This is a genomic window from Streptomyces sp. NPDC057302 (assembly GCF_042667685.1).
In the GTDB taxonomy this organism is placed as follows: domain Bacteria; phylum Actinomycetota; class Actinomycetes; order Streptomycetales; family Streptomycetaceae; genus Streptomyces.
Genome location: NZ_JBHUZJ010000011.1, coordinates 1 through 41,160, shown reverse-complemented (window position 1 = coordinate 41,160; position 41,160 = coordinate 1). Strand labels below are relative to the sequence as shown.

Below are 41,160 nucleotides of genomic sequence, written 5' to 3'. Positions count from 1 at the left end.
GGGGACGTCAGCACGATCGGGCCCTCCTCCGTCAGAGCGATGGAGTGCTCCCAGTGCGAGGACCACGTGCCGTCCGTCGTGATGACGGTCCAGTCGTCCTCCAGGACCTCCGTGCGGGGCGTGCCGAGGGAGACCATGGGCTCGATGGCGAGGCAGAAGCCGGGGACCAGCTTGGGGCCCTTGCCGCGGCGGCGCTCGACGTAGTTCAGGAGGTGGGGGTCCATGTGCATCTCGGTGCCGATGCCGTGGCCGCCGTAGTCCTCGACGATCCCGTACTTGCCGCCGCCGGGCTTCGGCTGGCGGCGGATGTACGTCTCGATGGCCCGGGAGATGTCGACGAGCCGGTTGCCCTGCTTCATGGCGGCGAGACCGGCCCACATCGACTCCTCGGTCACCCGCGAGAGCTCGACCAGCTCCGGAGCGTGACCGGTGCCCACGAACGCGGTGTACGCCGCGTCGCCGTGCCAGCCGTCGATGACGGCGCCCGCGTCGATGGAGATGATGTCGCCGTCCTTCAGGACGGTCTTGTCGTCCGGGATGCCGTGCACGACGACCTCGTTGACCGAGGTGCAGATCGTCGCCGGAAAGCCGCCGTACCCCAGGAAGTTGGACTTCGCGCCGTGCTCGGCGAGCACCTTGCGGGCGACGTCGTCCAGGTCCTTCGTGGTGGCACCCGGCACCGCCGCCTCGCGCGTCGCGGCGTGCACGGCGGCGACCACAAGGCCCGCCTCACGCATCTTCGCGATCTGCTCGGGGGTCTTGATCTGCACCATGGGGCTTCCGCTCTCCGTCATCCGTCCGACAACCGGCTACGTACGTAACCGCTACGTACACAACACTACGGCCGCGGTCCCCCTAGGGGCACCGCGGCCGAAACAGCGTACTGACTACTTGCCGCCCTTGAGGGCGTCCATCGCGCGCTTGGTGACCTCGTCCACCTTGCCGAGCGCGGAGATCGTCACCACCAGGCCCTGGGCCTTGTAGTGGTCGATGATCGGCTCGGTCTCGCGGTGGTACACGTCGAGCCGCTTGCGCACGGTCTCTTCCTTGTCGTCACCGCGCTGGTAGAGCTCGCCGCCGCAGACGTCGCAGACGCCCTCGGTCTTCGGCTTGCTGTACGTCACGTGGAAGACGTGGCTCGACTCGTTCCGGCAGATGCGGCGGCCGGCGATGCGCTTGACCACCTCGTCCTCGGGGACCTCGAGGTCGAGCACCGCGTCGAGCTTCTGGCCGTCCGCCTTGAGCGACTCGTCCAGGGCCTCGGCCTGCGACACGTTCCGCGGGAAGCCGTCGAGCAGGAAGCCGTTCTCGGCGTCCGGCTGCGTCATGCGGTCGTGGGCCATGCCGATGGTGACCTCGTCCGGGACGAGGTTCCCGGCGTCCATGAACGCCTTCGCCTGCTTGCCCAGCTCCGTGCCCTGGCTGATGTTGGCACGGAAGAGGTCGCCCGTGGAGATGTGCGGGATCTTCAGGTTCTTGGCGAGGAACGCGGCCTGCGTTCCCTTGCCCGCACCGGGCGGCCCGACGAGGACGATTCGCATCAGCGGAGGAACCCTTCGTAATTGCGCTGCTGGAGCTGGCTCTCGATCTGCTTCACGGTCTCCAGACCCACACCCACGATGATCAGGATGCTTGTCCCGCCGAACGGGAAGTTCTGGTTCGCGCCGAAGCCCACCAACGCCATCGTCGGTACGAGAGCGATCAGACCCAGATACAGCGAGCCCGGCCACGTGATCCGGTTGAGTACGTAGCTCAAGTACTCAGCGGTCGGGCGGCCAGCCCGGATGCCCGGGATGAAGCCACCATACTTCTTCATGTTGTCCGCGACTTCCTCGGGGTTGAACGAGATAGCCACGTAGAAGAAGGCGAAGAACACGATCAGCAAGAAGTACGTCGCGATGTAGATCGGGTGGTCGCCCTTGGTCAGGTTCGCCTCGATCCACCGCTTCCAGCCCGAGTTGCCACCCGCGAACTGGGCGACGAGCGCGGGGATGTAGAGCAGCGAAGAGGCGAAGATCACAGGGATGATGCCGGCCTGATTGACCTTCAGCGGGATGTACGTCGACGTACCGCCGTAGGACCGGCGGCCGATCATTCGCTTCGCGTACTGGACGGGAATGCGGCGCTGAGCCTGCTCCACGAAGACGACCAGACCGACCATGACAAGACCGACCGCGATGACCGTGCCGAACTCGATCCAGCCACCGGCCAGCGAGCCCTGCTTCTTGATGGCCCACAGGGCGCTCGGGAACGTCGCGGCGATCGAGATGAACATCAGGATCGACATGCCGTTACCGATGCCCCGGTCGGTGATGAGCTCACCGAGCCACATGACGCAGGCCGTACCGGCGGTCATCGTGATGACCATGGTGACGGTCACGAAGATGGACTGGTCCGGCACGATCTCGGTGGCGACGGGGCACCCGGAGAACAGCGAGCCCGTGCGAGCCGTGGCCACGAGGCCGGTCCCCTGGAGGATCGCGAGCGCGACGGTGAGATAACGCGTGTACTGCGTGATCTTCGCCGTGCCGGCCTGACCCTCCTTCTTGAGGGCCTCGAGCCGCGGGATCACCACGGTCAGCAGCTGCAGGATGATGCTCGCCGTGATGTACGGCATGATGCCGAGCGCGAAGATCGTGATCTGCAGGAGCGCGCCACCACTCATCATGTTCACCAGGCCGAACAACCCCTGGTTGGAGTTGGCCTGGTCCATGCAGGTCTGGACGTTCTTATAGCTGACACCGGGAATCGGTACGTGCGTACCGATCCGGTAGATCACGATGATGCCGAGCGTGAAGAGCAGCTTCTTGCGCAGGTCGGGCGTCTTGAACGCCCGGGCGAACGCGGTGAGCACGGTGCCTCCTGCGACCCCCGCGCGCGTGCGCAAGAGGTAGTGGTCTGAGGATCGACGAATACGTATCAGTCAGAAAAACCGCACGGAAAGACCGCACGGAGCTTAGACAGTGCACGCCACCTTACCGGCGACCGTGCCCCCCTTGGAACGACCAACCGGGGATGCCCCATATGTGGGGCATCCCCGGCTGGGAATCGCTCAAGTCATCGAGTGGCCTGAAGAATTCAGACGAGCTCGGTGACGGTACCGCCGGCGGCGGTGATCTTCTCCTTGGCGGAGCCGGAGACGGCGTCAACCGTCACCTGCAGCGCCACGGTGACCTCACCCTGGCCGAGGACCTTGACGAGGCTGTTCTTGCGAACCGCACCCTTGGCGATGAGGCCCTCTACGGTGACCTCACCACCCTCGGGGAACAGGGCGCTCAGCTTGTCGAGGTTCACGACCTGGAACTCGGTCTTGAACGGGTTCTTGAAGCCCTTGAGCTTCGGGAGACGCATGTGGAGGGGCATCTGCCCGCCCTCGAAGCGCTCCGGAACCTGGTAACGGGCCTTGGTGCCCTTGGTACCACGACCAGCGGTCTTACCCTTGGACGCCTCACCACGACCCACACGGGTCTTGGCGGTCTTGGCGCCCGGGGCGGGCCGGAGGTTGTGGACCTTCAGCGGGTTCTGCTCCGCCATGTCAGTCGACCTCCTCAACCGTCACGAGGTGGCGGACGGTGTTAGCCATTCCGCGGAACTCGGGGCGGTCTTCCTTGACGACGACGTCGTTCAGGCGCTTGAGCCCGAGCGAACGCAGCGTGTCGCGGTGGTTCTGCTTGCTGCCGATGTACGACTTCGTCTGCGTGATCTTGAGACGGGCCATTACGCACCCGCTCCCGCACGTGCACGAAGCAGAGCCGCGGGGGCGACGTCCTCGAGGGGCAGACCACGGCGAGCCGCGATCTCCTCGGGACGCTGCAGGCCCTTGAGGGCCGCCACGGTCGCGTGCACGATGTTGATCGCGTTGGACGAGCCGAGCGACTTCGACAGGATGTCGTGAACGCCGGCGCACTCGAGCACAGCACGCACCGGGCCACCGGCGATAACGCCGGTACCGGGGGAAGCAGGCTTGAGCAGGACGACGCCCGCGGCCTTCTCGCCCGTGATCGGGTGCGGGATGGTGCCCTGGATACGCGGAACCTTGAAGAAGCTCTTCTTGGCCTCTTCAACGCCCTTGGCGATGGCCGCGGGAACTTCCTTGGCCTTGCCGTATCCGACACCTACGGTGCCGTCACCGTCGCCCACCACGACCAGCGCGGTGAAGCTGAAGCGGCGACCACCCTTGACTACCTTGGCGACACGGTTGATCGCGACAACGCGCTCAACGTATGCGGTCTTCTCGGCGGCTGCGCCACCGTCGCGACCCTTCCGGTCCCGCCGCTCGCCGCCACCGGCACCGCTTCCGCGGCGCTGGGGTCCAGCCATTGGAATTACCTCTCTCTGTTACGTCCGCTAGCTCCGGAACCGGGGCTTAGAACTTCAGCCCGGCTTCGCGGGCGGCGTCCGCCAGAGCGGCAATGCGCCCGGCGTACTTGTTGCCACCGCGGTCGAACACGACGGTCTCGACACCCGCAGCCTTGGCACGCTCGGCAACGAGCGCGCCGACCTGCTTGGCCTGCGCCGACTTGTCGGCCTCGCCACCGCGGATCGTGGTGTCCAGGGTCGACGCCGACGCAAGGGTGTGACCCTTGAGGTCGTCGATGACCTGAGCAACGATGTTGCGGTTCGAGCGAGTCACGACGAGGCGCGGACGCTCCGCCGTACCCGACACGTTCTTACGGATGCGGATGTGGCGGCGAGCCTTGGCGGCACGCTTGTAAGCGTCACCCTTGGCGATCTTTACACCGTATGCCATGGCTTACTTACCTGCCTTTCCGACCTTGCGCCGGATGACTTCGCCCTCGTACTTGACGCCCTTGGCCTTGTACGGGTCGGGCTTGCGGAGCTTGCGGATGTTGGCCGCAACCTCGCCGACCTTCTGCTTGTCGATACCCTCGACCGAAAGCTTGGTCGCGGACTCCACCTTGAAGGTGATGCCCTCAGGGGCCTCGACCAGGATCGGGTGGCTGTAGCCCAGCGAGAACTCCAGGTTGGAGCCCTTCGCGAGGACGCGGTAACCGACACCGCTGATCTCGAGCTTCTTCACGTACCCCGTGGTCACACCGGTGATCATGTTCGCCACCAGCGTGCGGGACAGGCCGTGCAAGGCCTTGTTCTGACGCTCGTCGTTGGGGCGGGTGACGCTCAGGACGCCGTCCTCACCCTTAGCGATGTCGATCGGCGCGACGACGGTGTGGGAAAGGGAGCCCTTGGGACCCTTAACCGAGACCGTCCGGCCGTCGATGGTGACGTCCACGCCGGCGGGAACCGTGATGGGGAGCTTGCCAATACGCGACATTAGCTTTTCCTCCGTTCCCGACTACCAGACGTAGGCGAGGACTTCCCCACCTACGCCCTTCTTGCCTGCCTGCTGGCCGGTGAGCAGACCGTGGGACGTGGAGATGATCGCCACGCCCAGGCCGCCGAGCACCTTCGGCAGGTTGGTGGACTTCGCGTAAACCCGGAGACCGGGCTTGGAGATCCGCTTGATGCCCGCAATGGAGCGCTCACGGTTCGGGCCGAACTTCAGCTCGAGGACGAGGTTCTTGCCAACCTCGGCGTCCTCGGTCTTCCAGCCCGTGATGAAGCCCTCCTGCTGGAGGATCTCCGCGATGTGAGACTTGATCTTGCTGTGCGGCATAGCCACGGAGTCGTGGTACGCCGAGTTCGCGTTACGCAGACGAGTCAGCATGTCCGCGATCGGATCAGTCATGGTCATGAATTGGCCTTCGGCCTCTCTCGCCGTGGTTTCCTATCTGCGCCATCCCTCTCCCCACTCAGAGGCGGGACGGGTGCGGCGCGGGGACCTACGGCGTAGTAAGTCGGTCAGGGCGGCAGGCGCCCAACCCTCCTAGCCTAAGGCATAGAGTGGTGGGCTACCTACCGACCAGATACTTACCGAGAGCCTCCAGTAATTCCCAAGTCCCTAAGGACAGAGGGGAATTACCAGGAGCTCTTGGTCACGCCCGGCAGCTCGCCACGGTGAGCCATCTCACGAAGGCAGACGCGGCACAGGCCGAACTTGCGGTACACGGAGTGCGGGCGGCCACAACGCTGGCAGCGGGTGTAGCCACGCACACCGAACTTGGGCTTACGAGCAGCCTTGGCAATAAGTGCCTTCTTCGCCATCTCGGTTACGCCTCCTTGAAGGGGAAGCCGAGGTGACGAAGGAGCGCACGGCCCTCAGCGTCGTTGGTCGCCGTGGTGACCACGGTGATGTCCATACCCCGGACGCGGTCGATCTTGTCCTGGTCGATCTCGTGGAACATGACCTGCTCCGTGAGACCGAAGGTGTAGTTGCCACGGCCGTCGAACTGCTTGGGGGACAGACCACGGAAGTCGCGGATGCGCGGAAGCGCGAGCGACAGGGTGCGGTCCAGGAACTCCCACATGCGGTCGCCACGAAGCGTGACGTGGCAGCCGATCGGCTGACCCTCGCGCAGCTTGAACTGCGCGATGGACTTCCGGGCCTTGGTGATGGCCGGCTTCTGACCCGTGATGGTGGTCAGGTCACGGACGGCACCGTCCATGAGCTTCGAGTCACGGGCGGCGTCGCCGACACCCATGTTGACCACGATCTTGACGAGGCCGGGGGTCTGCATGACGTTCTCGTACGAGAACTCTTCCTGCAGCTTGCCCGCGATCTCCTCGCGGTACTTCGTCTTCAGACGCGGGCTGGTGGTGGTCGTCATCAGATGTCCTCACCCGTCCGCTTGGCAACGCGGATCTTGTTGCCGTCATCGTCGAAGCGGAAACCGACACGCGTGACGACCTTGTTGCCGTCCTTCTCCACGACCAGCTGGACGTTGGAGACGTGGACAGGGGCTTCGGTGGTCACGATGCCGCCGGCCTGCGAACCGCTGGCGGTCGGGCCGGCCTTCGTGTGCTTCTTGACCCGGTTGACACCCTCGACCAGGACGCGCTCGTCGCGCGGGTAAGCGGCAATGACCTTGCCCTGCTTGCCCTTGTCCTTACCGGTGATGACCTGAACCAGGTCGCCCTTCTTGATCTTCATGCTTACAGCACCTCCGGCGCGAGCGAGATGATCTTCATGAACTTCTTCTCGCGCAGCTCACGACCGACCGGGCCGAAGATACGGGTGCCGCGAGGGTCGCCGTCGTTCTTCAGAATGACGGCGGCGTTCTCGTCGAAGCGGATGTACGAGCCGTCGGGACGGCGGCGCTCCTTGACGGTGCGAACGATGACGGCCTTGACGACGTCACCCTTCTTCACGTTGCCACCGGGGATCGCGTCCTTGACGGTGGCGACGATGACGTCACCGATGCCCGCGTAGCGGCGACCCGAGCCACCGAGAACACGAATGGTGAGAATTTCCTTCGCACCCGTGTTGTCGGCGATCCGAAGTCGCGACTCCTGCTGGATCACGTCTATCTCCTGTTTGTCTGCCGGTTCCCGGCGAGCTCCGTATGTCGAATCACGGAGCTCGCCGAGCCTGGCGGAACGAACTCCGAGGGATACCCCTCAGAGATTTACTTGGCCTTCTCGAGGATCTCGACGATGCGCCACCGCTTGGTCGCCGACAGCGGACGCGTCTCCATGAGAAGGACGCGGTCGCCGACGCCAGCAGCGTTCTGCTCGTCGTGCGCCTTGAGCTTGTTCGTACGGCGGATGACCTTGCCGTACAGCGCGTGCTTCACGCGGTCCTCGACAGCGACGACGACGGTCTTGTCCATCTTGTCGCTGACGACCAGACCCTCACGGGTCTTGCGGAATCCGCGGTCAGTCTTGGTCTCAGTCACGTTGCTCTCGCTCATCAGGCGCTCTCCACCGTTTCGATGCCCAGCTCGCGCTCACGCATCAGGGTGTAGATCCGCGCGATGTCCTTACGGACGGCCTTGAGCCGACCGTGGTTCTCGAGCTGACCGGTCGCCGCCTGGAAGCGGAGGTTGAACAGCTCTTCCTTGGCTTCGCGGAGCTTCGCGAGAAGCTCCTCGTCACCCAGTTCGCGCAGCTCGGACGCCTTGGTACCGGCCGACATCACGACTCACCTGCCTCGCGCCGAACAATCCGGCACTTCATCGGAAGCTTGTGAGCAGCGCGGGTAAGCGCCTCACGCGCAGTCTTCTCATTCGGGTAGGACAGCTCGAACATCACCCGTCCGGGCTTGACGTTCGCGACCCACCACTCGGGGGAACCCTTACCGGAACCCATGCGGGTCTCGGCGGGCTTCTTCGTCAGCGGGCGGTCCGGGTAAATGTTGATCCAGACCTTGCCGCCACGCTTGATGTGGCGGGTCATCGCGATACGAGCCGCCTCGATCTGGCGGTTGGTCACGTACGCCGGAGTGAGGGCCTGAATCCCGTACTCGCCGAACGCAACCTGCGTACCACCCTTTGACATACCGCTGCGCTTGGGGTGGTGCTGCTTGCGGTGCTTGACCCTACGAGGGATCAGCATGTCGGTCAGGCCTCCGTTCCGGTGCTCTCAGCCGGAGCGGCAGCTGCGGCGGGAGCGTCGGCCTTGGGGGCCTCGGCAGCCGGCGCGGACTGCTGCTGCGGCTTGCGGCCGCGGCCGCCACGCTCGCCACCACGGCCACCACGGGCCGGGCGGTCGTTGCCGCCACCACGGGCCGGGCGGTTACCCGCACGGGCCGCGGCGTTCTCGGCGCGGACCTCGGCGATGTTCTTGACGTCGCCCTTGTAGATCCAGACCTTCACGCCGATACGGCCGAAGGTCGTCTTGGCCTCGAAGAAGCCGTAGTCGACGTTCGCACGGAGGGTGTGCAGGGGCACGCGGCCCTCGCGGTAGAACTCCGAGCGAGACATCTCGGCGCCGCCGAGACGGCCGCCACACTGGATCTTGATGCCCTTGGCGCCGGCCTTCATCGTCGACTGCATGCTCTTACGCATGGCGCGACGGAAGGAGACGCGGGAGGACAGCTGCTCTGCAACGGCCTGCGCGACCAGCTGAGCGTCGACCTCGGGGTTCTTGACCTCGAGGATGTTCAGCTGAACCTGCTTGCCCGTGAGCTTCTCGAGGTCGCCGCGGATGCGGTCGGCCTCGGCGCCACGGCGGCCGATGACGATGCCGGGACGCGCGGTGTGGATGTCCACCCGCACGCGGTCACGGGTGCGCTCGATCTCAACCTTCGAGATGCCGGCGCGCTCCATGCCGGACGTCATCATCCTGCGGATGGCGACGTCTTCCTTGACGTAGTCCTTGTACAGCTTGTCGGCGTACCAACGCGACTTGAAGTCGGTGGTAATGCCGAGCCGGAACCCGTGCGGGTTTACCTTCTGGCCCATTACCGGGTTCCTTCCTTGCTGCTGACGACCACGGTGATGTGGCTGGTCCGCTTACGGATCCGGTAGGCGCGACCCTGAGCACGCGGACGGAACCGCTTCAGGGTCGGGCCCTCATCCACGTACGCCTCGCTGATGACCAGCGAAGAGGCGTCACTGTGGTCGTAGTTGTGCGCGGCGTTGGCAATGGCGCTGTCAAGCACCTTGCCTACCGGCACGCTCGCGGCCTGCGGGGCGAAACGCAGGACCGCCTGAGCCTCCGTGGCATCCATGCCACGGATGAGGTCCACCACTCGGCGGGCCTTCATGGGCGTGACGCGGATGTACCGCGCCTGGGCCCTGGCTTCCATGGTTGTCCCTTCGGTGTAAGTCATAGTCGTTCCACCCCGCGCTAGCGGCGCTTCGACTTCCGGTCGTCCTTGACGTGGCCGCGGAAGGTGCGAGTCGGCGAGAACTCGCCGAGCTTGTGGCCGACCATCGCCTCGGTGACGAACACCGGGATGTGGGTCTTGCCGTTGTGCACCGCGATCGTGTGGCCCAGCATGGCCGGGACGATCATCGAGCGACGGGACCAGGTCTTGATGACGTTCTTGGAACCTGCTTCGTTCTGGACATCCACCTTCTTGATGAGGTGTCCGTCGACGAAGGGTCCCTTCTTGAGACTGCGCGGCATCTAAACCCGCTCCTAGCGCTTCTTGTTCGTCTTGCGGCGGCGGACGATGTACTTGTTGCTCGCCTTCTTCGGCGAACGAGTACGACCCTCCTTCTGACCCCACGGCGAGACCGGGTGACGACCACCGGAAGTCTTGCCTTCACCACCACCGTGCGGGTGGTCGACCGGGTTCATCGCCACACCGCGAACGGTCGGGCGAACGCCAAGCCAGCGCTTACGGCCGGCCTTGCCCCAGTTGATGTTCGACTGCTCGGCGTTGCCGACCTCGCCAATCGTGGCGCGGCAGCGGACGTCGACCAGACGGATCTCACCGGACGGCATACGAAGGTGGGCCATGGAGCCCTCCTTCGCCAGCAGCTGCACGGAGGCACCCGCGGAGCGGGCGAACTTCGCGCCGCCGCCGGGCCGCAGCTCGATGGCGTGGATGGTCGTACCGACCGGGATGTTGCGGAGGGCCAGGTTGTTGCCCGGCTTGATGTCCGCGCCCGGTCCGTTCTCGACCCGGTCACCCTGCGACAGGTTGCGGGGGGCCAGGATGTAGCGCTTCTCGCCGTCCGCGTAGTGCAGGAGCGCGATGCGCGCGGTGCGGTTCGGGTCGTACTCGATGTGCGCGACCTTCGCCGGCACGCCGTCCTTGTCGTGACGACGGAAGTCGATCACTCGGTAGGCGCGCTTGTGTCCGCCACCCTGGTGGCGAACGGTCACACGACCGGCGTTGTTACGGCCGCCCTTGCTGTGCAGCGGGCGGACCAGCGACTTCTCCGGCGTGGACCGCGTGACCTCGACGAAGTCGGCGACGGAGGAGCCACGGCGGCCCGGCGTCGTCGGCTTGTACTTGCGGATTCCCATTTCTCAGTCCTCGTCCGATATTCGGACCAGGGCGCTCCGTTAGGAGGCCTGGCCGAAGATGTCGATACGGTCGCCCTCAGCGAGGGTCACGATGGCGCGCTTGGTGTCAGCCCGCTTGCCGAAACCGGTCTTGGTCCGCTTGCGCTTACCCTGACGGTTGATCGTGTTGACCCCGGTGACCTTGACCGAGAAGACCGCCTCGACGGCCTGCTTGATCTGGGTCTTGTTGACACCGGGCGCTACGACGAAGGTGTACTTACCCTCGTCGAGAAGCGCGTAGCTCTTCTCAGAGACGACCGGCTTGACGAGGACGTCACGGGGATCCGTGAAGCTCTTGCTCAGCGGCGTCTCAACAGTGTTCTTGCCCTCGGTGGCGTGGCGCTTCGCCTTGGCGAGGCGCGCTGCCTTGGCGACCTTGGCCGCCTTGGGGGCGATGCTCGGGTGACGCGTAGCCATCAGGCTTCGCTCCCTTCGGTCTCATCGGCCTTGGGGCCAGACACGAAGGACTCGAAGGCGGCCTTGGTGAAGACCACGTCGTCCGAGACGAGCACGTCGTACGTGTTCAGCTGGCCCGGCTCCAGGATGTGCACCTGGGGCAGGTTGCGTGCAGAGAGCAGCGAAGTCTCGTCCGCACGGTCGATGACCAGGAGCACGTTCTTGCGCTCGCTGACCTTGCCGAGCAACGTCTTCGCGGCCTTCGTCGAGATGTCGCCCTCGACCACGTTGGTGACAACGTGGATACGAGCGTTGCGGGCCCGGTCGGTGAGGGCGTGGCGCAGGGCCGCGGCCTTCATCTTCTTCGGGGTCCGCTGCGAGTAGTCACGCGGCTGCGGGCCGTGGACGACGCCACCGCCTGCGAACTGCGGCGCACGGGTCGAACCCTGGCGCGCGCGGCCGGTGCCCTTCTGGCGGTACGGCTTCTTACCACCACCGCGGACTTCACCGCGGCGCTTGGTCTTGTGCGTGCCCTGACGGGCAGCGGCCAGCTGGGCGACGACGACCTGGTGGAGAAGCGGGATGCTGATCTTCTCTACGTCGAAGATCTCCGCGGGGAGCTCGACCGTCCCGGCCTTGTCGCCTGCCGGCGAAAGGATGTCAATGGTGCTCATCGGTTCCTCAAACCCCCTTGGCCGCAGTACGGACCAGGACGAGGCCACCGTTCGGACCGGGGACTGCGCCCTTGATGAGGAGCAGGCCCTTCTCCGCGTCAACGGCGTGAACGGTCAGGTTCTGGGTGGTGACCCGCTCGTTGCCCATACGGCCCGCCATGCGGAGGCCCTTGAACACACGGCCCGGGGTGGCGCAGCCACCGATGGAACCGGGAGAGCGGTGCTTGCGCTGGGTACCGTGACCCGCGCCGAGTCCCTTGAAGTTGTGACGCTTCATGACACCGGCGAAGCCCTTGCCCTTGCTCTTGCCCGTGACGTCAACCTTGACGCCGGACTCGAACACCTCCGCAGTGATCTCCTGGCCCAGCGTGTACTCGCTGGCTCCAGGGGTGCGGATCTCCACCAGGTGGCGGCGGGGGGTCACGTCGGCCTTGGCGAAGTGACCCTTGAGGGGCTTGTTCACCTTGCGAGGGTCGATCTCGCCGAAGGCGATCTGGACCGACTCGTAGCCGTCGGAGTCATTCGTGTGGACCTGGGTAACGACGCAGGGTCCGGCCTTGACGACGGTGACCGGGACGACACGGTTGTTCTCGTCCCAGACCTGGGTCATGCCGAGCTTCTCGCCCAGGACGCCCTTGATCTGCTTAGTCATCTGTCCGCGCCTCTCAGAGCTTGATCTCGATGTCGACGCCGGCCGGAAGGTCCAGGCGCATCAACGAGTCAACGGTCTTGGGAGTCGGGTCGAGGATGTCGATCAAGCGCTTGTGCGTGCGCATCTCGAAGTGCTCGCGAGAGTCCTTGTACTTGTGCGGCGACTTGATGACGCAGTACACGTTCTTCTCAGTGGGCAGCGGCACCGGGCCTGCGACCGACGCACCAGTGCGAGTCACCGTCTCGACGATCTTCTTCGCCGAAGAGTCGATGACCTCGTGGTCGTAGGCCTTGAGCCGGATGCGGATCTTCTGTCCCGCCATGGCTACTTGGTAGTCCTGTCTCTCGAAAACGCTCTGGAACCTGGTGTTCTACTCATCTTCTGACCGACCCACGCGGTCGGGCGTGTCGCAATCTCACCAACAAAATCTCCCGAAGGAAATCCACTGCCGTGGGATCGCGGCCCAAGGACCGCTGGCCGGGGGAAGAAACCCACCGGGCGCCTGGCTGGTGCCCCGCCCACGCTTCCCAGAAGATTCCCGTACGTCCGCTCCAGCGCTGCCTTACGGCAGATGGGGCGACGAGTACTGTGGGACTCGCTTCCGGTCCTCCCGGCGGGAGGCGCGCAGCATCGGCAACTCAACCGAGCAACCCCGACAGTCTGCCATACGGGGGCGGGGGCTGGCTAATCAGGGCCCGGGATCGTACCCGGTGGGCGATGAAGGTCAAACCCGGGTCGCGCGACACGCGGTCCCGGACAGCACATATCCGATTACGGACGGTGCGGCCCGGCAGAAGATGAGCCCCGCCGCGCACTCCGCCGCCCGCTGAGGGGCCCGAGAACCGCTCCCCGCGCAGGGCCGCCTGAGTCGCCTACGCCGCCTACGCCGAACTGAGCCTCACACCACCGGAACCCATCCCCTCACGCTCCGGTACCACTGGCGCCTTTCCCCAAGAAACCCGAGAGGGAGAAAGAACCCACCAAACCCCACCCCACCCGCCCGCAGGCGCGCCCACCCGAGCGCCGTCGGCAACGACCGACACCCTGCTCACTCACCCGAGTGAACATCACCGGCTCAGTTGGATTTCCGCTCCCCCAACTGCCCTACTCTCAGCCCCAGTAGGCCAAACAACAGCAGACATGCGACGGCCCCCGCCGGGACGGCAATCCCAAGGCGAGGGCCTGACCACCGAGGAAGATAGAGGCTTCCCGATGGACACCCGAAACCCTAGCGCGCCCCCGCGCGCCCAGTCCGCCGTCGGCGGCAGTCAATCCCACGCACGAGCGACCCGGCGCCCCCGCAGCCAGCCCCGCCCCACCGCTGCGCGCCCCACCGGCATCGCCCACGACAACACCCGCCACACCACCCGCTTCACGGTGATCGGCAACCACCTCACCCAGCACCAGGAGCTCTCCCTCCTGGCGATCGGCCTGGGCTGCCACATGCAGTCCCTGCCCGCCGGAGCCCGCGTCGACATCAAGACACTCGCCGCCCGCTTCCCCGAGGGCACGACCCGTATCGCCGCAGCCCTGCGCGAGCTGGAGGCCCACGGCTACCTGCGCCGCGAACGCGAACGCACTTCCGCCGGCCGCATCGTCACCCGCACAACCTCCTGCAACCATCCGCACGCAGCAGCCCAGCGCCGCCCGCACTCCCCCGCCCCGAGGCCGACCACACCACCGCCCGAAACCAACGCGGCTCCGGCCACCCACGCACCCCCAAAACAGCCCCGCCCCCTCCCCGCCGTACCGCACCCGGCCTTCCCCGCCTCCGCCCTCCTCCAGCAGGCCACCGACCTCCTCGCCGACCTGCGCCACGAGGACCCGCGCCTGCTCCTCTCGGCCCGCGACACCGCCCACCTCACCCCCGGCGTCGCCGCCTGGCTGGAACGCGACGTAGCACCCACCGCCGTACGCCACGCCCTCACCCACGACCTGCCCCCCGAGGGCCCACGCCGCCCGGCCGCCCTGCTGGCCCACCGCCTGACAACACTGCTGCCACCCCCACCCGCGCCCGCTCCACCGGTACGGCACCCGCTCCAGACCTGCGAAGCCTGCGACCGCGCCTTCCGCGCCCCCGAACCGGGCCGCTGCCGCGACTGCCACAGCTCCCTGTACGCCCACTGAGCAGGGGAAACTCTCAGCAATGTTCGCGTCCCCGCACCCCGTGAGCCCCGGCCGACTAACGTGGCCAGTGCACTCCCGGGAGGACTCCATGAGCACGCAGGCCGATCACGGGCACGAGCTGGCGCCCCGCCCTGAGCAGACACCGGACGCCCTGCGTGCCGCCCTCGCCGTCGTCGCCCCCGCGCGTCTGCCGGAGATGCAGCGGACCAAGGACGAGGCCTTCGCCAAGGCCGTCGAATGGCAGTCACTCAGCCCGGTGCAGAGCTGGGTCCTCACCTGGGCCCGGGACATCGAGATCGCCCGCCGCCCCGACCTGTCCGCCCGGCACGCCCGTGCCACGCGAGATCTGGAGCACGAGGACGCGGCCGTCGCCCAGGAGGCATTGCGTGAGCTGAGCGCCGTCCTGGACGAGGCCATGAAGGCAGTACGGACTTGAGCTGGAGCTGGGAGTACGCCTTCGCGGCAGAGGAAGCCGCCCGCACCGCGTCACCAGCCTTTCTCGCCGAAGTGGAGCGCAAGGCCTCAGAACTGGTGAGAGCGGCCGAGGCTCTGTACGTCCACGGCCGCGGTCACCGAGGCGTCGACCCGAAGGGCGGCGACATCACCGTCCCCGGTGGGATGTTCCGATACCAGATCGTCGTACGCAGCGAACGCGTCTACGTCGTCCAGCTGACGTACCTGGGCTTCTGAGTCCTGAAGGTCTCAGAACGCCTGTAGGTAAACCCGCGCCCGATCTGACTTGAGAGTCTGGACGTGGATCTCGATCCACTGAACCTTCTTGCGGTGGTCGTCGTTGACGCACGGGGGGCAAACGCCTGCCCAGCGCGTTCCCTTCAGGGTCTGCGGCTCGGCAAGCCCCAGATGCCCGAAGAGCTCGGCCTTCGGCGCGGCTTCCGCTTTGTGCGCCCGGAGGGGCTCTTCGGAGTGCAGAGTTTCCGCGATGTCCTCGGCGTCCTTCTCGCCGGTGACGAAGGACAGGAAGTAGACGTCCTCCTGCGGGTTGACCTGAACGGCGCCTTCGACCTCGGCCGCTTCCTTGGGCACCGCCACATCCATGAAGGCTGAAGCCTCGTCCGCTCCGGCCTCTTGGTCCCAGTGCCAGTCACGTCCTTCGGTCACCGGGCGATCACCCGCGTCTGGGACGGAACACGCGGAGAGGAGTATGCCGACAGCCAGTGCCACGACAAAGCACGCACCACGTTTGGTCTTCAACGGTTCTCCTCGTCGCCGCGGGAGACATCTCCGCGGCTGCCCTCGCGTCCTTGGTCCGGCGGGCGATCTGACCGACCGGGCGCTGGCGGGCAACATCGAACTGGGGATCGTGCTTCGCGACCCGGCTGTGGTCGGACCGCTAGTCGACCATTTTCGATGGCTCATCTCGCCCCAGGCGGACATCATGCGCCGTTCCGGCAGGTGAACGCGTCCCATCCAACCCGGCACCGATCACGGCATGGGCGGCACGCGAAAGGGCCCGCACGACCGAAGTCGTACGGGCCCTTCCGATACTGCGTGTACTGCTGTGCTCTCAGTTCAGAGCAACCGGGTTACCCCGATCCACAGGCAAGCGAAATGCTTACTTGTTGATCTTGGTGACCTGGCCGGCGCCGACGGTCCGGCCACCCTCACGGATGGCGAACTTCAGGCCCTCTTCCATCGCGACGGGCTGGATGAGCTCAACGGTCATCTCAGTGTTGTCGCCCGGCATGACCATCTCGGTGCCCTCGGGGAGGGTCACGACGCCGGTCACGTCCGTGGTGCGGAAGTAGAACTGCGGGCGGTAGTTGTTGAAGAAGGGGGTGTGACGGCCACCCTCGTCCTTCGACAGGATGTAGGCCTGGGCCTCGAACTCGGTGTGCGGCGTGACCGAACCGGGCTTGATGATGACCTGGCCGCGCTCGACGTCCTCGCGCTTGATGCCACGGAGGAGCAGACCGACGTTCTCACCGGCCTGGCCCTCGTCGAGCAGCTTGCGGAACATCTCGATGCCGGTGACCGTGGTGGTGGTCTTCTCCTGCTTGATGCCCACGATGTCAACGGTCTCGTTGACCTTGAGGACGCCACGCTCGATACGACCGGTGACGACGGTGCCACGACCGGTGATCGTGAAGACGTCCTCGATCGGCATCAGGAACGGCTTGTCGACGTCACGCTCGGGCTGCGGGATGGACTCGTCGACGGCCTTCATCAGGTCGAGGATGGTCTTGCCCCACTCCGCGTCACCCTCGAGCGCCTTGAGCGCCGAGACCTTGACGACCGGCAGGTCCTCGCCCGGGAAGTCGTACTCGGAGAGGAGCTCACGAACCTCGAGCTCGACGAGCTCCAGGATCTCCTCGTCGTCCACCATGTCGGCCTTGTTCAGGGCGACGACGACGTAAGGAACGCCGACCTGGCGGGCCAGGAGCACGTGCTCCTTGGTCTGCGGCATCGGGCCGTCGGTGGCGGCGACCACGAGGATGGCGCCGTCCATCTGCGCGGCACCCGTGATCATGTTCTTGATGTAGTCCGCGTGCCCGGGGCAGTCGACGTGCGCGTAGTGACGCGTCTCCGTCTGGTACTCGACGTGCGCGATCGAGATCGTGATACCGCGCTGGCGCTCCTCGGGAGCCTTGTCGATCTGATCGAAGGCCGAGGCCTCGTTCAGGTTCGGGTACGCGTCGTGCAGCACCTTGGTAATGGCGGCCGTGAGGGTCGTCTTACCGTGGTCAATGTGACCGATGGTGCCGATGTTGACGTGCGGCTTAGTCCGCTCGAACTTTGCCTTCGCCACTGGGTCCTCCTGCGGAGTGGTTCTGTACGCCTTGCTTCATCGGCGCCAGGTGATCTTTGCTGGGATGCCCGGGGCCCGGGGCAGCCGACCCGAAGAGGGTCGGAATGCCCCGGAGACTCCGGAGTCAAGCCTAAAGCGTGAACTCGGGTGAGTTACTCGCCCTTGGCCTTCGCGATGATCTCCTCGGCGACGTTCCGCGGAACCTCGGCGTAGGAGTCGAACTGCATTGAGTAGCTTGCGCGACCCGACGTCTTGCTGCGGAGGTCTCCGACGTAGCCGAACATCTCCGAGAGGGGCACGAGGCCCTTCACGACACGGGCGCCACTGCGCTCCTCCATGGCCTGAATCTGGCCACGGCGGGAGTTGATGTCACCGATGACGTCACCCATGTAGTCCTCGGGCGTGGTGACCTCTACGGCCATCATCGGCTCGAGCAGCACGGGCTTGGCCTGACGCGCGGCCTCCTTGAACGCCTGCGAACCGGCGATCTTGAAGGCGAGCTCGGAGGAGTCGACCTCGTGGTAGGCGCCGTCGAGAAGCGTGATGCGAACACCAGTCATCTCGTAGCCCGCCAGGATGCCGAACTGCATGGCCTCCTGCGCACCGGCGTCCACCGACGGGATGTACTCCCGCGGGATACGGCCACCGGTGACCTTGTTCACGAACTCGTACGACGCCTCGCCGCCCTCGATGGGCTCGATCGCGATCTGCACCTTGGCGAACTGACCGGTACCACCGGTCTGCTTCTTGTGGGTGTAGTCCACGCGCTCGACGGCCCGACGGATCGTCTCGCGGTACGCGACCTGGGGCTTGCCGACGTTCGCCTCGACGCGGAATTCGCGCTTCATGCGGTCGACGAGCACCTCGAGGTGAAGCTCGCCCATACCACCGATGATGGTCTGGCCGGTCTCCTCGTCCGAGTGGACCTGGAAGGAGGGGTCCTCCTCCGAGAGACGCTGGATGGCTACACCCAGCTTCTCCTGGTCACCCTTGGACTTGGGCTCGATGGCGACCTGAATGACCGGCGCCGGGAAGTCCATGGACTCCAGGATGACCGGCTTCTTGTCGTCACACAGCGTCTCACCGGTGGTGGTCTGCTTCAGGCCCATGACGGCGACGATGTCACCGGCGCCCACCGACGCGATCTCCTCACGCTTGTTCGCGTGCATGCGGTAGATCTTGCCGATGCGCTCCTTCTTGCCCTTGACGGAGTTCAGCACCGCAGTGCCGGCCTCCAGGCGACCGGAGTAGATCCGGACGAAGGTGAGCTTGCCGAGGTGCGGGTCACTCGCGATCTTGAACGCGAGAGCCGAGAGCGGCTCCTCGTCCGAAGGCTTGCGCTTGACGACGGTCTCGGGGTCCTTGACGTCGTGGCCTTCGATGGCCTCGACGTCCAGGGGGGAAGGCAGGTAACGCACGACCGCGTCGAGCAGGGGCTGGACGCCCTTGTTCTTGAACGCGGTGCCGCAGAACACGGGGGTGACGGTGGTGTCGCCGCCCTTGCCCGAAGCGATGGTGATGCGACGGATCGCCTCGTACAGCTGGTCCTCGGTGGGCTCCTGGCCCTCGAGGTACAGCTCCATCATCTGCTCGTCGTTCTCGGCAACAGCCTCGAGGAGCTTCCCGCGCCACTCATCAGCGGCCTCGGTGTGCGTCGCCGGGATGTCGACGATGTCGTACGCCTCGCCCAGCTTGGTCTCTGCGGACCAGACGAACGCCTTCATCGTGACGAGGTCGACGACGCCCTTGAAGTCAGCCTCTGCGCCGATGGGCAGCTGCATGACGATCGGGGTCGCACCGAGGCGGTCGATGATCATGTCGACGCAGCGGTGGAACTCGGCACCCGTACGGTCGAGCTTGTTGACGAAGCAAATACGCGGGACGCCGTAGCGGTCAGCCTGACGCCACACAGTCTCGGACTGGGGCTCAACACCGGCGACGCCGTCGAACACCGTCACGGCACCGTCGAGCACGCGGAGCGAACGCTCCACCTCGACGGTGAAGTCGACGTGGCCCGGGGTGTCGATGATGTTGATGGTGTGGTCGACGTCGTTCATCGGCCAGTGACAGGTGGTGGCAGCAGAGGTGATCGTGATGCCACGCTCCTGCTCCTGCTCCATCCAGTCCATGGTGGCAGCGCCGTCGTGGACCTCACCGATCTTGTACGAGACACCGGTGTAGAACAGGATCCGCTCGGTGGTCGTCGTCTTGCCCGCGTCGATGTGAGCCATGATGCCGATGTTGCGCACCTTGGCCAGGTCAAGTGAAGTGGTAGCCATATCGGCTCAGTCTTCTCTCGGTCTCGATGTGGGTAGCGACTACCAGCGGTAGTGCGCGAAGGCCTTGTTGGACTCGGCCATCTTGTGGGTGTCCTCACGCTTCTTCACAGCGGCACCAAGGCCGTTGGAGGCGTCGAGGAGCTCGTTGAGCAGACGCTCGGTCATGGTCTTCTCGCGACGGGCGCGGGAGTAACCGACCAGCCAGCGCAGGGCGAGCGTGTTCGCACGGCCCGGCTTGACCTCGATCGGGACCTGGTAGGTCGCGCCACCGACACGGCGGGACTTGACCTCGAGAGTCGGCTTGATGTTTTCCAGCGCGCGCTTGAGCGTGATGACCGGGTCGTTACCGGTCTTCTCGCGCAGGCCCTCCATGGCGCCGTACACGATGCGCTCGGCGGTGGAGCGCTTGCCGTTCAGCAGCACCTTGTTGATGAGGGAGGTCACCAGAGGAGAACCATAGACCGGGTCGATGATGACCGGGCGCTTCGGGGCGGGGCCCTTACGAGGCATTTCTACTTCTCCTTCTTGGCGCCGTAGCGGCTGCGGGCCTGCTTGCGGTTCTTGACACCCTGGGTGTCAAGGGAGCCGCGGATGATCTTGTAACGAACACCCGGCAGGTCCTTCACACGGCCACCACGCACGAGCACGATGGAGTGCTCCTGCAGGTTGTGTCCCTCACCCGGAATGTAGGCCGTAACCTCGATCCCGGAGGTCAGACGCACACGCGCGACCTTACGGAGGGCCGAGTTCGGCTTCTTCGGGGTGGTCGTGAACACACGCGTGCAGACGCCGCGGCGCTGGGGCGAACCCTCGAGTGCGGGCGTCTTGTTCTTCTCGACCTTGTCCTGCCGGCCCTTTCGGACCAGCTGCTGGATCGTAGGCACTACTTCTCCGGTTTCTGTGTGCCGAATAGTAAAGCTAACCTGAAACATCGCCGACCCACGCGGTCGGGTGTGTCGAATACTGCAGACTCTTGCCGCAAGGCGGAAAGTGGCGCAGATTACGGCGGCCGTTATCGGACTCACACAGCGGTTGAAGACACGCGCGCGAGCCCAGGCACACCCCAGGCACAAGGTCTGAGCGTACCTACCTCATCGGCTCTGGTCAAAACAAATGCCCACGCGGGGGACACACCGGCCTGCAACATACGACACAGGGCGGCCACCCCGCGAGGGATGACCGCCCTGTGGGCGCCTCAGTACGCCCCTAAGGGGACGTACCACCGCTTACTGGTTGTACGGACCGTAGTCGTAGTCCTCCAGCGGAACAGCCTGGCCGGAGCCCGTGCCGAAGGGCGAGTAGTCGATGTCGTCGTAACCGACGGCCGAGTACATCGCTGCCTTGGCCTCTTCGGTCGGCTCGACCCGGATGTTGCGGTAGCGGGAGAGACCCGTACCGGCCGGGATGAGCTTACCGATGATGACGTTCTCCTTGAGGCCGATCAGGGAGTCGGACTTGGCGTTGATCGCCGCGTCCGTCAGGACCCTGGTCGTCTCCTGGAAGGAAGCCGCGGACAGCCACGACTCCGTCGCCAGCGAGGCCTTGGTGATACCCATCAGCTGCGGACGGCCGGAGGCCGGGTGGCCGCCTTCCGTGACCGTGCGACGGTTCTCGGTCTCGAACTTCGAACGCTCGACGAGCTCGCCCGGCAGCAGTTCGGCGTCGCCGGACTCGATGATCGTCACACGGCGCAGCATCTGCCGGATGATGATCTCGATGTGCTTGTCGTGGATCGACACGCCCTGGCTGTTGTAGACCTTCTGGACTTCGCCGACCAGGTGGACCTGGACCGCGCGCTGACCGAGGATCCGCAGCACGTCGTGCGGGTTGGTGGCACCGAAGGTGAGCTTCTGGCCCACCTCGACGTGGTCACCCTCACGCACGAGGACCTTGGCACGCTTCGAGATCGGGAAGGGAGTCTCGTCGCTGCCGTCGTCCGGCGTGACGACAATCTTCTTGGTCTTCTCGGTCTCCTCGATACGGATGCGGCCTGCCGCCTCCGAGATCGGGGCGACACCCTTGGGCGTACGAGCCTCGAAGAGCTCGACGACACGGGGCAGACCCTGGGTGATGTCGTCACCGGCCACACCACCGGTGTGGAACGTACGCATCGTCAGCTGCGTGCCGGGCTCACCGATGGACTGGGCGGCGATGATGCCGACCGCCTCACCGATGTCGACCAGCTTGCCGGTGGCGAGCGAACGGCCGTAGCAGAAGGCACAGGTGCCGACCGCGGACTCGCAGGTCAGGACCGAGCGGGTCTTGACCTCCTCGACGCCGTTGGCGACCAGGGCGTCGATGAGGACGTCACCGAGGTCGACGTTGGCCGGCGCGATGACCTTGCCGTCGATGACGACGTCCTCGGCCAGCATGCGGGCGTACACCGAGGTCTCGACGTTCTCCGTCTTGCGGAGCACACCGTCCTCGCCCTTGACCGCGATCTTGAGCTTCAGACCGCGCTCGGTGCCACAGTCCTCCTCGCGAATGATGACGTCCTGAGAGACGTCGACCAGACGACGGGTGAGGTAACCGGAGTCGGCGGTACGCAGAGCCGTGTCCGCCAGACCCTTACGGGCACCGTGCGTGGAGATGAAGTACTCCAGGACCGAGAGGCCCTCACGGAACGACGCCTTAATCGGACGCGGGATCGTCTCGTTCTTCGCGTTCGACACCAGACCACGCATACCGGCGATCTGACGCATCTGCATCATGTTTCCTCGGGCACCCGAGTCAACCATCATGAAGATGGGGTTCGTCTTGGGGAAGTTCGCGTTCATCGCCTCGGCAACCTCGTTGGTCGCCTTGGTCCAGATCGCGATGAGCTCCTGCGTGCGCTCGTCCTTGGTGATCAGACCGCGCTCGTACTGCTTCTGGACCTTCTCGTCCTGCGCCTCGTAGCCCGCGACGATCGCCTTCTTGGCCTCGGGGACCACGACGTCGGAGATGGCCACGGTGACACCGGAACGGGTCGCCCAGAAGAAGCCCGCCGCCTTCAGGTTGTCGAGCGTCGCCGCCACGATGACCTTGGGGTAGCGCTCGGCCAGGTCGTTGACGATCTCGGAGAGCTGCTTCTTGCCCACCGAGTAGTCGACGAACGGGTAGTCCTCGGGCAGCAGCTCGTTGAAGAGCGCGCGGCCCAGGGTCGTACGCAGCCGGAAGCTGTCGCCCTGCTGGTACTCCGGGTCGCCCTCTTCGACGGCCGGCGGGGTCCAGCCACGCGGCGGGATGGTGCCCACCGGGAAGCGGATGTCGACCTTCGCCTGGAGCGAGAGCTCCTTGGCGTCGAACGCCATGGTCGCCTCAGCGGAGGAACCGAACGAACGGCCCTCACCGATGACCTTGCGCTCTTCCTCGTCCGTCGTGAGGAAGAAGAGGCCAAGGACCATGTCCTGGGTCGGCATGGTGACGGGACGGCCGTCTGCCGGCTTCAGGATGTTGTTCGAGGACAGCATCAGGATGCGGGCCTCGGCCTGCGCCTCTGCCGAAAGCGGCAGGTGCACGGCCATCTGGTCACCGTCGAAGTCCGCGTTGAACGCGGTGCAGACGAGCGGGTGGATCTGAATGGCCTTGCCCTCGACCAGCTGCGGCTCGAAGGCCTGGATGCCGAGGCGGTGCAGCGTCGGCGCACGGTTCAGGAGAACCGGGTGCTCGGCGATGACCTCTTCCAGGACGTCGTACACGACCGTGCGGCCGCGCTCGACCATGCGCTTGGCCGACTTGATGTTCTGCGCGTGGTTGAGGTCAACCAGGCGCTTCATCACGAACGGCTTGAAGAGCTCCAGTGCCATGGCCTTCGGCAGACCACACTGGTGCAGCTTCAGCTGCGGGCCGACGACGATCACGGAACGCGCGGAGTAGTCCACACGCTTACCGAGAAGGTTCTGACGGAAACGACCCTGCTTGCCCTTGAGCATGTCGCTCAGGGACTTCAGCGGGCGGTTACCGGGACCGGTGACCGGGCGACCACGACGACCGTTGTCGAAGAGGGCGTCCACGGCCTCCTGGAGCATGCGCTTCTCGTTGTTCACGATGATCTCGGGAGCACCGAGGTCGAGAAGCCGCTTCAGGCGGTTGTTGCGGTTGATCACGCGGCGGTACAGGTCGTTCAGGTCGGAGGTCGCGAAGCGGCCACCGTCCAGCTGCACCATCGGACGCAGGTCCGGCGGGATGACCGGCACGCAGTCGAGCACCATGCCCTTGGGGCTGTTGCTGGTCTGCAGGAACGCGGAGACGACCTTGAGGCGCTTGAGCGCACGGGTCTTCTTCTGGCCCTTGCCGGTACGGATGATCTCGCGAAGCCGCTCGGCTTCCTCATCCAGGTCGAACGACTCAAGGCGCTTCTGCAGTGCAGCGGCACCCATCGAACCGTCGAAGTACGTGCCGAAGCGGTCACGCAGCTCGCGGTAGAGCAGCTCGTCACCCTCCAGGTCCTGGACCTTGAGGTTCTTGAAGCGGTTCCACACCTCGTCGAGACGGTCGATCTCGCGCTGCGCACGGTCGCGCAGCTGCTTCATCTCCCGCTCGGCACCTTCGCGCACCTTGCGGCGTACGTCGGCCTTGGCGCCCTCGGCCTCAAGCTCGGCCAGGTCGGTCTCGAGCTTCTTGGCGCGGGCTTCGAGGTCGGAGTCGCGACGGTTCTCGACCTGCTGGCGCTCCACGGAGACGTGCGCCTCCAGGGAGGGCAGGTCACGCGTACGGCGCTCCTCGTCCACGAACGTGATCATGTACGCCGCGAAGTAGATGACCTTTTCGAGGTCCTTCGGGGCGAGATCAAGCAGGTAGCCGAGGCGCGACGGGACGCCCTTGAAGTACCAGATGTGCGTGACAGGGGCGGCCAGCTCAATGTGGCCCATCCGCTCACGACGCACCTTGGCGCGAGTGACCTCGACGCCGCAGCGCTCGCAGATGATGCCCTTGAAGCGGACACGCTTGTACTTACCGCAGTAGCACTCCCAGTCCCGGGTCGGACCGAAGATCTTCTCGCAGAAGAGTCCGTCCTTCTCGGGCTTGAGCGTGCGGTAGTTGATGGTCTCCGGCTTCTTGACCTCGCCGTGGGACCACTGTCGGATGTCGTCCGCGGTGGCAAGGCCGATCCGCAGCTCGTCGAAGAAGTTGACGTCGAGCACTTTGTCGTCAATCCCTCTTTCGGGGTCGAGTCTCAATCATGGTCTGAACGGGTCCGGGGAGAGCCGGCCGGACACGAGGTCCGGCCGGCCAACCCGTCAGACCTCTTCGACGCTGCTCGGCTCGCGCCGGGACAGGTCGATACCGAGCTCCTCCGCCGCGCGGAAGACGTCCTCGTCGGTGTCGCGCATCTCGATGGACATGCCGTCCGAGGACAGCACCTCCACGTTGAGGCAGAGCGACTGCATTTCCTTGATGAGCACCTTGAAGGACTCGGGAATGCCGGGCTCGGGGATGTTCTCGCCCTTGACGATGGCCTCGTAGACCTTCACGCGGCCGGTCACGTCGTCGGACTTGATCGTCAGCAGCTCCTGGAGGGCGTAAGCGGCGCCATAAGCCTCAAGCGCCCACACCTCCATCTCACCGAAGCGCTGACCACCGAACTGAGCCTTACCACCCAGCGGCTGCTGGGTGATCATGGAGTACGGACCGGTCGAACGAGCGTGGAGCTTGTCGTCGACCAGGTGGTGCAGCTTGAGGATGTACATGTACCCGATCGAGATCGGGTCCGGGAACGGCTCGCCGGAGCGTCCGTCGAACAGCCGCGCCTTGCCGGACGGCAGGACCATGCGGTCGCCGTCGCGGTTCGGGACGGTGTGCTCGAGGAGGCCGGTCAGCTCGTCCTCGCGGGCGCCGTCGAAGACCGGAGTCGCGACGTTCGTCCGCGGGGCGACCTGGTCGGCGCCGATGCGCTGCAGGCTCTGCGCCCACTCCTCGCTGAGGCCGGAGACGTCCCAGCCCTGGCTGGCGAGCCAGCCGAGGTGGATCTCCAGGACCTGACCCGGGTTCATTCGGGACGGGACACCCAGCGGGTTGAGGATGATGTCGACCGGCGTGCCGTCCTCAAGGAAGGGCATGTCCTCGATCGGAAGGATCTTGGAGATGACACCCTTGTTGCCGTGCCGACCGGCGAGCTTGTCGCCGTCCGTGATCTTGCGCTTCTGCGCCACGTAGACACGAACCAGCTGGTTCACGCCCGGCGGCAGCTCGTCGCCCTCTTCACGGTCGAAGACGCGTACGCCGATGACCTTGCCGATCTCACCGTGCGGCACCTTCAGCGAGGTGTCGCGCACTTCGCGCGCCTTCTCACCGAAGATCGCGCGGAGCAGGCGCTCTTCCGGCGTCAGCTCGGTCTCACCCTTGGGCGTGACCTTGCCGACGAGGATGTCACCGGCGACGACCTCGGCACCGATACGGATGATGCCGCGCTCGTCGAGGTCCGCGAGGACCTCCTCGGAGACGTTCGGGATGTCCCGGGTGATCTCCTCCGGGCCCAGCTTGGTGTCACGGGCGTCGACCTCGTGCTCCTCGATGTGGATCGAGGAGAGGACGTCGTCCTGTACGAGGCGCTGCGACAGGATGATCGCGTCCTCGTAGTTGTGACCTTCCCAGGGCATGAACGCCACGAGCAGGTTCTTGCCGAGGGCCATCTCGCCCTCTTCGGTCGCGGGACCGTCGGCCAGGACCTGGCCCTCGATCACGCGGGCGCCCTCGTCGACGACAACCTTCTGGTTGACCGAGGTGCCCTGGTTCGACCGGGAGAACTTGGCGATGCGGTACGTGGTGTACGTGCCGTCGTCGTTGGTGACCGTGACGTAGTCCGCGGAAACCTCCTGGACCACACCCGCCTTCTCGGCCTTGATCACGTCACCGGCGTCGACCGCACAGCGGTACTCCATGCCGGTGCCGACGAGGGGAGCCTCGGCGGTGATCAGCGGCACGGCCTGACGCATCATGTTCGCGCCCATGAGGGCACGGTTGGCGTCGTCGTGCTCGAGGAACGGGATCATCGCGGTCGCGACCGACACCATCTGGCGCGGCGAGACGTCCATGTAGTCGACGTCGTCGCCGGGGATGTAGTCGATCTCGCCGCCACGACGGCGGACCAGGACGCGCGACTCGGTGAAGCGCATGTCCTCACCCAGCACGGCGTTGGCCTGGGCGATCACGAAGCGGTCTTCTTCGTCGGCCGTCAGGTAGTCGACGTCGTCGGTGACGACGCCCTCGATGACCTTGCGGTACGGCGTCTCGACGAAGCCGAACGCGTTGACGCGGCCGTACGAGGCGAGCGAACCGATCAGACCGATGTTCGGGCCTTCAGGAGTCTCGATCGGGCACATGCGGCCGTAGTGAGACGGGTGCACGTCACGGACCTCGAAGCCGGCCCGCTCACGGGAGAGACCACCCGGGCCAAGCGCCGACAGACGGCGCTTGTGGGTGAGACCCGACAGCGGGTTGTTCTGGTCCATGAACTGCGACAGCTGGCTGGTGCCGAAGAACTCCTTGATGGAGGCGACGACCGGCCGGATGTTGATCAGGGTCTGCGGCGTGATCGCCTCGACGTCCTGGGTCGTCATGCGCTCACGCACGACGCGCTCCATACGAGCCAGACCCGTGCGGACCTGGTTCTGGATGAGCTCGCCGACGTTGCGCAGACGACGGTTGCCGAAGTGGTCGATGTCGTCGGTCTCGACGACGATCGACGTACCGCTGTCGCCAACGGTCTCGGTCTCACCGGCGTGCAGCTTCACCAGGTACTTGATCGAGGCGATGATGTCCTCGACCGTGAGGATGCCCGCGTCGAGCGGAGCGTCCGCACCCAGCTTCTTGTTGACCTTGTAGCGACCGACCTTCGCGAGGTCGTAGCGCTTGGGGTTGAAGTAGAGGTTCTCAAGCAGCGTCTGAGCGGCCTCACGGGTCGGCGGCTCGCCAGGACGGAGCTTGCGGTAGATGTCGAGCAGTGCGTCGTCCTGGCCCTGGGTGTGGTCCTTCTCCAGGGTGGCGCGCATCGACTCGTACTCGCCGAACTCCTCGAGGATCTGCTCGGTCGTCCAACCGAGAGCCTTGAGCAGAACGGTGACCGACTGCTTGCGCTTGCGGTCGATGCGCACACCGACCATGTCGCGCTTGTCGATCTCCATCTCCAGCCAGGCACCCCGGGACGGGATGATCTTGGCGGAGAAGATGTCCTTGTCGGACGTCTTGTCGATCGAGGAATCGAAGTAGACGCCCGGCGAACGGACCAGCTGCGACACGACGACACGCTCGGTGCCGTTGATGACGAAGGTGCCCTTGTTGGTCATGAGCGGGAAATCGCCCATGAAGACCGTCTGGGACTTGATCTCGCCGGTCTCGTTGTTGGTGAACTCGGCAGTGACGAAGAGCGGAGCGGCGAACGTGAAGTCGCGCTCCTTGCACTCGTCGATGGAGTTCTTCGAAGGCTCAAAACGGTGGTCGCGGAACGTCAGGGACATCGACCCGGAGAAGTCCTCGATCGGAGAGATCTCCTCGAAGATCTCCTCCAGACCTGACTTGGTGGGGACGTCCTGTCCACTGTCGAGAGCCGCCTCGACACGAGCCTTCCACGCTTCATTTCCGAGCAGCCAGTCAAAGCTCTCGGTCTGCAGCGCAAGAAGGTTCGGAACCTCGAGGGGCTCCCTGATCTTTGCAAAGGAAATGCGCAGCGGGGCGGTGCTGGCGCCGTTGTTCGTATTCGCGGTCGAGGCAGTGCGCGAGGCGGCCAAGAGGGGGTCCTTCCGAGGGCTCGGACTCACTACGCGCGTACCGGTCCCAGGCTGGACACAGAGACAGAAAGCCCCGGTCAGGGAAGTTTCGATCCACAGTGCTCAAGCATGGGCATGCCCCTGGTGACGGGCAGGAGGCAGCTAACAGGCAGCGCAAAGGGTCAGTGTAGCCACTAGGCCCACTGATGTCCAGTGCGGGTTTTTGAAGACCCTCGTTGTTCTCAACCCCTGCTGCAAGCCACGCCCTCGATGCACATCGATACTGCCCTCTTCGCCGTCGATCCATGCCTCGGATGCGGATCGATGTGACGACGCGTCCTGAGAATTGCGCGCTGCGTGCGGTTCGTCAAGGCCCCCCTGCCCCGACTTGGCTCTCAGAGGTCGCCGTCACGGCTGTTCCGAGGCACAACGAAGATCACCATACTCGTCGGGACGGGCTACGCAAGGCAGCCGTCTGGGTGCGCCGGAGAACGCCGAAGGGCGACCACCCAGATGGGTGATCGCCCTTGGCAGAGCGTCGCCTGAACGACGCTCGAAAGGAGTCGGAAGACTCGCGAGGTTACTTGACCTCGACCGAGGCGCCGGCAGCCTTGAGGGACTCGGCAGCCTTCTCGGCGGCCTCCTTGGCGACCTTCTCGAGGACCGGCTTCGGGGTGCCGTCGACGAGGTCCTTGGCCTCCTTCAGACCGAGCGAGGTGAGCTCACGCACGACCTTGATGACCTGGATCTTCTTCTCGCCGGCGCCGGTGAGGACGACGTCGAACTCGTCCTGCTCCTCGACGGCCTCGGCAACGGCGCCCGGGCCGGCCGGGGCGGCGGCGACGGCCGCGGCGGCGGTGACGTCGAACTTCTCCTCGAAGGCCTTCACGAACTCGGAGAGCTCGATGAGGGTGAGCTCCTCGAACTGAGCAAGCAGGTCTTCCTGGCTGAGCTTCGCCATGATGGGCGATCCTTCCACTAATTCGGCTGGTGCCGGGTGTACATGAAGGCGGGCGTACGTTTGGCCCGCTGCGACCGTCGCCCTAACGGGCGGCGATCAATGCGCGAGCCGAATTACTCGGCACCGCCCTGCTCGGCCTTCTTGGCACGAAGCGCCTCCGCGGTGCGGACGAACTTCGACGGCAGAGCCTGGAAGAGCTGCGCAGTCTGCGTCTGCTTGCCCTTCATGGCACCGGCCAGCTTGGCGAGCAGAACCTCGCGGGACTCGAGGTCCGCAAGCTTCTTGATCTCATCGGCGGACAGCGCCTTACCGTCAAGGACACCGCCCTTGATGATGAGGTTGGGGTTGTCCTTGGCGAAGTCACGAAGACCCTTCGCCGACACCACCGGGTCACCGGTGACGAAGGCAACAGCGGTCGGACCCGAGAACAGGTCGTCCAGCTGGTTGATCCCGGCCTCGTTGGCCGCGATCTTGGTCAGCGTGTTCTTCACCACGGCGTACTCGGAGTTCTCACCGAGTGAACGGCGCAGCTGCTTGAGCTGGGCCACGGTGAGACCCCGGTACTCGGTCAGCACGGCGGCGTTCGAGCTGCGGAACTTGTCCGTGAGCTCGGCTACCGCGGCAGCCTTGTCGGGCGTCGGCATAGAGCGTCGGCCTCCTTCCGGGTGATGAGGACCGCTCAAAAGGGGCTGACAAAACAAAACGCCCCGGCGCAGGCGCCGGGGCATGAGCTCGACCTTACGGAATTCCGTCCGGGAGCACTCACTTCCACAGTCACCTACGCGGGTCGTCCGCAGTTTCAGCGGATCCTTCGGCCACCGCATCCTCTTGCGAGCACACGGCAACGACCAGCGGTCTTTGGCTTCTGTGGAAGAGTACGCGAACGAGTTCGCGTCAGGCAAATCGGCTCGGAGCCGCGAAATCAGGGGCGGTCAGAGGCCGCTGTCGGAGCCGCCTTTGTCCATGTCCCCGATCTTCTTGAACATCTCCATCAGGTCGAAGGTCTTACCGGCCGGCGGCGCGGTCACCTTGGCCGTGGCGCCGTAGTCGGAGAACTTCTGGGACGTCTTCATCGTGCCCTCGGGGGACTTGATGTCGATGTCCATCCGGACGGGATAGTCGTCCTCGTTGACCCAGACCTCGGTGTCGTATCCCTTGATGCCCGACTTCTCGATGTTCTTGAAAAGGTCCTCGCGCTCGCTCTTGCTGAGCACGTCGCTGAGGCCCTTGTTCGACGCCAGCATCTCCTTGACGGTCAGCCGGCCCTTGTAACGCTGGGCCTGGACGCCGTCGACCTTGGCGGGGCCGACATGCTTCAGGTTCGGCGAGTCGAGGAGCATCGCGAGCTGCTGCGCCGGGTCCTGGTTCATGCTGTCCAGGCCGCCGGTGAGCTGCTTGGCGACCTTCTCGTCACCGGCCTGCTCGGCGATGGAGTTCAGGTCCATCTTCATCCACTGCTTGCCGTCCATGTCCTTGGCGGCGGCAGCCCCCATGTCCATGTACATGACATTGTCGAGCCAGAGCATCCGGACCTTCTCCGGCGCCTCCGGATCGCCCTCCGTGAGCGCCGAGCCGGACATCGTCATATCCATGACGGTCGGGTCCCAGCCCATGACGCCGGACATCTTCATCTCACCGGCGCCACCGCCCATCGACTTCGGCGCCGTCATCGTCATCTCGACCTTGGCCGACTTGGCCTTCGCCGTCTTCTCGTACGCCGCCGTGATGACCTCGGTCACCTTCGACCGGGACTGGGTCTCCCCCGAGCCCGCCCCCTTGGCCTTGCCGTCGTCGGAGCCCGAACAGGCCACCGCACCCGTACACAGCATCGTGGTGGCGAGCACAGCGCCCGCAACTCTCTTCACAGTCATGACCCCACCCCTAGGAACACATGATCGACACAATTCGGTCCGGCGAGAATACCTGACGGCCGAGGTCAGGCCTTCGGCTGCTGGTTCATGAGGTCCTTGAAGCTGAGGGTGTCCGAGGCCGGGGGCTTCTCCACGGACACGGGGGTGCCGTAGTCGCTGTAGAAGGCGGTCTGTGAGAACTCGCCGTCGTTCGTCGTGCCCTTCTCGGTCTTCTTGACCAGGAGGTCGTCGTCGTTGACCCAGATGTCGACGGTCTGCGTGCTCAGACCCACCGCCTTGAACTGTTGCTTCAGCTCGGCCATCTGTCCGGCGTCGAGATCCGAGTTCTTGCCGGTGAAGTCCGCGGCATCGACGGTCCCGGCGTAGTGGGTCGTCTTCGTCCCGCGGACCGTCTCCTCGCCCACGCGCTTCACGTCGCCCGAAGCGAGCAGCATCTTGACCGACTGGTTCGGGGTGGTGTTCTGCATCTGGTCCTTGAACGCGTCGCCCGCGGCGCCGCTCATCTGGGCCAGCGTGTCGTAGTCGTACTCCAGCCAGTGCTTGCCGCCGCCGGCCTCCGCCGCGAACTTGTCGCCCATGTTCGCGTAGAACCCGTTCTTCAGATAGCGGTAGTCGATCTTCGACTGGCCTATCTGCTTCATCTGCTCGGCCTGGGTGCCGCCCGTGAGGGTCGCGGTGACATTGCCGGTGATGCCGTCCGACCACGCCATGGAGCCCGTCATGTCCATCGACATCTTGGTGCCCATGACCGTCTTGCTCTCGATCTTGGCCGAGTCCGCGTTACCGGTCTTGTCGTCGATGGAGCGCAGGGCCGCTACGGGGCTGAGGGCAACGGAGCCCTTCTTGCCGCTCTTCGTGTCACCGTCGCCGCCGGAGGAGCCACAGGCCGCGACCCCGGTCAGCGCGGCGGCCACCGCGATCGAAAGGCCTGCGCGTCGCATGGTCGTGCTGTTCATGACATCCCACCCCTTGCACTCGTGTGAATCCCGCACGCTAGCGCAGTCCCCCGACAGCACGGACGGACGCGCGCCCATACGAAGACGGGCCCCGCACCTCGAAAGGTTGCGGGGCCCGTCATCAAAAACGCGTACGCGACGCGACTGCCGTCAGATTCAGACGGCGGCCGGGTCCTCCTCGGTGAGGAGGTTGCGGGTGCGGTTGCTGTCCAGCGGAATGCCGGGGCCCATCGTGGTGGCCAGCGCGGCCTTCTTGATGTAGCGACCCTTGGCGGCCGACGGCTTCAGACGGAGGATCTCCTCCAGCGCGGCGGCGTAGTTCTCCACCAGCTTGGTGTCGTCGAAGGACACCTTGCCGATGATGAAGTGCAGGTTCGAGTGCTTGTCGACGCGGAACTCGATCTTGCCGCCCTTGATGTCGTTGACAGCCTTCACGACGTCGGGGGTGACGGTGCCGGTCTTCGGGTTCGGCATCAGACCACGCGGACCGAGCACGCGGCCGAGGCGGCCGACCTTGCCCATGAGGTCCGGGGTGGCGACGACGGCGTCGAAGTCCAGGCGGCCCTTCGCGACCTCGTCGATCAGCTCGTCGGCGCCGACGATGTCGGCTCCAGCGGCTTCCGCGGCCGCAGCACGGTCACCGGTCGCGAAGACCAGGACCCGGGCGGTCTTGCCGGTGCCGTGCGGGAGGTTCACGGTGCCACGGACCATCTGGTCGGCCTTGCGCGGGTCGACACCCAGGCGGAAGGCGACCTCGACGGTGCCGTCGAACTTGGTCGCGGAGGTCTCCTTGGCGAGACGGACGGCCTCGAGCGGGGCGTAGAGCTTGTCCCGGTCGATCTTGGCGTCCGCAGCGCGGAGAGTCTTGCTGCGCTTCACTTCTGCTCCTGTGGTTTCAGGTGTGGAGTCGTGGTGCGGACCAGCGCTTGGTCCTACCACTGAGAAAGGTCAGACGGGGAAAGCTCTTAGCCCTCGACCGTGATGCCCATGGAACGGGCGGTGCCGGCGATGATCTTCGACGCGGCGTCCAGGTCGTTGGCGTTGAGGTCTTCCATCTTGGTGGTGGCGATCTCGCGGACCTGCGCCTCGGTGATCTTGGCGACCTTGGTCTTGTGAGGCTCGCCGGAGCCCTTCTCGACACCCGCGGCCTTGAGGATCATCTTGGCGGCCGGCGGAGTCTTGGTCACGAAGGTGAAGGAGCGGTCTTCGTAGACCGTGATCTCCACCGGGATGACCCAGCCACGCTGCGACTCGGTCGCGGCGTTGTAGGCCTTGCAGAACTCCATGATGTTCACGCCGTGCTGGCCCAGCGCGGGGCCGACCGGCGGGGCCGGGTTGGCTGCGCCGGCCTGGATCTGGAGCTTGATAAGCCCCGTGACCTTCTTCTTCTTGGGAGGCATTGCTCTCTCCGGGTCCTAGTGAGAGTTTCCAGCCACCATCCAGTCATCCGGATGGAGGCATACCGCACCACGATAACGGGTAACGTCGCGCGGCCAAAAACCGAGCAGGTCAGACAGGCTTTGAGAGCCCGTCTGACCTGGTCGGAGGCGTATGTTCCAGAGGAAGCCGCGAGGGCTAGTTCTTCTGGATCTGGTCGAAGCTGAGCTCGACCGGGGTCTCGCGGCCGAAGATCTCGACGAGACCCTTGACCTTCTTCGAGTCGGCGTTGATCTCGTTGATCGTCGCCTGCAGCGTCGCGAACGGGCCGTCGGTGACGGTGACCGAGTCGCCGACCTCGAAGTCCAGGACCTGGACCTCGACCTTGCGCGACGGAGCCGGCTTGCCCTCGGCCTCGGCAGCCTCGCGGGCCGCCTTCTCCTCGGCCTCGGGGGCGAGCATCTTGACGATCTCGTCCAGGGTCAGCGGGTACGGGTCGTAGGCGTTGCCCACGAAGCCGGTGACGCCGGGGGTGTTGCGGACGACGCCCCAGGACTCGTTCGTCAGGTCCATGCGCACCAGGACGTATCCGGGGAGCTTGTTCTGACGGACCGTCTTGCGCTCGCCGTTCTTGATCTGCGCGACTTCCTCCTGCGGCACCTCGGCCGCGAAGATGAAGTCCTCGACGTTCAGCGATACGGCACGCTGCTCGAGGTTGGTCTTCACGCGGTTCTCGTAACCGGCGTACGTGTGGATGACGTACCACTCGCCGGGGAGGGTGCGGAGCTCTTCGCGCAGGGCCACGATCGGGTCGACCGGCTCGGCCTCCTCCTCGTCCTGTGCGGACTCGGCGGCCTCTTCGGACTCGCTGCCCTCGTCGGACTCGCTGCCCTCTTCGGACTCGCTGCCCTCTTCGGACTCGTCCTCGGCGACGGGCTCGCCGTCCTCGTCGGACTCCGCGGCGGCTTCGTCGTCCGCGACGGCCTCGTCGGCCGCCTCGGCGTCGTCAGCGGACTCCGCGTCGGTCTCGACGTGCAGGGCGGACTCTTCGGCGGGTGCGCCCGCGGCGGCGTCAGCAGCCTCGGCCTGGTCCGGGTCCTCGGCGTCCGACGCCTCGACGATGTCGAGCTGGTCCTCCACGGACTCCGCCGACTCGATGGCGTCGTTCAGGTTCGGGTCAGACACGGTGGCTGCTTCTTCCTGGATACAGAGGGGTGGAACGCGCGAAACGGGCGCCGGGTACGGCGCCCTTCGCTCTCGGCTCAGCCATCGGCTCAGCCGAAGACGTACTTGACGGCCTGGTTGAACCCATAGTCAATCACGGTCACGAGGCCGATCATGATGACGACGAAGACAATCACCACGGTGGTATACGTCGTGAGCTGACTGCGAGTCGGCCAGACGACCTTGCGGAGTTCCGCGACGATCTGGCGGTAGAAGAGCGCGAGACGGCCGAAGGGGCCCTTCTTGCCGCGCTTGCCGCCCTTGCGGGCCTTCTTCTTGGACTCCGGCGCCTCGTCCTGGGCATCAGGCATGTCGATGGAGCCCACGGCGTCCGTCACTCGTCCTCACCTGATTCCGGGTCGTGGCCGTGCCGCGCCCGGTATGAGCCGCACGGCGGTGCAATGCAGTACGTACATGCGCACACATCCGCGAGGAGTGTGTAGCAGGGCCGGAGGGACTTGAACCCCCAACCGCTGGTTTTGGAGACCAGTGCTCTACCAATTGAGCTACGACCCTTTGATTTCCCCCAACCTACCGCATCCGCCCGAGTGCACAGAGTGCGATGAGAGGGTGCGGCCGGTGAGGGCCAACGAGCAGTGAGTGTACGTGCTCTGCGGCCCTCCGTCGAACAGAATCGGTTCCGGTGGCCGTGCCGAACTCCGAAACACGTGTGCCGGGCGCGTTTCCGGTCTGGAACGATGGGGCGATGAGCGCTTCCACTTCTCCCACCGAGCGCCGGGTCTCCGCCCGCGTCGGCGCGATCTCCGAGTCCGCGACCCTCGCCGTCGACGCCAAGGCGAAGGCCCTCAAGGCCGCCGGGCGACCGGTGATCGGTTTCGGTGCGGGCGAGCCCGACTTCCCGACGCCCGACTACATCGTCGAAGCCGCCGTCGAGGCCTGCAAGAACCCGAAGTACCACCGCTACACCCCGGCCGGCGGGCTCCCCGAGCTCAAGGCCGCGATCGCCGCGAAGACCCTGCGCGACTCCGGCTACGAGGTCGACGCCTCGCAGGTCCTGGTGACGAACGGCGGCAAGCAGGCGATCTACCAGGCGTTCGCCGCGATCCTGGACCCGGGCGACGAGGTCATCGTCCCGGCTCCCTACTGGACGACGTACCCGGAGTCGATCCGTCTCGCGGGCGGCGTGCCGGTCGAGGTCGTCGCCGACGAGACGACGGGATACCGCGTCTCGGTGGAGCAGTTGGAGGCCGCGCGCACGGAGCGCACCAAGGTCGTCCTCTTCGTGTCGCCGTCCAACCCGACGGGCGCCGTCTACAGCGAGGCCGACGCCGAGGCGATCGGCCGCTGGGCCGTCGAGCACGGCCTGTGGGTCATGACCGACGAGATCTACGAACACCTCGTCTACGGAGACGCGAAGTTCACCTCGCTCCCCGCGATCCTGCCCGAGCTGCGGGACAAGTGCATCGTGGTGAACGGAGTCGCCAAGACGTACGCGATGACCGGCTGGCGCGTGGGGTGGATCGTCGGCCCCAAGGACGTGGTGAAGGCCGCGACGAACCTCCAGTCGCACGCCACGTCGAACGTCTCCAACGTCGCCCAGGTCGCCGCCATCGCCGCCGTATCCGGCGATCTGGCCGCCGTCGACACGATGCGCGAGGCCTTCGACCGGCGCCGCAAGACCATCGTGCGGATGCTGAACGACATCGACGGCGTGCTCTGCCCCGAGCCCGAGGGCGCCTTCTACGCGTACCCCTCGGTGAAGGGCCTCATCGGCAAGGAGATCCGCGGCAAGCGCCCGCAGGACTCCGTGGAGCTCGCCGCGCTGATCCTGGAGGAGGCCGAGGTCGCGGTCGTCCCGGGTGAGGCCTTCGGGACGCCGGGTTACCTGCGCCTCTCGTACGCCCTGGGTGACGAGGACCTCGTCGAGGGCGTCTCGCGGCTCCAGAAGCTCCTGGCCGAGGCCCGCGACTGACGTACCGAGTGAGTTTTCGCGCTCCACGCGCGCGTGCGGGCCGTCTCCCCTCTCCGGGGAGGCGGCCCGTTTCTTCGTTCGGGGATGTGCACGAACGGGAAAGTGGCTACCGGGACGCCATCCGCATACGGCAAGATCCTCGAATGGAGCGTGTACGTGACGTAAGAGAGCTGCCGAAGGCCCATCTGCATCTGCACTTCACCGGGTCGATGCGGCCCACGACCCTGCTGGAGCTCGCCGACAAGTACGGGGTGCGGCTGCCTCCGGCGCTGACCGGCGGTGAGCCTCCGCAGCTGCGGGCGACCGATGAGCGCGGCTGGTTCCGCTTCCAGCGGCTCTACGACATGGCGCGGTCCTGTCTGCGGGAGCCCGAGGACATCCAGCGCCTGGTGCGGGAGGCCGCCGAGGAGGATCTGCGGGACGGGTCGGGGTGGCTGGAGATCCAGGTCGACCCGACGTCGTACGCGCCGCGGCTCGGCGGGCTCATCCCGGCCCTGGAGATCATCCTGGACGCCGTCGACAGCGCCTCGCGGGACACCGGCCTCGGCATGCGCGTCCTGGTCGCCGCCAACCGCATGAAGCACCCGCTGGACGCCCGCACGCTGGCCCGGCTCGCCGTGCGGTACGCCGATCGCGGCATCGTCGGCTTCGGGCTCTCCAACGACGAACGCCGTGGCTTCGCACGGGACTTCGACCGGGCCTTCGCGATCGCGCGGGAGGGCGGTCTGCTCGCGGCTCCGCACGGCGGCGAGCTCAGCGGGCCGGCTTCGGTGCGGGACTGCCTGGACGACCTGCACGCGGGGCGGATCGGGCACGGGGTGCGGGCGGCCGAGGACCCGCGGCTCCTGAAGCGCCTCGCCGAGCGGGGCGTGACCTGCGAGGTGTGCCCGGCGTCCAACGTGGCGCTCGGGGTCTACGAGAAGCCCGAGGACGTGCCGCTGCGGACCTTGTACGACGCCGGGGTGCCGATGGCCCTCGGGGCCGACGACCCGCTGCTCTTCGGGTCACGGCTCGCCGCTCAGTACGAGATCGCGCGCAAGCACCATGCCTTCGACGACGCCGACCTGGCCGAGCTCGCCCGGCAGTCGGTGCGCGGCTCGGCCGCCCCCGTCGACATACAGGCGAAGCTCCTGGCGGGGATCGAGGACTGGCTCAGAGGCTGACGCCCACCGTCACCGGCTCGTTGACCAGCGTGACCCCGAAGGCGTCCCGTACTCCTGCGACGACCTCGCGGGCGAGGGCGAGGAGGTCCTCCGTGGTCGCGCCGCCGCGGTTGGTGAGCGCGAGGGTGTGCTTGGTGGAGATGCGGGCCGGGCCCTGTCCGTAGCCCTTGGTGAAGCCCGCCTTGTCGATCAGCCAGGCGGCGGAGGTCTTCACGCGGCCGTCGTCCGTCGGGAAGGCAGGGGGTGCCACCTCCGGGCCGAGCCGGTCCACCACGCGCGCGTGGAAGGCGGCGAACTCATCCTCCGTGAGGATCGGGTTGGTGAAGAAGGACCCGGCCGACCAGCTGTCGTGGTCCTCGGGGTCGAGCACCATGCCCTTGCCCGCCCGCAGCTTCAGGACGGTCTCACGGGCGACGGCGGCCGGAACCCGGTCGCCCGCGTTCACGCCGAGGGTGCGGGCCGTCTCCGGGTACTTCAGGGGGGCGCTCATTCCCTGGGCGTCCTCCAGTTCGAAGCGGACGCGCAGCACCACGAAGCGGTCGGAGTCGGCCTTGAAACGGCTGTGGCGGTACGAGAAGTCGCACTCGGCGTTCGTGACGGTGACCGTCTCGTGCGTCCTCCTGTCGTACGCGACCACTTCGGTGATGGTCGACGAGACCTCCTGGCCGTACGCCCCCACGTTCTGGATCGGCGTCGCGCCCGCGGACCCGGGGATCCCTGCGAGGCACTCGATGCCCGCGAGCCCCGCGTCCACGACGCGGGCCACCGCGTCGGTCCACACCTCGCCGGCGGCCAGCTCCAGCTTCGTGCCGTCGAGCGCGAAGCCCTTCGTGGCGATGCGCAGAGCGGTGCCGTCGAAGCCCTTGTCTCCGATGACGAGGTTCGAGCCGCCGCCGATGAGCAGCAGCGGGGTCCCGGAGTCGTCGGCTTCGCGGACGGCGGCGATCACCTCGGCGTCGGTCGTCGCGGTGATCAGACGGGCCGCGGGACCGCCGAGCCGGAAGGTGGTCAGCGGGGCGAGGGGGGCATCGTGGAGTTCCTGCACGTGCACAAGGGTACGGTCCGTGGCCCTGCCTCTCGGGCGGGGCCACGGACCGTGGGGTGAGTCGGGCGGCGCGGTTCAGACGCCGACGGGCGTGCGCTCCTCTGCCGCGGCCGGTGCGGCGCCGTCCGCCTTCCCGGCGGCGGACCGTCCCGGGAGCAGCGCGGCGGCCACCGCGCCCACGCCGACCAGCGCGGCGCCGGCCCACAGGGCGGGCCCGAGGCCGTCCACGAAGCTCTGGGCGGAGCCGTAGCCGCCCTGGGCGGAGAAGACCGAGGCGAGGATCGCGATGCCGAGGGCGCCGCCGACCTCCCGCAGGGCGTTGTTGGCGCCGGACGCGATGCCCTGCTCGGAGGGGCGGACGCTGGACATCACCAGGTTGGCTGCGGGGGCGAAGTAGAGCCCCATGCCGACCCCGCTGATGATCAGGGCGGGGAGCTGGGCCCCGTAGGACACGTCGGACGCCACGACGGCCGCGAACCAGGCGAGACCGACGGCCTGGAGCGCGAGGCCCGCGGTCACCACGAGGCGCCCGCCGATCCGGTCCGCGAGGTAGGCCGCGATGGGAGAGACGATCATCGGCATACCGGTCCAGGGCAGCATCCGCAGGCCCGCCTCGGTGGGCGAGTAGCCGAGGACGTTCTGCAGGAACTGGCTGAGCAGGAAGATCGAGCCGAACATCCCTACGAACATCAGCAGGCTCGCTGCGTTGATCGCGGAGAAGGCCCGGCTGCGGAAGAGCCGCATGGGCAGCATCGGGTTCTCGCTGCGGATGCCGTGCCGGACGAAGCCGCCGAGCAGCACGGCGCCCGCGATCAGGCCGGTGAGGACGGTCGCACTGGTCCAGCCGTCGATGTTGCCGCGGATCAGGGCGTACACGATGCCGAAGAGCCCGCCGCTGGCCAGCAGTGTCCCGGTGATGTCGAGGGGCGCTCCGGTGCCGTAGGACTCGGAGAGCCGCAGCCGGGCCAGCGGCAGCAGCGCGAGACCGAGCGGCACGTTCAGCCAGAAGATCCACTGCCAGGAGATGTGCTCGGTGAGGCTGCCGCCGATGAGCGGACCACTGGCGACCGCGAGACCGTTGACGGCGCCCCAGATCCCGTACGCCATCCCGCGCTTGGCCACCGGCACGGCCGCCGTCAGCAGGGTCAGCGTCAGCGGCATCATGATCGCGGCGCCGACGCCCTGGACCGCGCGGGCGGCGATCAGCGCCTCGATGCCGGGGGCGAGGGCCGCGGCGGCGGAGGCTCCGGTGAAGACCGCGAGGCCGGTGATGAAGAGCTTGCGGCGCCCGAAGCGGTCGCCCAGGGCCGCGCCGAACATCAGCAGCACGGCGAAGGTGAGCGTGTAGGCGCTCACCGTCCATTCGAGGTCGTGCATCGCTCCCCCGAAGTCCTCGCGGATGGCGGGCAGGGCGGTGGTGACGACGAGGTTGTCGAGGGCCGCCATGAATCCGGCGATGCTGGTGAGGGCGAGGGCCCAGCCTGCTCCCCCGCGCCGTGCTGTCTGCTGTGACATTGCTTCCCCTGTGGTTAGTTATTGATGACTAACTTTTATGGGCGCAAAAGTACGCACCCCGCTGACCCGCACGCCTTACTCCTTGAGCTGCGCCGATTCGTAGAAGCCGGTCCACACCCGGTGGTCGGGCTTGAACCCCATCGACACCAGGACATTGATCAGCATCCCGTACGCCAGGAACTGCGTCGTGTCGCCGACGTCCGCCCCCATGGCGAGGCGGGCCGTGTCGTACATCTCCATCCAGCCGGCCCGCAGCGCCTCGCCGAACTCCCGGTCACCGGACGCCTCGGCGGAGGCCACGGCGACGTACATCTGCATCTGCATGAGCAGCATGTCCGGGTCGTCGGCGATGAGTGCCTGATAGGCCTCCCCCATGGAGTGCAGGGCCTCTTCTCCCTCCAGCCCCTCGGACGCCTTCCTGAAGACCTCCGTCACTTCCTGGCAGCAACGCCCGGACGCGGCGAGGAAGATCGCCCGCTTGTCCGGGAAGAGGCGGAAGAGATACGGCTGCGAGACACCCACCCGCTTGGCGATCACCTCGGTGGACGTGCCGTTGTAGCCACCGCGGGCGAATTCGATCATCGCCGCGCGGATGACGCTCTCGCGTCGCTCCTCTGCGCTCATCCTGACCATGTGATGAAGTTAGTGGCCAATCACTACCTTCGTCAAGGAGGTGGTGGACGGCAGTAGTAAGTAAGGGGCACCCGCCCACGGC

At 66.1% G+C, this 41,160-nt stretch carries 47 protein-coding genes and 1 tRNA gene; 5 read left to right on the top strand and 43 right to left on the bottom strand.

The window, feature by feature from the left end; translation table 11 throughout:
- The 24 genes from map to rpsJ form a co-directional block, all read right to left on the bottom strand.
- On the bottom strand, positions 1-773 hold a 773-nt coding region (map, locus tag ACFUPX_RS11095), incomplete at its 3' end, for a type I methionyl aminopeptidase (RefSeq protein WP_383319542.1).
- A 114-nt stretch (positions 774-887) separates the two neighbouring features.
- Entirely contained in the window at positions 888-1,541 is a 654-nt protein-coding gene (locus ACFUPX_RS11090) for an adenylate kinase (protein WP_383319539.1), read from the bottom strand.
- A complete protein-coding gene (gene secY / locus ACFUPX_RS11085; protein WP_383319536.1) occupies positions 1,541-2,854 on the bottom strand; it encodes a preprotein translocase subunit SecY in 1,314 nt (437 codons plus the stop codon). Before secY ends, ACFUPX_RS11090 begins: the two co-directional genes overlap by 1 nt.
- A gap of 224 nt (positions 2,855-3,078) precedes the next feature.
- Positions 3,079-3,534 (bottom strand): 50S ribosomal protein L15, encoded by a 456-nt coding sequence (rplO, locus tag ACFUPX_RS11080; RefSeq protein ID WP_383319533.1) that lies wholly within the window; start codon positions 3,532-3,534, stop codon positions 3,079-3,081.
- A 1-nt stretch (position 3,535) separates the two neighbouring features.
- Positions 3,536-3,718 carry a 50S ribosomal protein L30 gene (gene rpmD / locus ACFUPX_RS11075; RefSeq protein ID WP_041985698.1) on the bottom strand — a complete coding sequence of 61 codons (183 nt, stop codon included), beginning with the start codon at positions 3,716-3,718 and terminating at the stop codon, positions 3,536-3,538.
- Positions 3,718-4,320: a 30S ribosomal protein S5 gene (gene rpsE, locus ACFUPX_RS11070; RefSeq protein ID WP_383319529.1), complete on the bottom strand. Its 603-nt coding sequence runs from the start codon at positions 4,318-4,320 to the stop codon at positions 3,718-3,720. The genes rpmD and rpsE overlap by 1 nt, the downstream gene beginning before the upstream one ends.
- Before the next feature lie 46 nt (positions 4,321-4,366).
- On the bottom strand, positions 4,367-4,750 hold the full coding sequence (gene rplR / locus ACFUPX_RS11065; RefSeq protein WP_344522013.1) for a 50S ribosomal protein L18: 384 nt from the start codon (positions 4,748-4,750) through the stop codon (positions 4,367-4,369).
- 3 nt (positions 4,751-4,753) lie between these two features.
- Positions 4,754-5,293, bottom strand: a complete 540-nt coding sequence (rplF, locus tag ACFUPX_RS11060) for a 50S ribosomal protein L6 (RefSeq protein ID WP_249588331.1) — start codon at positions 5,291-5,293, stop codon at positions 4,754-4,756.
- A 21-nt stretch (positions 5,294-5,314) separates the two neighbouring features.
- Positions 5,315-5,713: a 30S ribosomal protein S8 gene (gene rpsH / locus ACFUPX_RS11055; protein WP_160506666.1), complete on the bottom strand. Its 399-nt coding sequence runs from the start codon at positions 5,711-5,713 to the stop codon at positions 5,315-5,317.
- 224 nt (positions 5,714-5,937) lie between these two features.
- Positions 5,938-6,123 (bottom strand): type Z 30S ribosomal protein S14, encoded by a 186-nt coding sequence (locus ACFUPX_RS11050; protein WP_003948630.1) that lies wholly within the window; start codon positions 6,121-6,123, stop codon positions 5,938-5,940.
- Positions 6,124-6,128: 5 nt separating this feature from the next.
- The gene (gene rplE, locus ACFUPX_RS11045) at positions 6,129-6,686 is read right to left on the bottom strand and encodes a 50S ribosomal protein L5 (protein ID WP_344522014.1); all 558 of its coding nucleotides are present in this window, start codon (positions 6,684-6,686) and stop codon (positions 6,129-6,131) included.
- A complete protein-coding gene (gene rplX, locus ACFUPX_RS11040) occupies positions 6,686-7,009 on the bottom strand; it encodes a 50S ribosomal protein L24 (RefSeq protein WP_160506664.1) in 324 nt (107 codons plus the stop codon). The genes rplE and rplX overlap by 1 nt, the downstream gene beginning before the upstream one ends.
- A 2-nt stretch (positions 7,010-7,011) precedes the next feature.
- Positions 7,012-7,380 carry a 50S ribosomal protein L14 gene (gene rplN, locus ACFUPX_RS11035; protein ID WP_073768975.1) on the bottom strand — a complete coding sequence of 123 codons (369 nt, stop codon included), beginning with the start codon at positions 7,378-7,380 and terminating at the stop codon, positions 7,012-7,014.
- Positions 7,381-7,484: 104 nt separating this feature from the next.
- A complete protein-coding gene (rpsQ, locus tag ACFUPX_RS11030) occupies positions 7,485-7,769 on the bottom strand; it encodes a 30S ribosomal protein S17 (RefSeq protein WP_055564830.1) in 285 nt (94 codons plus the stop codon).
- Positions 7,769-7,993 carry a 50S ribosomal protein L29 gene (gene rpmC, locus ACFUPX_RS11025; protein ID WP_003998824.1) on the bottom strand — a complete coding sequence of 75 codons (225 nt, stop codon included), beginning with the start codon at positions 7,991-7,993 and terminating at the stop codon, positions 7,769-7,771. Before rpmC ends, rpsQ begins: the two co-directional genes overlap by 1 nt.
- Positions 7,993-8,412: a 50S ribosomal protein L16 gene (rplP, locus tag ACFUPX_RS11020; protein ID WP_135332557.1), complete on the bottom strand. Its 420-nt coding sequence runs from the start codon at positions 8,410-8,412 to the stop codon at positions 7,993-7,995. The genes rpmC and rplP overlap by 1 nt, the downstream gene beginning before the upstream one ends.
- Before the next feature lie 5 nt (positions 8,413-8,417).
- On the bottom strand, positions 8,418-9,260 hold the full coding sequence (gene rpsC, locus ACFUPX_RS11015) for a 30S ribosomal protein S3 (protein ID WP_160506663.1): 843 nt from the start codon (positions 9,258-9,260) through the stop codon (positions 8,418-8,420).
- Positions 9,260-9,607 (bottom strand): 50S ribosomal protein L22, encoded by a 348-nt coding sequence (gene rplV / locus ACFUPX_RS11010; RefSeq protein ID WP_016645177.1) that lies wholly within the window; start codon positions 9,605-9,607, stop codon positions 9,260-9,262. Before rplV ends, rpsC begins: the two co-directional genes overlap by 1 nt.
- Positions 9,608-9,648: 41 nt before the next feature.
- The gene (gene rpsS / locus ACFUPX_RS11005) at positions 9,649-9,930 is read right to left on the bottom strand and encodes a 30S ribosomal protein S19 (RefSeq protein ID WP_160506662.1); all 282 of its coding nucleotides are present in this window, start codon (positions 9,928-9,930) and stop codon (positions 9,649-9,651) included.
- Positions 9,931-9,942: 12 nt separating this feature from the next.
- Positions 9,943-10,779, bottom strand: a complete 837-nt coding sequence (rplB, locus tag ACFUPX_RS11000) for a 50S ribosomal protein L2 (protein WP_160506661.1) — start codon at positions 10,777-10,779, stop codon at positions 9,943-9,945.
- Positions 10,780-10,818: 39 nt separating this feature from the next.
- The gene (gene rplW, locus ACFUPX_RS10995; RefSeq protein ID WP_383319518.1) at positions 10,819-11,235 is read right to left on the bottom strand and encodes a 50S ribosomal protein L23; all 417 of its coding nucleotides are present in this window, start codon (positions 11,233-11,235) and stop codon (positions 10,819-10,821) included.
- A complete protein-coding gene (rplD, locus tag ACFUPX_RS10990; protein ID WP_160506659.1) occupies positions 11,235-11,888 on the bottom strand; it encodes a 50S ribosomal protein L4 in 654 nt (217 codons plus the stop codon). The genes rplW and rplD overlap by 1 nt, the downstream gene beginning before the upstream one ends.
- A gap of 7 nt (positions 11,889-11,895) precedes the next feature.
- Positions 11,896-12,540: a 50S ribosomal protein L3 gene (rplC, locus tag ACFUPX_RS10985; RefSeq protein WP_383319515.1), complete on the bottom strand. Its 645-nt coding sequence runs from the start codon at positions 12,538-12,540 to the stop codon at positions 11,896-11,898.
- Between the two features lie 13 nt (positions 12,541-12,553).
- Entirely contained in the window at positions 12,554-12,862 is a 309-nt protein-coding gene (gene rpsJ / locus ACFUPX_RS10980; protein WP_003948644.1) for a 30S ribosomal protein S10, read from the bottom strand.
- 890 nt (positions 12,863-13,752) lie between these two features.
- Between rpsJ and ACFUPX_RS10975 the strand changes: the two genes are divergently transcribed.
- The 3 genes from ACFUPX_RS10975 (at position 13,753) to ACFUPX_RS10965 (ending at position 15,357) form a co-directional block, all read left to right on the top strand.
- On the top strand, positions 13,753-14,667 hold the full coding sequence (locus tag ACFUPX_RS10975; RefSeq protein WP_383319512.1) for a helix-turn-helix domain-containing protein: 915 nt from the start codon (positions 13,753-13,755) through the stop codon (positions 14,665-14,667).
- 88 nt (positions 14,668-14,755) lie between these two features.
- Complete coding sequence (locus ACFUPX_RS10970) at positions 14,756-15,103, top strand: hypothetical protein (RefSeq protein WP_383319509.1); 348 nt, start codon at positions 14,756-14,758, stop codon at positions 15,101-15,103.
- On the top strand, positions 15,100-15,357 hold the full coding sequence (locus tag ACFUPX_RS10965; protein WP_383319506.1) for a hypothetical protein: 258 nt from the start codon (positions 15,100-15,102) through the stop codon (positions 15,355-15,357). Before ACFUPX_RS10970 ends, ACFUPX_RS10965 begins: the two co-directional genes overlap by 4 nt.
- A 12-nt stretch (positions 15,358-15,369) precedes the next feature.
- Here the strand turns inward: ACFUPX_RS10965 and ACFUPX_RS10960 are convergent, their stop codons facing one another.
- From ACFUPX_RS10960 to ACFUPX_RS10885, 16 genes are all read right to left on the bottom strand, one after another.
- Positions 15,370-15,879 (bottom strand): hypothetical protein, encoded by a 510-nt coding sequence (locus ACFUPX_RS10960; RefSeq protein WP_383319503.1) that lies wholly within the window; start codon positions 15,877-15,879, stop codon positions 15,370-15,372.
- Positions 15,880-16,240: 361 nt separating this feature from the next.
- Positions 16,241-17,434: an elongation factor Tu gene (gene tuf, locus ACFUPX_RS10955; RefSeq protein WP_383319500.1), complete on the bottom strand. Its 1,194-nt coding sequence runs from the start codon at positions 17,432-17,434 to the stop codon at positions 16,241-16,243.
- A 152-nt stretch (positions 17,435-17,586) separates the two neighbouring features.
- Positions 17,587-19,713 (bottom strand): elongation factor G, encoded by a 2,127-nt coding sequence (fusA, locus tag ACFUPX_RS10950; protein WP_383319497.1) that lies wholly within the window; start codon positions 19,711-19,713, stop codon positions 17,587-17,589.
- 39 nt (positions 19,714-19,752) lie between these two features.
- Positions 19,753-20,223, bottom strand: coding sequence for a 30S ribosomal protein S7 (gene rpsG / locus ACFUPX_RS10945; protein ID WP_003974303.1), 471 nt, complete (start codon positions 20,221-20,223; stop codon positions 19,753-19,755).
- Positions 20,224-20,225: 2 nt separating this feature from the next.
- Positions 20,226-20,597, bottom strand: coding sequence for a 30S ribosomal protein S12 (gene rpsL, locus ACFUPX_RS10940; protein WP_003948652.1), 372 nt, complete (start codon positions 20,595-20,597; stop codon positions 20,226-20,228).
- Positions 20,598-20,939: 342 nt separating this feature from the next.
- A complete protein-coding gene (locus tag ACFUPX_RS10935) occupies positions 20,940-24,839 on the bottom strand; it encodes a DNA-directed RNA polymerase subunit beta' (RefSeq protein ID WP_383319494.1) in 3,900 nt (1,299 codons plus the stop codon).
- Positions 24,840-24,935: 96 nt separating this feature from the next.
- Positions 24,936-28,421, bottom strand: a complete 3,486-nt coding sequence (gene rpoB / locus ACFUPX_RS10930) for a DNA-directed RNA polymerase subunit beta (protein ID WP_383319491.1) — start codon at positions 28,419-28,421, stop codon at positions 24,936-24,938.
- Between the two features lie 559 nt (positions 28,422-28,980).
- A complete protein-coding gene (gene rplL / locus ACFUPX_RS10925; RefSeq protein WP_344522025.1) occupies positions 28,981-29,361 on the bottom strand; it encodes a 50S ribosomal protein L7/L12 in 381 nt (126 codons plus the stop codon).
- Positions 29,362-29,474: 113 nt separating this feature from the next.
- Positions 29,475-30,005 (bottom strand): 50S ribosomal protein L10, encoded by a 531-nt coding sequence (gene rplJ, locus ACFUPX_RS10920; protein WP_361058782.1) that lies wholly within the window; start codon positions 30,003-30,005, stop codon positions 29,475-29,477.
- A 288-nt stretch (positions 30,006-30,293) separates the two neighbouring features.
- The gene (locus ACFUPX_RS10915; RefSeq protein WP_383319485.1) at positions 30,294-31,232 is read right to left on the bottom strand and encodes a hypothetical protein; all 939 of its coding nucleotides are present in this window, start codon (positions 31,230-31,232) and stop codon (positions 30,294-30,296) included.
- Positions 31,233-31,297: 65 nt separating this feature from the next.
- Positions 31,298-32,188 (bottom strand): hypothetical protein, encoded by an 891-nt coding sequence (locus tag ACFUPX_RS10910; RefSeq protein WP_383319482.1) that lies wholly within the window; start codon positions 32,186-32,188, stop codon positions 31,298-31,300.
- A 156-nt stretch (positions 32,189-32,344) separates the two neighbouring features.
- Positions 32,345-33,067: a 50S ribosomal protein L1 gene (gene rplA, locus ACFUPX_RS10905; protein WP_383319479.1), complete on the bottom strand. Its 723-nt coding sequence runs from the start codon at positions 33,065-33,067 to the stop codon at positions 32,345-32,347.
- Positions 33,068-33,153: 86 nt separating this feature from the next.
- Positions 33,154-33,588, bottom strand: coding sequence for a 50S ribosomal protein L11 (gene rplK, locus ACFUPX_RS10900; RefSeq protein WP_160506641.1), 435 nt, complete (start codon positions 33,586-33,588; stop codon positions 33,154-33,156).
- A 175-nt stretch (positions 33,589-33,763) separates the two neighbouring features.
- Positions 33,764-34,750, bottom strand: coding sequence for a transcription termination/antitermination protein NusG (gene nusG, locus ACFUPX_RS10895; protein WP_383319475.1), 987 nt, complete (start codon positions 34,748-34,750; stop codon positions 33,764-33,766).
- Positions 34,751-34,839: 89 nt separating this feature from the next.
- Positions 34,840-35,127, bottom strand: a complete 288-nt coding sequence (gene secE / locus ACFUPX_RS10890) for a preprotein translocase subunit SecE (RefSeq protein ID WP_190084400.1) — start codon at positions 35,125-35,127, stop codon at positions 34,840-34,842.
- Between the two features lie 105 nt (positions 35,128-35,232).
- Positions 35,233-35,305, bottom strand: a tRNA-Trp gene (locus ACFUPX_RS10885).
- 190 nt (positions 35,306-35,495) lie between these two features.
- On the opposite strand from ACFUPX_RS10885, the gene ACFUPX_RS10880 reads away from it, so the two are divergent.
- Both ACFUPX_RS10880 and ACFUPX_RS10875 read left to right on the top strand, forming a co-directional pair.
- A complete protein-coding gene (locus ACFUPX_RS10880) occupies positions 35,496-36,722 on the top strand; it encodes a pyridoxal phosphate-dependent aminotransferase (RefSeq protein WP_383319470.1) in 1,227 nt (408 codons plus the stop codon).
- A 143-nt stretch (positions 36,723-36,865) separates the two neighbouring features.
- Positions 36,866-37,885, top strand: a complete 1,020-nt coding sequence (locus ACFUPX_RS10875) for an adenosine deaminase (RefSeq protein WP_383319468.1) — start codon at positions 36,866-36,868, stop codon at positions 37,883-37,885.
- Here the strand turns inward: ACFUPX_RS10875 and ACFUPX_RS10870 are convergent.
- From ACFUPX_RS10870 to ACFUPX_RS10860, 3 genes are all read right to left on the bottom strand, one after another.
- A complete protein-coding gene (locus ACFUPX_RS10870) occupies positions 37,875-38,930 on the bottom strand; it encodes a UDP-N-acetylmuramate dehydrogenase (protein ID WP_383319465.1) in 1,056 nt (351 codons plus the stop codon). The genes ACFUPX_RS10875 and ACFUPX_RS10870 overlap by 11 nt on opposite strands.
- A 75-nt stretch (positions 38,931-39,005) precedes the next feature.
- Complete coding sequence (locus ACFUPX_RS10865; protein WP_383319461.1) at positions 39,006-40,445, bottom strand: MFS transporter; 1,440 nt, start codon at positions 40,443-40,445, stop codon at positions 39,006-39,008.
- 75 nt (positions 40,446-40,520) lie between these two features.
- On the bottom strand, positions 40,521-41,078 hold the full coding sequence (locus ACFUPX_RS10860) for a TetR/AcrR family transcriptional regulator (protein ID WP_383319458.1): 558 nt from the start codon (positions 41,076-41,078) through the stop codon (positions 40,521-40,523).
- Positions 41,079-41,160: the final 82 nt, after the last annotated feature.

Excerpts from the sequence above, each read along its gene's own strand:
- ACFUPX_RS11090 (WP_383319539.1), bottom strand. The coding sequence starts at position 1,541 with ATGCGAATCGTCCTCGTCGGGCCGCCCGGTGCGGGCAAGGGAACGCAG.
- rplO (WP_383319533.1), bottom strand. The coding sequence starts at position 3,534 with ATGGCGGAGCAGAACCCGCTGAAGGTCCACAACCTCCGGCCCGCCCCG.
- rpmD (WP_041985698.1), bottom strand. The coding sequence starts at position 3,718 with ATGGCCCGTCTCAAGATCACGCAGACGAAGTCGTACATCGGCAGCAAG.
- rpsE (WP_383319529.1), bottom strand. The coding sequence starts at position 4,320 with ATGGCTGGACCCCAGCGCCGCGGAAGCGGTGCCGGTGGCGGCGAGCGG.
- rplR (WP_344522013.1), bottom strand. The coding sequence starts at position 4,750 with ATGGCATACGGTGTAAAGATCGCCAAGGGTGACGCTTACAAGCGTGCC.
- rplF (WP_249588331.1), bottom strand. The coding sequence starts at position 5,293 with ATGTCGCGTATTGGCAAGCTCCCCATCACGGTTCCCGCCGGCGTGGAC.
- rpsH (WP_160506666.1), bottom strand. The coding sequence starts at position 5,713 with ATGACCATGACTGATCCGATCGCGGACATGCTGACTCGTCTGCGTAAC.
- ACFUPX_RS11050 (WP_003948630.1), bottom strand. The coding sequence starts at position 6,123 with ATGGCGAAGAAGGCACTTATTGCCAAGGCTGCTCGTAAGCCCAAGTTC.
- rplE (WP_344522014.1), bottom strand. The coding sequence starts at position 6,686 with ATGACGACCACCACCAGCCCGCGTCTGAAGACGAAGTACCGCGAGGAG.
- rplX (WP_160506664.1), bottom strand. The coding sequence starts at position 7,009 with ATGAAGATCAAGAAGGGCGACCTGGTTCAGGTCATCACCGGTAAGGAC.
- rpsQ (WP_055564830.1), bottom strand. The coding sequence starts at position 7,769 with ATGAGCGAGAGCAACGTGACTGAGACCAAGACTGACCGCGGATTCCGC.
- rpmC (WP_003998824.1), bottom strand. The coding sequence starts at position 7,993 with ATGTCGGCCGGTACCAAGGCGTCCGAGCTGCGCGAACTGGGTGACGAG.
- rplP (WP_135332557.1), bottom strand. The coding sequence starts at position 8,412 with ATGCTGATCCCTCGTAGGGTCAAGCACCGCAAGCAGCACCACCCCAAG.
- rpsC (WP_160506663.1), bottom strand. The coding sequence starts at position 9,260 with ATGGGCCAGAAGGTAAACCCGCACGGGTTCCGGCTCGGCATTACCACC.
- rplV (WP_016645177.1), bottom strand. The coding sequence starts at position 9,607 with ATGGAAGCCAGGGCCCAGGCGCGGTACATCCGCGTCACGCCCATGAAG.
- rpsS (WP_160506662.1), bottom strand. The coding sequence starts at position 9,930 with ATGCCGCGCAGTCTCAAGAAGGGACCCTTCGTCGACGGACACCTCATC.
- rplB (WP_160506661.1), bottom strand. The coding sequence starts at position 10,779 with ATGGGAATCCGCAAGTACAAGCCGACGACGCCGGGCCGCCGTGGCTCC.
- rplW (WP_383319518.1), bottom strand. The coding sequence starts at position 11,235 with ATGGCTACGCGTCACCCGAGCATCGCCCCCAAGGCGGCCAAGGTCGCC.
- rplD (WP_160506659.1), bottom strand. The coding sequence starts at position 11,888 with ATGAGCACCATTGACATCCTTTCGCCGGCAGGCGACAAGGCCGGGACG.
- rplC (WP_383319515.1), bottom strand. The coding sequence starts at position 12,540 with ATGACTAAGCAGATCAAGGGCGTCCTGGGCGAGAAGCTCGGCATGACC.
- rpsJ (WP_003948644.1), bottom strand. The coding sequence starts at position 12,862 with ATGGCGGGACAGAAGATCCGCATCCGGCTCAAGGCCTACGACCACGAG.
- ACFUPX_RS10975 (WP_383319512.1), top strand. The coding sequence starts at position 13,753 with ATGGACACCCGAAACCCTAGCGCGCCCCCGCGCGCCCAGTCCGCCGTC.
- ACFUPX_RS10970 (WP_383319509.1), top strand. The coding sequence starts at position 14,756 with ATGAGCACGCAGGCCGATCACGGGCACGAGCTGGCGCCCCGCCCTGAG.
- fusA (WP_383319497.1), bottom strand. The coding sequence starts at position 19,713 with ATGGCTACCACTTCACTTGACCTGGCCAAGGTGCGCAACATCGGCATC.
- rpsG (WP_003974303.1), bottom strand. The coding sequence starts at position 20,223 with ATGCCTCGTAAGGGCCCCGCCCCGAAGCGCCCGGTCATCATCGACCCG.
- rplL (WP_344522025.1), bottom strand. The coding sequence starts at position 29,361 with ATGGCGAAGCTCAGCCAGGAAGACCTGCTTGCTCAGTTCGAGGAGCTC.
- rplJ (WP_361058782.1), bottom strand. The coding sequence starts at position 30,005 with ATGCCGACGCCCGACAAGGCTGCCGCGGTAGCCGAGCTCACGGACAAG.
- ACFUPX_RS10915 (WP_383319485.1), bottom strand. The coding sequence starts at position 31,232 with ATGACTGTGAAGAGAGTTGCGGGCGCTGTGCTCGCCACCACGATGCTG.
- ACFUPX_RS10910 (WP_383319482.1), bottom strand. The coding sequence starts at position 32,188 with ATGAACAGCACGACCATGCGACGCGCAGGCCTTTCGATCGCGGTGGCC.
- rplK (WP_160506641.1), bottom strand. The coding sequence starts at position 33,588 with ATGCCTCCCAAGAAGAAGAAGGTCACGGGGCTTATCAAGCTCCAGATC.
- ACFUPX_RS10880 (WP_383319470.1), top strand. The coding sequence starts at position 35,496 with ATGAGCGCTTCCACTTCTCCCACCGAGCGCCGGGTCTCCGCCCGCGTC.
- ACFUPX_RS10875 (WP_383319468.1), top strand. The coding sequence starts at position 36,866 with ATGGAGCGTGTACGTGACGTAAGAGAGCTGCCGAAGGCCCATCTGCAT.
- ACFUPX_RS10865 (WP_383319461.1), bottom strand. The coding sequence starts at position 40,445 with ATGTCACAGCAGACAGCACGGCGCGGGGGAGCAGGCTGGGCCCTCGCC.
- ACFUPX_RS10860 (WP_383319458.1), bottom strand. The coding sequence starts at position 41,078 with ATGGTCAGGATGAGCGCAGAGGAGCGACGCGAGAGCGTCATCCGCGCG.